The organism is Roseivirga sp., from assembly GCF_049099775.1.
Lineage (GTDB): Bacteria > Bacteroidota > Bacteroidia > Cytophagales > Cyclobacteriaceae > Roseivirga.
Genome location: NZ_JAGDZM010000004.1, coordinates 230,687 through 288,357 on the forward strand (window position 1 = coordinate 230,687; position 57,671 = coordinate 288,357).

39 protein-coding genes and 1 pseudogene (2 of these 40 running past the window's edge) are annotated in these 57,671 nt (G+C 38.5%); 19 read left to right on the plus strand and 21 right to left on the minus strand.

The features are described 5' to 3' along the window. Both JXQ92_RS05555 and gltB read right to left on the minus strand, forming a co-directional pair. Nucleotides 1-485, minus strand: the 5' portion of a protein-coding gene (locus JXQ92_RS05555) for a glutamate synthase subunit beta (RefSeq protein WP_421985603.1). It extends 943 nt beyond the left edge of the window; only the first 485 of its 1,428 coding nucleotides appear in the window; the start codon lies at nt 483-485; the stop codon falls past the left edge of the window. Next, nucleotides 485-4,939 (minus strand): glutamate synthase large subunit, encoded by a 4,455-nt coding sequence (gltB, locus tag JXQ92_RS05560; RefSeq protein ID WP_421985604.1) that lies wholly within the window; start codon nt 4,937-4,939, stop codon nt 485-487. Before gltB ends, JXQ92_RS05555 begins: the two co-directional genes overlap by 1 nt. A 196-nt stretch (nt 4,940-5,135) precedes the next feature. On the opposite strand from gltB, the gene JXQ92_RS05565 reads away from it, so the two are divergent. Then, entirely contained in the window at nt 5,136-6,662 is a 1,527-nt protein-coding gene (locus JXQ92_RS05565) for a hypothetical protein (protein WP_421985605.1), read from the plus strand. A gap of 1 nt (nt 6,663) precedes the next feature. On the opposite strand, the gene JXQ92_RS05570 is transcribed toward JXQ92_RS05565, so the two are convergent. The 3 genes from JXQ92_RS05570 to JXQ92_RS05580 all read right to left on the minus strand — a co-directional run bounded on the left by JXQ92_RS05570 (nt 6,664) and on the right by JXQ92_RS05580 (nt 8,951). Then, entirely contained in the window at nt 6,664-7,728 is a 1,065-nt protein-coding gene (locus JXQ92_RS05570) for an adenylate/guanylate cyclase domain-containing protein (protein ID WP_421985606.1), read from the minus strand. A 276-nt stretch (nt 7,729-8,004) separates the two neighbouring features. Next, entirely contained in the window at nt 8,005-8,538 is a 534-nt protein-coding gene (locus JXQ92_RS05575) for a sigma-70 family RNA polymerase sigma factor (RefSeq protein ID WP_421985607.1), read from the minus strand. Next, complete coding sequence (locus tag JXQ92_RS05580) at nt 8,535-8,951, minus strand: ArsI/CadI family heavy metal resistance metalloenzyme (RefSeq protein WP_421985608.1); 417 nt, start codon at nt 8,949-8,951, stop codon at nt 8,535-8,537. Before JXQ92_RS05580 ends, JXQ92_RS05575 begins: the two co-directional genes overlap by 4 nt. A gap of 126 nt (nt 8,952-9,077) precedes the next feature. Between JXQ92_RS05580 and JXQ92_RS05585 the strand changes: the two genes are divergently transcribed. After that, entirely contained in the window at nt 9,078-10,697 is a 1,620-nt protein-coding gene (locus JXQ92_RS05585; RefSeq protein ID WP_421985609.1) for a class I SAM-dependent methyltransferase, read from the plus strand. Between the two features lie 25 nt (nt 10,698-10,722). On the opposite strand, the gene JXQ92_RS05590 is transcribed toward JXQ92_RS05585, so the two are convergent. Then, nucleotides 10,723-13,338: an FtsX-like permease family protein gene (locus JXQ92_RS05590; protein ID WP_421985610.1), complete on the minus strand. Its 2,616-nt coding sequence runs from the start codon at nt 13,336-13,338 to the stop codon at nt 10,723-10,725. Beyond that, a complete protein-coding gene (locus JXQ92_RS05595) occupies nt 13,338-13,664 on the minus strand; it encodes a PadR family transcriptional regulator (RefSeq protein WP_421985611.1) in 327 nt (108 codons plus the stop codon). The genes JXQ92_RS05590 and JXQ92_RS05595 overlap by 1 nt, the downstream gene beginning before the upstream one ends. 148 nt (nt 13,665-13,812) lie before the next feature. Between JXQ92_RS05595 and JXQ92_RS05600 the strand changes: the two genes are divergently transcribed. The 4 genes from JXQ92_RS05600 (at nt 13,813) to JXQ92_RS05615 (ending at nt 17,069) form a co-directional block, all read left to right on the plus strand. After that, nucleotides 13,813-14,610, plus strand: coding sequence for a DUF6597 domain-containing transcriptional factor (locus tag JXQ92_RS05600; RefSeq protein WP_421985612.1), 798 nt, complete (start codon nt 13,813-13,815; stop codon nt 14,608-14,610). Between the two features lie 129 nt (nt 14,611-14,739). Beyond that, nucleotides 14,740-15,138, plus strand: a complete 399-nt coding sequence (locus JXQ92_RS05605) for a hypothetical protein (RefSeq protein WP_421985613.1) — start codon at nt 14,740-14,742, stop codon at nt 15,136-15,138. A gap of 63 nt (nt 15,139-15,201) precedes the next feature. Continuing rightward, a complete protein-coding gene (locus JXQ92_RS05610; protein WP_421985614.1) occupies nt 15,202-16,053 on the plus strand; it encodes a glucosaminidase domain-containing protein in 852 nt (283 codons plus the stop codon). Next, nucleotides 16,050-17,069: a polysaccharide deacetylase family protein gene (locus JXQ92_RS05615; RefSeq protein ID WP_421985615.1), complete on the plus strand. Its 1,020-nt coding sequence runs from the start codon at nt 16,050-16,052 to the stop codon at nt 17,067-17,069. The genes JXQ92_RS05610 and JXQ92_RS05615 overlap by 4 nt, the downstream gene beginning before the upstream one ends. Nucleotides 17,070-17,071: 2 nt before the next feature. On the opposite strand, the gene JXQ92_RS05620 is transcribed toward JXQ92_RS05615, so the two are convergent. The 7 genes and pseudogenes from JXQ92_RS05620 to JXQ92_RS05650 all read right to left on the minus strand — a co-directional run bounded on the left by JXQ92_RS05620 (nt 17,072) and on the right by JXQ92_RS05650 (nt 28,944). Next, on the minus strand, nt 17,072-19,525 hold the full coding sequence (locus tag JXQ92_RS05620) for an ABC transporter permease (RefSeq protein ID WP_421986412.1): 2,454 nt from the start codon (nt 19,523-19,525) through the stop codon (nt 17,072-17,074). A 45-nt stretch (nt 19,526-19,570) separates the two neighbouring features. Further along, nucleotides 19,571-19,759, minus strand: a pseudogene (locus tag JXQ92_RS05625) (permease prefix domain 2-containing transporter); the annotation flags it as partial. 17 nt (nt 19,760-19,776) lie between these two features. Next, on the minus strand, nt 19,777-22,461 hold the full coding sequence (locus tag JXQ92_RS05630) for an ABC transporter permease (RefSeq protein WP_421985616.1): 2,685 nt from the start codon (nt 22,459-22,461) through the stop codon (nt 19,777-19,779). Continuing rightward, nucleotides 22,458-22,790: a PadR family transcriptional regulator gene (locus tag JXQ92_RS05635; protein ID WP_421986413.1), complete on the minus strand. Its 333-nt coding sequence runs from the start codon at nt 22,788-22,790 to the stop codon at nt 22,458-22,460. Before JXQ92_RS05635 ends, JXQ92_RS05630 begins: the two co-directional genes overlap by 4 nt. 118 nt (nt 22,791-22,908) lie before the next feature. Further along, nucleotides 22,909-23,913 (minus strand): BspA family leucine-rich repeat surface protein, encoded by a 1,005-nt coding sequence (locus tag JXQ92_RS05640; RefSeq protein ID WP_421985617.1) that lies wholly within the window; start codon nt 23,911-23,913, stop codon nt 22,909-22,911. Nucleotides 23,914-24,099: 186 nt separating this feature from the next. After that, nucleotides 24,100-26,505 carry an ABC transporter permease gene (locus JXQ92_RS05645; protein ID WP_421985618.1) on the minus strand — a complete coding sequence of 802 codons (2,406 nt, stop codon included), beginning with the start codon at nt 26,503-26,505 and terminating at the stop codon, nt 24,100-24,102. Between the two features lie 24 nt (nt 26,506-26,529). Beyond that, nucleotides 26,530-28,944: an ABC transporter permease gene (locus JXQ92_RS05650; RefSeq protein WP_421985619.1), complete on the minus strand. Its 2,415-nt coding sequence runs from the start codon at nt 28,942-28,944 to the stop codon at nt 26,530-26,532. A 223-nt stretch (nt 28,945-29,167) separates the two neighbouring features. Here JXQ92_RS05650 and JXQ92_RS05655 point away from each other — a divergent pair, with 223 nt between their 5' ends. The 8 genes from JXQ92_RS05655 to JXQ92_RS05690 all read left to right on the plus strand — a co-directional run bounded on the left by JXQ92_RS05655 (nt 29,168) and on the right by JXQ92_RS05690 (nt 37,215). Beyond that, entirely contained in the window at nt 29,168-30,538 is a 1,371-nt protein-coding gene (locus JXQ92_RS05655; RefSeq protein ID WP_421985620.1) for a sigma-54-dependent transcriptional regulator, read from the plus strand. Continuing rightward, nucleotides 30,528-31,856 (plus strand): sensor histidine kinase, encoded by a 1,329-nt coding sequence (locus tag JXQ92_RS05660; protein WP_421985621.1) that lies wholly within the window; start codon nt 30,528-30,530, stop codon nt 31,854-31,856. Before JXQ92_RS05655 ends, JXQ92_RS05660 begins: the two co-directional genes overlap by 11 nt. A gap of 58 nt (nt 31,857-31,914) precedes the next feature. Then, on the plus strand, nt 31,915-32,424 hold the full coding sequence (lspA, locus tag JXQ92_RS05665; RefSeq protein WP_421985622.1) for a signal peptidase II: 510 nt from the start codon (nt 31,915-31,917) through the stop codon (nt 32,422-32,424). A 92-nt stretch (nt 32,425-32,516) separates the two neighbouring features. Further along, a complete protein-coding gene (locus tag JXQ92_RS05670) occupies nt 32,517-33,011 on the plus strand; it encodes a DUF6265 family protein (protein WP_421985623.1) in 495 nt (164 codons plus the stop codon). 187 nt (nt 33,012-33,198) lie between these two features. Continuing rightward, the gene (locus JXQ92_RS05675) at nt 33,199-33,567 is read left to right on the plus strand and encodes a glyoxalase/bleomycin resistance/extradiol dioxygenase family protein (protein ID WP_421985624.1); all 369 of its coding nucleotides are present in this window, start codon (nt 33,199-33,201) and stop codon (nt 33,565-33,567) included. 33 nt (nt 33,568-33,600) lie between these two features. Then, the gene (locus tag JXQ92_RS05680; protein ID WP_421985625.1) at nt 33,601-34,065 is read left to right on the plus strand and encodes a nuclear transport factor 2 family protein; all 465 of its coding nucleotides are present in this window, start codon (nt 33,601-33,603) and stop codon (nt 34,063-34,065) included. 67 nt (nt 34,066-34,132) lie between these two features. Continuing rightward, nucleotides 34,133-35,680 carry a M20/M25/M40 family metallo-hydrolase gene (locus tag JXQ92_RS05685; protein WP_421985626.1) on the plus strand — a complete coding sequence of 516 codons (1,548 nt, stop codon included), beginning with the start codon at nt 34,133-34,135 and terminating at the stop codon, nt 35,678-35,680. Nucleotides 35,681-35,799: 119 nt separating this feature from the next. Next, nucleotides 35,800-37,215, plus strand: a complete 1,416-nt coding sequence (locus tag JXQ92_RS05690) for a serine hydrolase (RefSeq protein ID WP_421985627.1) — start codon at nt 35,800-35,802, stop codon at nt 37,213-37,215. Here JXQ92_RS05690 and arfB read toward each other — a convergent pair. Together arfB and yaaA are read right to left on the minus strand one after the other, a co-directional pair. Then, on the minus strand, nt 37,212-37,634 hold the full coding sequence (gene arfB / locus JXQ92_RS05695; protein WP_421985628.1) for an alternative ribosome rescue aminoacyl-tRNA hydrolase ArfB: 423 nt from the start codon (nt 37,632-37,634) through the stop codon (nt 37,212-37,214). The two genes, JXQ92_RS05690 and arfB, sit on opposite strands and share 4 nt — an antisense overlap. Then, entirely contained in the window at nt 37,624-38,394 is a 771-nt protein-coding gene (gene yaaA, locus JXQ92_RS05700) for a peroxide stress protein YaaA (protein WP_421985629.1), read from the minus strand. The genes arfB and yaaA overlap by 11 nt, the downstream gene beginning before the upstream one ends. 178 nt (nt 38,395-38,572) lie before the next feature. Between yaaA and hrpB the strand changes: the two genes are divergently transcribed. Then, nucleotides 38,573-41,068 carry an ATP-dependent helicase HrpB gene (gene hrpB, locus JXQ92_RS05705; protein ID WP_421985630.1) on the plus strand — a complete coding sequence of 832 codons (2,496 nt, stop codon included), beginning with the start codon at nt 38,573-38,575 and terminating at the stop codon, nt 41,066-41,068. Nucleotides 41,069-41,128: 60 nt separating this feature from the next. On the opposite strand, the gene JXQ92_RS05710 is transcribed toward hrpB, so the two are convergent. Beyond that, complete coding sequence (locus JXQ92_RS05710) at nt 41,129-43,561, minus strand: ABC transporter permease (protein WP_421985631.1); 2,433 nt, start codon at nt 43,559-43,561, stop codon at nt 41,129-41,131. A 142-nt stretch (nt 43,562-43,703) separates the two neighbouring features. Here JXQ92_RS05710 and JXQ92_RS05715 point away from each other — a divergent pair, with 142 nt between their 5' ends. Continuing rightward, nucleotides 43,704-44,246 carry an acyl-CoA thioesterase gene (locus tag JXQ92_RS05715; RefSeq protein ID WP_421985632.1) on the plus strand — a complete coding sequence of 181 codons (543 nt, stop codon included), beginning with the start codon at nt 43,704-43,706 and terminating at the stop codon, nt 44,244-44,246. Between the two features lie 100 nt (nt 44,247-44,346). Here JXQ92_RS05715 and JXQ92_RS05720 read toward each other — a convergent pair whose 3' ends face one another. Then, nucleotides 44,347-46,710, minus strand: coding sequence for an IPT/TIG domain-containing protein (locus tag JXQ92_RS05720; protein WP_421985633.1), 2,364 nt, complete (start codon nt 46,708-46,710; stop codon nt 44,347-44,349). A 231-nt stretch (nt 46,711-46,941) separates the two neighbouring features. On the opposite strand from JXQ92_RS05720, the gene JXQ92_RS05725 reads away from it, so the two are divergent. The 3 genes from JXQ92_RS05725 to JXQ92_RS05735 all read left to right on the plus strand — a co-directional run bounded on the left by JXQ92_RS05725 (nt 46,942) and on the right by JXQ92_RS05735 (nt 50,303). Then, complete coding sequence (locus tag JXQ92_RS05725; RefSeq protein WP_421985634.1) at nt 46,942-47,280, plus strand: TfoX/Sxy family protein; 339 nt, start codon at nt 46,942-46,944, stop codon at nt 47,278-47,280. Nucleotides 47,281-47,368: 88 nt separating this feature from the next. Then, nucleotides 47,369-48,856: an APC family permease gene (locus JXQ92_RS05730; protein ID WP_421985635.1), complete on the plus strand. Its 1,488-nt coding sequence runs from the start codon at nt 47,369-47,371 to the stop codon at nt 48,854-48,856. Nucleotide 48,857: 1 nt separating this feature from the next. Further along, nucleotides 48,858-50,303 carry an aldo/keto reductase gene (locus JXQ92_RS05735; protein WP_421985636.1) on the plus strand — a complete coding sequence of 482 codons (1,446 nt, stop codon included), beginning with the start codon at nt 48,858-48,860 and terminating at the stop codon, nt 50,301-50,303. A 19-nt stretch (nt 50,304-50,322) separates the two neighbouring features. On the opposite strand, the gene JXQ92_RS05740 is transcribed toward JXQ92_RS05735, so the two are convergent. From JXQ92_RS05740 to JXQ92_RS05750, 3 genes are all read right to left on the minus strand, one after another. Beyond that, nucleotides 50,323-53,427, minus strand: a complete 3,105-nt coding sequence (locus tag JXQ92_RS05740; RefSeq protein WP_421985637.1) for a WD40/YVTN/BNR-like repeat-containing protein — start codon at nt 53,425-53,427, stop codon at nt 50,323-50,325. Nucleotides 53,428-53,525: 98 nt separating this feature from the next. Then, nucleotides 53,526-55,898 carry an ABC transporter permease gene (locus tag JXQ92_RS05745; protein WP_421985638.1) on the minus strand — a complete coding sequence of 791 codons (2,373 nt, stop codon included), beginning with the start codon at nt 55,896-55,898 and terminating at the stop codon, nt 53,526-53,528. A gap of 1 nt (nt 55,899) precedes the next feature. Further along, a protein-coding gene (locus JXQ92_RS05750) for an ABC transporter permease (protein WP_421985639.1) crosses the window boundary here: on the minus strand, nt 55,900-57,671 show its 3' portion. 568 nt of this gene lie beyond the right edge of the window; the window shows 1,772 of its 2,340 coding nt (coding positions 569-2,340); the start codon falls outside the window, past its right edge — the gene reads right to left on this strand; its stop codon occupies nt 55,900-55,902.

Here is a 57,671-nt window from a genome sequence, read left to right on the forward strand (position 1 = left end):
GATTCATCTGCAACTGCTAAACCTGCAGGCCCAGAACCAATAACTGCTACTTTAAAACCTGTTTCTTCTTTTGGTATGATGGGCTTTTCCCAGCCTTCGGCAAAAGCCGTTTCGCTGATTTCTTTTTCAATATGCTCAATATTAACCGCTTGATTATTGAGTCCTAATACACAAGACGCTTCACATGGAGCAGGACAAATTCGACCCGTAAACTCAGGAAAATTATTCGTTGACTTTAAAACTTCCCATGCACCTTTCCAGTCACCGCTTTGAACTGAATCATTGAAATCGGGAATTTTGTTTCCTAGTGGGCAACCATCGTGACAGAATGGTATTCCGCAGTCCATGCACCTGCTCGCCTGTTCCACGTATTGGCCTTTATTCCAGGCAATGGAAAATTCTCGAAAGTGATTCTTTCTTTCTTCTGGTGATTGCTTCTTTTTAGCAATCCTGGTATGTTTCAAAAAACCTTTAATATCTCCCATTAGGCTATGATTTTATTGAAGTTACTTTTCCTGTTCATCACCCTTTTGTATTCTGTAGGGATTACTTTTACAAAATGCTCCTTGGCATATTCCCATTGACTTAATATTTCTAGGGCCTTTACGCTGTTGGTATATCTTTGATGTTTCTCTATCATTTCAAAGAGGAATTTGTAGTCGTCATCCTCTGGAAATTCCAATTCTACCAATTCCATATTGCAGCGTTTATGAAAATCGAAGTCTTGCGCAAATACATAGGCAATTCCACCACTCATTCCTGCGGCAAAATTCTTTCCTGTTTCTCCGAGTATTATAACTCGTCCACCAGTCATGTATTCGCATCCATGATCGCCAACACCTTCTACAACTGTTTTTGCACCTGAATTACGCACGGCAAAACGTTCTCCAGCCTGACCGTTTACATATAGTCTACCTCTTGTTGCGCCGTAAAGCGCCACATTACCAATGAGTAAATTATCAGCTGCTTTGCAATTGCTTTCTGGAGATGGATATATCACTAATTTACCTCCGGAAAGACCTTTAGCCACATAGTCGTTGGCTTCGCCCTCTAGGTTAAATGTTATACCGTGACTAAGAAAAGCGCCAAAACTCTGACCGGCTGTTCCAGAAAAATCAACAGTAATAGTACCATCTGCCAAGCCTTCAGCTCCATATTGCTCGGCAAATTTCCCTGATAACATTGTTCCTGTAGTTCTGTCTTCACTAACAATTGTTTGTTCAAAGCGAACTCTTTCAGCATGTTTGAACGTAGGCTGTGCTAGTTGAATCAATTGATGATCTAAGATTTCATCAATACGACTAGGCTGTGGCTCCTTTTTATATTGAGCTTCTCCTTGGTTTGTAAAAGGATTATCAAGTATTGCTGTTAGGTCCAAATCACCTATTGATCCTTTAGCTTTATCCTTGTTAAACTTGAGTAAATCAGTGCGTCCAACAAGTTCATTAATCGTTCTAACACCTAATTCAGCCATAATAACTCTTACTTCCTCAGCCATAAGTGTAAAGAAGTTAACGATATGCTCGACCTTTCCCGTAAACAGCTTTCTCAACTTTGTATTTTGTGTAGCGATCCCAACAGGACAGGTATTTAGATGACATTTCCTCATCATTACACAGCCTTCAACCACTAAAACAGCAGTGGCAACACCCCATTCTTCAGCGCCTAATATTGTGGCAATCGCTATATCTCTAGCCGTTTTTATTTGACCGTCAGTTTGCAATTTTATACGTTTCCGCAGACCATTACGCAATAGAGTTTGATGTGTCTCTGCTAGACCAATTTCCCATGGGATACCTGCATGGTGAATGGACCCCAATGGTGAGGCACCCGTTCCACCATCATGTCCAGAAATCAGAATATTATCTGCATTTGCTTTGGCCACACCTGCTGCTATGGTTCCGACACCTGCCTCTGCGACTAGTTTGACATTCAATGCTGCTTTGGGGTTCACATTTTTCAAGTCGAATATCAACTGTGCTAAATCTTCAATTGAATAGATATCATGATGTGGCGGTGGCGAAATCAAAGTAACTCCTGGAGTGGAATTTCTGATCCGAGCAATATTCTCGTCCACTTTCAATCCAGGTAACTGCCCTCCTTCTCCTGGCTTAGCACCTTGCGCCACTTTAATTTGAATTTCATCAGCGTTTACTAGGTAATGTGCTGTTACTCCAAATCGACCTGATGCTACTTGCTTTATGGCTGACCTCGCTAATAAACCATCTTTATCTGGTTTAAAACGGTTGGCATCTTCTCCTCCTTCTCCGCTATTCGATTTACCGCCGATAAGATTCATTGCTTTCGCAATAGTTGTATGCGCTTCTTCTGAAATAGAGCCAAAAGACATGGCACCTGTAGCAAAACGCTTCATAATTTGAGAAGCATCCTCAACTTCATTTAGAGGAATTGATTGGGTCTGCCTAAAATCAAAAAGACTTCTCAGTGTGACATTCGCTTTTTCTTGCTCATCTATTTCTTTAGAATAGGCTCGGAACAATTCTATATCGTTGAGTTTAGTAGATTTCTGGAGTAGATGAATGGTTTTAGGGTTGAATAAATGTGCTTCTCCTTCCTTTCTCCATTGATAAATACCACCTTCATTTAAGTGTTTATTTATCTCCTTTCTATCTCTGGCTAATTGGTGATTTTCTACTATTTCTTGTTCCAATTCCTTAAATCCCTTTCCAGAAATACGGTTTACAGTTCCTTTAAAGCATTTGGCTATTACTTCATTCGAAAGCCCCAGCGCCTCAAAAATCTGTGCGCTCTCATAAGACTGTAAAGTTGATATCCCCATTTTTGAAAGGATCTTTCTTAAACCGTAGTTAATTCCTTTAATGTATTGCGCTATTGAGTGACTAGTCTCCGTATTTTCGTCAGCGGCAATGCTCTTTAAGGCTAAATATGGGCATATGGCGGATGCGCCGAATCCAATTAGTGTAGCAAAATGATGCGTTTCTAGTACGTCACCAGCTTCCACAATAATACTTGTTCTAGACCTTAAACCTACGCTAAGTAAATGATGATGTATAGCACCTGTAGCCAATAAAGATGGAATAGACAGTTTTCCTGAAATTGGTGCATTAGAAATCACCAATAAGTTGATGCCTTGCCTTACCAGAACTTCTGCTCGGACAGATAATTCTGAGAGTGCTTGTTCTAAAGTACACTCATCCTTAGCGTAAGCGGCACTTAATTCTCCTCCCTGAAAATTTAAGGCATTGTACTCTTTTAATGCCGCTAATTGATTGGGCATTAGAATAGGGTGTTCTAAAACCAATTTTCTAGAGGTTGGGTCATTATCCTCAAGTAGATTATTTGATTGTCCTAAGTAGGTAACTAATGACATGACCGATTTTTCCCTTATAGGATCAATCGCCGGGTTGCTCACCTGCGCAAAAAGCTGCTTGAAATAGTTAGATATATGTGCATTTCTTTTCGCAAATACCGCCAATGGCGTGTCATTGCCCATTGAACCGATGGGTTCTGTTCCTTTAGAGGCCATCGGTTGAAGAATAAACTTTAGGTCTTCTCTTGAATAACCAAAGAGTAATTGGTCAGTAATCAGGCCCTTTTTATCAATGCTTAAATTCAAATCTGCCTCACAAACTTTCTCTAGTGGCAGTAATAATTGTTCATTCCATTTGGCGTACGGATATTCAAGACTCAACCTTTTCTTGATTACTTCATCTTCCTCAAAAGTTCCTTTTACTAAGTCTATCAGAAGCATTTGACCGGGTTTGAGTTTACCTCTTTTAATGACTTCGGATGGTTTTAAGTCTACAATACCTGTTTCAGAAGCGAATACTACTCGTCCTTTATTGGTTATTGAATATCTTGTTGGCCTTAATCCGTTTCTATCCACGCATGCCCCTACAACGTTTCCATCTGAAAAACAAAGTGCGGCTGGGCCATCCCAAGGTTCTAAAAATGTGGCATAGTAGGCATAAAAAGCTTCCAGTTCTCGTGTGATTTCCTCATTTTCTCGCCAAGCAGGAGGTACTAGCATAGCCATTACTCTTTCAAGACTTCTTCCTCCCATTACAAGCAATTCCACCGCCATGTCAAGGTTGGCCGAATCGGAAAATTCAGCTTGGCAAATAGGAAGTAAAACATCTAATTCTTTTGAAGTAAAGCAGGTGCTTTTAAAGAGTGCCTCTCTGGAGAGCATCTTATTTATGTTTCCTTTAATCGTATTAATCTCGCCATTGTGTGCAATAAACCTAAACGGCTGTGCTAGGCGCCATTCTGGTAATGTGTTGGTAGAAAACCTAGAATGCACAATTGCAAATGAGCTAATATATTGTTTATGCTGAAGATCATCATAGTAATCATCTAACTGCCATGTTCTTAGCTCTCCTTTATATGTAAGGGTACTGGCTGAACATGAAGATATATAGAACTCCATGAATTGCTTTTTACCTCTAGCTTTATATTCGGTCAGTTTTCTAAATATGTATAGTTTTCTATTTAGCTCACGTCCTGAAATTGCATTTCCTTGGATGAAGAACTGTTTAATTTGAGGCTCATTCGATTTAGCAATTTCTCCCAACTCATCGCTATTCGTTTTTACTGCTCTTGACCAAATACATTCTAGGTTCAATTCTTCTAGTGCATCTTTAACAATAGCTTCATATAGATGCGTTAACCCTTTAGGCATAAAGACCATAGCCACACCATAATTTTCTCTAGTTGGCAAGCTTATAGCTTGATTCTTAGCCTCATTTCTAAAAAAGTTGTGGGGGATTTGAGTTGTAATTCCAGCACCGTCACCAGTCATATCATCGGCTGCTACGCCACCTCTATGCTCCATTCTGTGAAGCATTATCAATGCATCTTTTACAACTTCATTCGATGCTTGATTATCTATTTGAGCTATAAACCCAATTCCGCAGGCATCTTTTTCAAATTCTTCACGATATAAACCTCTATTCATATGATTTGACTGTTTGAATTAAAACGTTGGGAAACGTTTACACAGATTCTCTTCTAAGGAGATTAAATTGACTAAGGAATTTACCTTCTTTGATTGTTTTGTGAAAACCGTATTCAACAGAAAATATGATATCCAAAACAACAATTACCTAACTTATACTACTGAATATCTGACAGTTAACCACTAATTAGATCGCATGTCCAAAACACCAAATGAGCAATTACTCTTTGAACTAATCAAGTCGCTGACTAAGTCGGAAAAGCGAAGTTTTAAAATCTATGCTAAAAGGTCTGGTTCGACAAATGAAGCGAAATTTCTTAGGCTTTTTGATGCTATGGATAAGTTGGATCAGTATGATGAAGTTTATTTAAAAAAGAGGTTAGTTGACGCAAATGATGCTCAATTCGCTAATTTGAAATCTCACTTATACGGTCAGATTCTAGCGAGTTTAAGACTCTCTAACTTAAAATATGACATCGATATTGAGTTACGAGAGCAACTAGACTATATAAGAGTACTCTATAAAAAAGGGCTTTATCAACAAAGTCTCAGGCTTCTAAATAGAGCAAAAAATACAACGGGAGATTATAGAAAGGATTTATTTCAGCTTGCGATACTTGATTATGAGAAACAAATTAGATCGCAACAAGTCTTTGAACTTAATGAAGCATATGTTGATGATCTTGACAGCCAGACTGAAAATGCATTTAAACGTTTCAGCAATGTGCAGCGCTTCTTTACCCTAGCCATTAAAATGAAAGCACGGTTTGTCGAACATGGAACCGTAAAGAATGAAAAAGAACTTAATAATCTGCGCGCACTGTTTTATACTAGTTTACCAGAATATGATGAAGACAAGCTTGCGTTCAACGAGAAATTCTATCTATACAGAACCTTCTATTGGTTTTCTTATTTGACTTACGATTTTAATTCTTGTGTAAAGTATGCTGAAAAATGGATACTACTCTTTTATGAAACGGGCTTAGACGAAAAGAGAAAGTCAGGTTTTCTTAAGGGGTTAAATCGACTATTACAATCCGCATTCCGAGTAGACAACTTGTATGTTTTCAATGATTATTTTGAGCAGTTGCTTTCACTAGAGTCTAATAACACGCAAAACTCAGCTAGTAATACGGGAGCCTTGTTTATAAAGTATAAAGCAATTCAAACCTTCAACAGTATCTTTTTGAATAAAGACTTTGAGGAAAATGAAGAGATAGTATTAGGCATTCTAGAAGATGTAAACCAAAAGGTCAACACTATTGATAAGCATAATTTGATGGTTATCTATTATAAAGCAGGTGTATACTTTTTTGCCATTCAGGATTACCAAAAAGCTAATGATTATTTAAATCGTGTCATTTCTGAACAAGAACATTTAAGAAGTGACTTAAAGGGTTTTTCTCGAATAATAAACATACTCATCGATTATGATTCTGGAGAAATTGATCAAATGGAATTGAAAATAGCCTCAGCTCTTAAATATATCGGCCAGGAAGATAATCTTGGAGAATTTCAAAAGTCATTCTTAGGCCTTATTGGAGATATTGGAAGGATTTATCCACAAAATCTTAGGAAGTCTTTTCTAGAATTGAAAAGTCATTTAGAAAGACTTAAGCACAATGCGCTAGATGCAAAACCACTTCTATATTTTGATTTAATCAGCTGGCTAAATGCTAAAATAGAGGGTAAGTCTTTCTTGGAAATCGTAAAAAGAGATTGAATTAAATTCTATTGACAGCATAAATGTCAATTAATTGATTTTTACCTTTGAGTAGTTCATTACCCATTAGTTCCAGGTTAAAAGTAGAATGCTTTTTGATTTCTTCTCTAAAGAACTGAGAGATAAGTAATGTACGATCAAAATCATTGCACTTATTCTGAATTCTCGAGGCAATATTCATTGTATCACCATGATACGCGATTTCTCTTTTAATCTCTCCTACTTCAGCAGTTGTAACTTCTCCAAAATGTAGCCCTGCCTTGAATGTAGGTACGACATTATATTTCTCTTTGTAAAAATCTGCACGTTCAACCAACCTATCCTCAAATGCCCAAAATGCTTTGATACAGAGGCTATAATCCAAACCTTTTGTAACTCTCCAACTCAAAACCACTTCATCACCTACATACTGATAAACCTCTGCCTTAAAATTTTGAACTACATGTAGATCATAAAAGCAGTCTTGAATAAAACTGCTATAGTTTATATGACCCAATCTTTCAGCGATACCTGTAGAATCCTTTAGGTCGACGAACATAAAAATTCGATTCTCAACTCTAGGCTGATAAAAATCACCCTTGATAAACCTCCAAAGGTTTCCTCGACCCAAAAGTAGATTGAGTTGCCGAATAGATGCCAAAACAAAACTGACTAGGATGGAATAAAAGAAAACCAATATGGCTGACGGATCTTGTACGAATTGTATGAATGAAACATCTTCATTGAAGCCGATGATATCTCTGAATATGCGGTATGCCATTGAGAAAATCACCGTCATGATCACTACATCGATCAATAAGCCATAAAAGACCAAACGCCAAAGTGGTACTCTTCTATAAAGATATCGCTCCAGTTTTAACTGAGCAATTCCGAATAGTACCCCCATCAAAGTACCAAAAACAGTAACTATTCTGATGTTATGCGCAAGAGTGGGTTGGTTTGCTGGACCATCTACTGTTACTCCTACACTTCGAACAATTGTCCAAAGTGTTAGTGCGATTAACCAGCCTATGACGTAATCTCTTAGTACTATAAATTCTTCTCTATGTTTAGAAAAAAGCGTCATCTAGTGTTTCAAATCGAAATTTATTAATCCTTCTTAGTCTCAAATGTAAATCCATAAGAGGCTATAACCAATTTACGGTTCGGGAATTTAAATGATATTCAAAAGAATTTTCCTTTCGTTATTTCCTGAAAGGGAAACTTCTTGAGAGTATTCAAAATTCATATTGTATACTAAGATCGAGACGTAAAAGATAGGCGATAGTTACTCGAAGCTGGAAACTCAGTCAAATTAAAAGTTTTCAATAAAATGGACCAAGGTCTAAAAATTCTTTGGCAATCAACAATCATTACAGCCTTCACAGCCAACTTCAAGCACCAAATGGCCGCAATACTCAATAAACATCGTTTTTAACATCTTTCTACCTCTCTGAATCCGCGATTTAAGTCCTGATTCACTCAAACCATATTTTATGGCCAGCTGCTTTTGAGGAATACCCTTTAACTCATAATCAGCAAGTGGCTTGGCGTATTTATCAGGAAGCTTTTGGATTAAAGAAGGCACGCAAGCTTCAAGATCTTGGTAAGGATCATTAGTTTCTTCAAGCACAAACTCCTGACTTGAATGTTTGCCTAATCCTTTCTGCTGTTCTCTAAAGTAATCTGTAATTGTATTTCTGGCTATTGCGATCAACCAAGCCTCCGTATTCTTAACCTTTTCTAGTTTTTCGCAATGATCAAAAATTTTCATCATGATAGTACTCAATAGCTCTTCACTATCAACAGGATCACTCACCCGACTATTAATAAATCGAGTGAGTTTAGTACTATACTCCTGAAAAACAGGTGCTACAACTTGACAATGTGGATTCATACTGTACAACAATTGTCGTCACAACATTCCGAACTTCCAACTTTGTTTGTTTCCGTTTGCCCATAAGTATAGAACATCTCCCACTCTACTCCTTGCGGATCTTTCACCCATTGTTTGTTTGAATGGGCATAACAACAAACCGTATCGCCTTCGTTTTTAACCTTACGTTTTGTTTCGCTTACATTCTTATAGAGCTGTTCTAATTCATTTTCATCATCCGTTTGAATCCCCAAATGATTAACACCCATTTGAGTAATCGCTTTTGAAATTGAAAAATTCACCCTTGGATCATCTAATAACCATTTGGCATAATCATCTTTTATAAAACTGGGAGCTTCACCAAACAATGCATTATAAAATTCAATCGAATTTTGAACATCTTTTACTGATAAATTAACGTGTATCCTTTTCATGATTTGTTTTATTTACCCGTAGACGGACAAAGAAAAAAAAGACGCAAAAAAGGTGAAATAAATCTTGGCACTGACCATATTTGATGCGTTATGCAAACGATTCCATAAAGTTTAAACTAGCACAACATGAAGTCTAAAGCGCTCAGTAAACAATTCCGAGAAATACTTTTCCGACACCTAGATGGTATTGTTACAGCTCCATCAGTGTATTTACTGCATGAAAAAGGTGTTCTACAATACCTATTGGACCACGAGAAAGGCAGCTTAACCGAACTAACAGACCATTTTAAAGCCAATGAGGGCTACTTAAATGTAGCGCTACGAGTTCTTGTATCTCAGGGCTGGCTCAAACAGAATATTGAAACAAAAAATGCTGATGTTCAATTTTCAGTCAATCAACAATCTCCAGGTGCCTTTAAAGCAGCTTTTATCTACAGAGAAGTGGTTGAATTACTTAAAATTTCTGAAAAATTTCATCCAAGAAAATTTGAGGTTGAACCATTTAGAGTTCTCGCTAAAATCCAGGCCAATTACCAGAATGAGTACCCCGATTTACTTGACAAATTAGAGGTTCCTCTAGCATTAAAACATCAAATCTTAAGCCATATCGAGGGTGTGCTTCTAGGCCCTTCAATTGTGCATTTGGGCATGAATGGAATGTTTCATAAGTACTTTATGGAAGCCTCGTTTCTACCAGAAGAGTATCATAGCGACCCTGATAGCTTCAGGAAGTTACTTGACTTTTTCACTCATTGTGGATGGTTTACTAAGAAAAATGATACATTCAAATTTACCGATAAGGGTCTATTTTTTGCGAAAAGAGCAAGTGCTTATGGTGTAACTGTATCCTATATTCCAACCTTAAGGCGACTGGATGACATGATTTTCGGAAACCCTGAATCGATCAGAACTTATCAGACACATCAGACAGAAACCCATGTAGACCGCGAAATGAATGTATGGGGCAGTGGTGGTGCACACACTAGCTATTTTAAAGTTGTTGATGAAGTGATTATAGATTTGTTCAACTTGCCGATCGACGAACAGCCTAAAGGAATTTTGGATATGGGCTGCGGAAATGGGGCATTTCTACAGCATATGTTTGATGTAATTGCCTATCAAACAGAAAGAGGAAAACTACTTGATAAACATCCGCTATTCTTAGTAGGTGTAGATTACAATCAGGCAGCTTTAAAAGTGACCCGGTCTAACTTAATTCAAGCAGACATATGGGCAAAAGTTATGTGGGGTGATATAGGCAAGCCTGCCCTACTTGCCGAGGACCTTCAAACTAATTATGGCATAGATTTAAAGGATCTTTTGAATGTAAGAACCTTTCTTGATCATAATAGAATTTGGGAAAGTCCGAAACACCGAACACCCAACAGAAAAAGTGTATCAACTGGCGCTTACGCCTATAAGGGTAGACGAATTCTTAATGAAGAAGTTGAAGATTCTCTTTTGGAGCATTTAGGAAAATGGAAACCATTTGTGAGTAAGTTTGGCCTTTTGGTAATTGAACTCCATACGCTACCACCCCATTTGACATCCAGTAATTTAGGAAGAACAGCAGCTACGGCCTATGACGCCACGCACGGGTATTCCGATCAGTATATTCTAGAGTCGGGTGTGTTCATGAATATCGCCACTGAAGCCGGTCTACCCCCAGTAGCACAATATTCCTCTAAATTTCCAAACTCTGAACTAGCGACAGTAACCATTAATTTATTAAAGGGGATAGAATAAACGAGAGTCCCCTTTAATATTCCTCCTACTCTATCCTAAGCGTTTCCACAGGGTTTGATTTAGCAACGCGAATAGACTGAATACTTACCGTTAACAAGGCTATAAGCCAAGAGCCAATGCCAACTATTAGGAATACGGCAACCCCTACAGCAATTTTATAGGTATATCCATCTAACCAACCTTTCATTAAATAATAAGTCAGGGGTGCAGCTAGAACAAAAGCAATGATCACAAGGATGGTGAACTTTTTAGAGAGAAGAATTACAATTTGGCTAACGCTTGCACCAAGTACTTTTCGAATACCCATTTCTTTCAAACGTTGGCGAACAGTGAATGATGCCAAGCCAAATAAGCCTAAAGAGGCTATAATAATTGAAAGCCCTGAAAGTATACTAATCACTTGAGTTAGTTGTTGTTCAGACTGATACATTGAATCGATGTGATCATCTAAGAATTCATATTCAAAAGGCCGTTCAGGAAACAGAGAAGACCAGACAGTCTCTATTTCTTGTAAAGAAGTCTGAATATCTCCTGATTTTATCTTAACATTTACCTCCGTCCAAGATGCCCAAGGTTGATGACTCATGAAGAGTGGCTCTACTTTAAGGTTTAATTTATTGTAGTTAAAATCTTTGACTATACCCACAATAGCGCCTAATGCATCCGTGCCACCAAAATGAAAAGGCATTCCAAGTACTTCGGAACCATCAGCACCGAGTTCTTTTGCCAAAGATTCATTGACTACGAAACTTCTACCAAGCCCATCAGCAGCAAATTCGTTACTCAAGGCTCTACCTTCTACGATTTCCATATCGTAGAAATCAAAGAAATTGCTATCTACGATGACGAACGAACTAGAGCCGTTGATTCTAGCGGTATCTAACTCATAAGTTGTGCTTGTTTGATGCAGGTTATTACCCAATTTTTGACTTGTGCCCGTTACACCAGCCACATTTGATTGATTCATTAACTCACTTTTCAATACATCATACCGCTCGTTAGTATCCTGGTACATATCAATGGCCACGACAAGTTCTTTATCGAAACCCAAGTCTAAGTTTTGCATATAGTTCAACTGCCGAGTGACAATTGATGTACCGATGATAATAGTAATAGCTATAGCAAATTGAAACACAACCAAAATGCTTCTGAACAAAGAGTTTCCACCAGTAGTGCCGTTACCTTTTAAGGCAGTAACTGGGTTAAATTTAGACATAACAAATGCAGGGTAAATCCCTGATAGTAAGCCAATCAAAATAGCTGTTAACAGTACCAGAGCCAGATTGTATGGCTCGAAGAAAAGCATCATGCTTAAATCACGGTCAACGATATTGACGAGCGTGTTTAAAGCACCAAAGCACAAACCAAACGCTACTATTAATGCCAAAATTGTCAGCAAGATAGATTCCATGACAAATTGCCCTGTTATTTGTGCCTTAAAAGCGCCAACGGATTTTCTAACACCAACTTCGCGAGATCTTGTTGCCGCTCGAGCTGTAGATAAATTCATAAAGTTTATACTGGCAATCAGCAAAACGAAAAAGGCGAGAATTAGAAATATGTCTACTGAATTCTTTGCAAATTTCTTATGATTATTATAGTCATGCGTAATTTTCATGGAGCCAAGATGAACATCAGTTAAAGGTTGTAGAAAAAGCTTATAATAATCCAGAGCTTCTTCACCCATAAATTTGACTAAGAAATCATCAAATTTGCCTTCTAATTCATCGATATCTACGTTGTTAGCAAGCTCTAAATAAGTGTTGAGGTAATTTGAACCCCAGCCATTCTTTCGATCTTCATCATCCCAAGCAAGTGTACTAACCAGGGCATCAAATTGTAAATGAGAGTTGTCAGGAACATCTTCAAAAATACCTGCAACAGTAAACTGAGTACCATAGTCAGGTATATCAATAACTTGCCCCATAGGATCTTCATCACCAAATATTCGCTTAGCATTGGTTTCACTCAATAGAATGTTCAGAGATTCTTTTAGCGCTTTATCCTTATCTCCTTGAATTAATTTAAAATCGAAAATCTTAAAAAATGAGGTATCAACACGTACGGGTTGCTCTAGATAATGAGGTACATTATCAATATTTAAAAGAGTTCTACCTAGCGTCCAATACCGAGTAAAATCGACTATCTGTGGATAATCGGCCAGTAAGTTTGGCCCCATAGGGTACATTGACAAGGCAACTTTTTGAGCTGACATGGCACCAAATGTCTGAACTTCATCTAACCGATAGATGTTGGACTTCTTTTCATGAAAACCATCAAAGCTTTTCTCATTATTTACAAAAAGAAGAATAAGCAGACAGGATGCCATTCCTAAGGCTAAACCAAAAATGTTGATGAATGAATAACCTTTGTATTTCAGTATGTTTCTAAGGGTGATTTTAAAATAGTTTTTATACATGACCAGTGGATTATAAAATTTGAGTTTTCTTCTTAAATGAATGTTTCGAATGGATGAGAGTACGCTAAACAGATACTGACGCTTAGCCTGACCAATCGATAGGTTTGAAACATTGTCGTGAAATATTTCAGTTAAGTCTCCATCAATATCATCATAGAGCTCTTCTGAAATGACCCATTTCAGAAACTTTTGACCATATTTTGGAGGGTGAGCTTTGTACATTAATTCGTAGATATTTGAGGTAAGACATTCCAGAACGATTCACGACTCTGTTTCGATTCGCGAAGCATATTGAAGCCATAGGTGGTAACTTTAAAAAGTCTCTTATTCTTACCTCCTCTTTTAGCTTCGGCTCCTCCGCGAAAAGACTCGACTAGTCCTTTATCTTCCATTCTGTATAAGGCTGTATGAATAGCAGAAATGTTCGCTTTACGCTCAACCCTTTCTAACAATTCGGATTGGACGCTAACCGCATAAGCATTATCACCCAAAGAAGCGACAGCGAGCAATACTAGCTCTTCAAATTCACCTAGATGTATTCTTTTCATCCTGTAAATAAAGTGATATTCATAACAATTGTAAATATTATAGAAGCATTTTTCATAACATTTGTAAACATTATACTTCGCGCTGACTAAAACGTTACACAACACAAAAAAATAAAATGAAGTATTTTAGCTTCATTATGTCCCAAATATGATCTACAAACACATTGCCCCTTCACAAAAAGTCCAAGACTATATAGAATCCTATTGGATTGTCGATAGTGAAGGTGACTGTGAAATCAATAGAGAAAAAATAATCCCAGATGGTTATCCTGAGATAATATTCCATTATGAGGATTCATTTTCAATTAATATAGAGGGCAAATGGCATGAACAAAACAGCCGATTACTAGCTGGTCAAATTAAGAACCATTTCTTTCTTGAAAACTCTGGTAAATCGGGCATGATCGGCATAAAATTCAAGCCTACTGCCCTATTTAAATTGTTCAACATTGACATGTCGTCTATTACAGATCAAGTTGTACCCTTGTTAGATTTTTTGCCGGAATTCAGTTCAATTGATATTAATAGTTTTTCAGATAAAGATGCCTTCATTAATGAAATTGAGACATTGGTTGAAGAAAAAATCAAGAAAATGAAAGTTATCACTAGTCAAATAGATCTAGTCATTCATGAAATTCAACAAGCTCAAGGAAATATTAGGATAAGTACGCTTGCAAAAAACGCCAAACTCAGTGAAAGAAGTCTGGAAAGGAAGTTTCTAAGGCATATAGGTCTAAGCCCTAAATTGTACGCCAGAATTATAAGGTTGGGCCAGGTATTTAAGTTAATGCAGGAAAATGACCAATCTTGGTGCGATCTAGTCTATAAATCTGGATTCTACGACCAGTCGCATTTCATAAAAAACTTCAAAGAATTTACTGGTGAAGACCCTACTTCATATGGTTTTCATCAGGAAACCATGGCCAATTTTCACTTGAACAAATAGATGTCGGATTTTTACTATACTTCAATGTGGAAAGCTTTTAGATTAGAAATAAAAATGATAAAGCTCTCTATTTCATTCCTATTGTTTTGCTCAATTTCTATTAGCTGTTATTCACAACAAAATACGCCAGTGGATAAGAATGAATTTGTAAAACTTGAAAAGATTCTTGGCCGATGGAACAGAAGTAATATCAGACCTGGTAATTCGGCAACAGAAAGTTGGAAAAAGATATCCGAAACACTGTATCAAGGCGTTGGCATAAGCATGACGGGTTCAGATACCACATTTGTTGAAAAGCTTAGGCTAGAAGTGAAAGACAATAAGATCTATTATATCGCCGATGTCGAAGAAAATTCAGCGCCAACTTATTTCGAAATTGTGAAGCTCACAAACGATGGTTTTATCAGTGAAAACCCAGAACATGATTTTCCAAAGATGATAGCCTATAGCTTTAAAAGGAATGAAATGTCTGTGATTATTTCTGATGGAAAAGACAAAAAAATGGGCTTCCAGTTTATAAAGCCCTAGCTCCTAGCATTGAATTAGGATATTCTCTTAGTCACTTAAGCTGCAAAAGAATATCTTTGAATAATGTCGGGAGAAACTAAGGTTAAACTTATTCTAATTACCTTATTCATAGGGTTAGTTTTGGCGAACTTGGTGCAAGAACCAAAACCTTCTGAACCAATAGCCTACGAAACTGTTCTCGTTACAGAAAAACGAGAAATCATCTCGGATGAAGATATCGTCCAAATCAATTCTGGTCTTGTAAACCCGATTCTATATAGCAAAATCGGAAAACTACCCGCCTTACCTCCTTTTGAGGAAAAAAATCGTTTTATCAACATCATTTTGCCTGCCATACTGGTTGCTAAATACGAGATAAATCAAGATTTAATAAGGCTAAATGATCTACTAGCTGCTGAAAACTGGTCTTCTTCAGATAGTGTATTCTTAAGAGATATTTCTAAACTGTATAAAACAGATAAGGTTGAATTGTTACAAGAGCGTCTTTTAACACATCCAAATTCAATTGTGCTAGCCCAAGCTGCTGTAGAATCTGGTTGGGGAAGTTCTAGATTTTTCAAAAGAGCCAATAACTTATTTGGTGTTTGGTCATTTGACCCAAAAGAACCTAGAATACCTGCGTCAGTAGCACGTCCCGATTTTCAGGTGTATTTGCGTAAATACAACGATATTTCAGAGTCTATAAAAGACTATTTCAAGACTATCGCAAGACATAGGGGTTACCAGGCTTTTGTAGAGAAAAGGAAATCAAGTAATGATGTTCAAGAACTTGTGCCTTTACTAAGGTCCTATTCGGAACGTGGTGAGGCTTATACGCGGCAAATTCTTTCGATGATCCGTTTCAATGAATTTGAGCAATACGATAGTTATACGATCGACCCGAAATATCTTGAGGCCAGAGCCATAGTAAAATGAGAGTTTTTTTAGTGATCGTTAGTCTTTTTCTGGTTCAGTTAAATAGCTTTTCGTTCCAACAAAACAATTTTTCAACCTTTGTTTACCATCGGTTTGGAGATGATAGATACCCTTCTACTAATATTAGCCTTGATAATTTCGAAGCCCAATTGAGTTTCCTTTCTGAAGAAGGCTATGAAGTAATATCTTTAAACGACGCCTTCAAACAACTAAAATCAAGCCCTAAAGATTTATCTAAAACAGTAGTTATCACGATTGACGATGCCTACAAGAGCTTCTACCAGAATGGTTGGCCTCTTTTGAAGAAGTATGGGTTTAAAGCCACATTATTTGTAAATACAAAGACAGTTGGAGCTAGTGATTATATGACTTGGAAAGAGTTAAAAGAGGTGCAATCTGAAGGGGTCGAAATTGCCAATCACTCCCATGCTCACCCTTATTTTATGAATGATTTCAGTGTCCGTAAATTTTATAGTGACTTAACAATCAGTCAGGCCTTTTTTCAAAATATGATAGGAAGTTTACCAGATGGCTATGCCTATCCGTATGGCGAATGGCATCCTGAAATGGGAAACCTTCTGGACAGTTTGGGGTATTCTTACGCAGCAGCGCAAAACTCAGGGGTTGTTTATCAAAATTCGCCCAGCTTTCAACTTCCAAGATTTCCAATGTCAGATGCCTATGCTGGTCTTGATGAATTCAAGCAAAAAGCTGATATGAATGCTTTAGAAATCCAGAAGCTTGAAGTTATTGATAACAATTTTAAAGGAAGTAAAGAAAAGCCTAGGGTTTTACTGAAGTTTAAAGAAGCCGATTACGACCTTAAAAACTTACAGTGTTTCATTCAAGGAACAAAAGCCAAAAAGTCCATCGAGGTGCTGAAAGATGGGGATGTTGTACTAAGTATTTGGCCAGAAGAAGCACTAAACCAACGCCGTACCTTATTTACTGTTACAGTAACAGATAAAAAAGGAAAATGGCATTGGTTTAGTTATTCCTATTTGCTTCTCAATTGACGTTAACCATCTGCTCTAAGGGACTTGATTGGGTTTGAACGCGCAGCTCTTATTGCATGGTAACTTATAACGATAAGTGTAATTGCAATTGCTAAAATGGCACTTATGCTAAATTCTTCTACGCTAATTTGAACTTTATAAGCAAAATCATTTAACCAATCAGACATCAATAAAATGGTTAATGGGACAGACAATAATATGGCAATCACTAGCTGTAAAGAGAAGCCTTGTAGCAGCAACATAAAGATTTTACCTGGAGTGGCTCCTAGTACTTTCCTAATTCCAATTTCCTTTACGCGTGTATTAACTACTAGAATAGTAAGCCCTAAGAGGCCAAATGCGGCTATTAGAATGCTTAAGACAGTAGCAATGCTGACTATTTTATTGACTCTTGCTTCATTTTGATACATAAGTCTTAAGTTTTCATCCACGAACTCAAATTGAAGTTCTTGATCTTGAAAAATCTTACTCCAAACATTTTCTAAAATATGCTGTACTTCAACTAAGCTAGAACCATTGTATTTAAACACGAGTTGAGGCATAGGGTTGTCATTCATAGAAATATCGCTTATACCACTAAAAATTATACTAGGATCTTGTACTATAACCAATGGTCTTACTTCTGAATGAAGTGACTCAAAATTGAAATTGTCAGTAACACCTATAATTGTATGTGCACCAAAATCTGCACCAGGCAGTTTTTTGCCAATAGGGTCATCTAAACCAAGATAATCTACGGCTGCTTGGTTCATGATTAGCCCTTCCCTTTTATCAATCTCAAGCGATGGATCAAAGTCTCTACCTTCTTTAATTTTAATATTGAAGCTTGATAAGTAAAACGGATCTGTAATTAACATTGAGAATTGCTTGAATTGGCCTTGATTATCATCGAAACCAACTCTCGTCCATCCTGAATTTCCGAATATATGATTGCCAGCACCTAAATCACTGATCAATGGATTTTGCTGTAATTCGGCTTTCAATAATTCTGCATTCTCAAAGCCTGATCTAATTCTTTCGATCGTACTGTTATCTCCAGTCTTTCCATAAAGGTCTACTGCCACTACAGCTTCTCTATCATGCCCTAGGTCTGCTTGTTGTAAAAAACTCATCTGCTTACGCATGATAAGTGTTCCGGAAATGAGAAAGACAGTGAGTAATAACTGAAAGACAACGAGCGATTTTCTTAGCCAATTCCCGCCACTAGTACCATGCGAATTACCTCTTAAAACTGAGATTAGTTTAAGTTTTGAAAGAACAAATGCAGGATAAACACCAGTAAAGAGCCCTACTGCCAATGCTATTCCCACGTAAAGAAGAATACTTTCAAAATCTAAGGGCATGGTTAAATCAGTAGAAGCCAACTGGTTAAATATTGGAAGGAAAAAGTAAGACAATAGTACACCGACTGTCATAGCAAAGCAGGAGATTAGAATGCTTTCCGTAAGAAAGTGCCATACTAAACCACTCCGATTGGCTCCAACCACTTTACGAACACCTACTTCTTTAGCCCTTTTTATAGATTGTCCCGTTGAAAGTGTAGTGTAATTGATGCATGCCATTATCAAAACGAGCAAACCAATTGTACCCAATACGTAAACATATTTTGGGTTACCAACGGGTAATATTCCAGCTGGAAAATTTATGTCCAGATGAATAGAAGCCAATGATTGGAGACCTAATTGAAATTGTCCCTCTTCAATTTGATCGCCTAATACTGAATTGATCATTGCCGGAAGTTTAGATTCAGTTAGTTCCGCATTGGAATTGTCTTTCAGCAAAACATAGGTTTCTGCAGCTATATTAAACCATGAGGTTTGTGCTCTGGTTGAATAGTATAGGTCTTTATTCGCATTAGAAACCATCATATCGAATTGGAAACCAGAGTTTTTGGGTGAATTTTTCATCACTGCCGAAACAGTATAGACACGCTCCGTATCATCTAGCACTATTGGCAACTCTTTGCCAACCGCTTCATTCTCACCGAAATATTTTTTTGCATAATTTTCTGAAAGCACAACGGAATTATCGGTTGACAAGGGGGCTGTGGTGTTTCCAGAGATCAGTTCGAAAGTAAATACGTCGAAGAAGTTTGGACTTGCAATGGCAATTCGTTCGTTTAATTTTTCAGTACCCTCACCTACCGGATACGTTCGAAAGTCGTATTGAACAGTGGCTTCAACATCAGGTATATTTTCTTCTAGCGCTGAGGCAAGTGGTTGTGCTGACTCTGTATAAAAGAAGACCTGACCATCACCATAATCTTCCTTCGCCCAAACTCGATGAATTCGATCGCCATTTTCGTGAAATGAATCAAAACTTAATTCTTGTTTCAAGTAAAGCGAAATCATTAAAAAGCATGCTAAACCAATGGCAATGCTTGAAATATTTAAGACTGTATTTGTTTTTTGGTGCCAGAGCACTCTGGCTGCTATTTTGAAGTTGTTTCTTGTCATGTCGATAAAGTTTGAATTGACTCTTTTTGATTCTTTGATATTTGACCATTTAAAAAAACGGAACACGTCCCATACAAACAGAAGCTTGGCTTTCAGCTTACTTTCGTTTGCACTGCGAGCTTTAAAAAGCTCGTGAACGTCTCCTTGTATTTCCTCTAAAAATTCTGATTTACAGTAGAACTCGAGAAATTTATCCGCCCATTTGGGTGGCGATATTTGACTTTCCTTTGACATATGGATAATCCCTAAGACTATTCGTATCTAATGGTATCAACTGGATTTGTAGCCGCGGCTTTTATGGCCTGATAACTAACTACAACAAGTGTCAACATTATTGTTCCGATTGCAGCAATCACAAAGTGAAAAGCGTTAACATTAATTTGATACGCGAAATTGCTCAACCAGCTATTCATCACGTAAACCGTTAAAGGAACAGAAATTATAAAAGCCACAATGATGGGACTCATAAAAAGCTTATAAAGCAGCTTAAAAACTTCAATTGAACTAGCTCCCAATACTTTGCGGATACCTATCTCTTTGTACTTGTTCTTTATGGTTAAGGCCGCAAGCCCAAGTAAACCGAGACATGCAATGGTAATGGCTAGACCGGCAATTAGGTTTAGCATAGCGTTGGTATTTCGTTCCTTCTCATATAACGCTTGTAGCTTGGCATCTACAAATTTCAAATCGAAAGGCTCTGCAAATCTCTCTTCCCAAGCGGTTTCAATCTGACTTCTTACCACTGAAAAATTCTCTAAGTTCGCTTTAAGTAATACTGTTGCCCGTACACCCCTGCTCATTGATATACCTTCAACACCCTCGAAAACTGGCGCCGCATTCATTGAAAGCATTAAAGGTCGAATTCTCTTGTGCAAAGACTCAAAATTGAAATCTTTCATTACCCCGATAATCTGATGCTCACCAAAAGGCCTTTTACTAATAATTTTTCCACCCACTGTTGTTTCGAGCCCTACCATCTTAGCGAAGGATTCATTAATCAAAAACCCTGTCCTTTGCTCATATTCAGTAGCATTTTCGAAGCCTTTGCCCTCAATAATTTCGATGTCGAAGACCTTTATAAAATCTTCTTGGACTGAATTGTAACTAAATTCCTTCCAATTGTCTTCTAAATCGGCATAAGAAAGGGTCATCCAATCGTTTTCACCAAAATAATTATTGGCATACGTTGCTCCACTAATGGCAGGAATTTGATTTAGCCGTGTTATCAGTTGATCTGCGATCAAACCACTAGCATTCATTATACCAGCCATTCCGTTTTCAAATTTTTCTGGCCTTGGTAGTATCATGTAAACCATTCCCTCAGCTTCATAGCCTAAGTCCTTCTCAGTCAAATAGCTAAGCTGATTCTTCATAATGATAGTGCTGGAAACGAAGAAAATTGCTGCAAAAAACTGAACTACGATAAGACTATATGCCAATCCATTTTTACCCTTACCACTCATTTTGGCGCTCTTAAGCGTAGCTACAGGATTGAATGATGACAGTACAAAAGCTGGGTAAATACCTGACAATAAGCCAATAACCAATAATGCTATACCCAAGGCTGATACTAAAGACCATGAAAAATCAAGCGTTAAGTTTTTATCTGCAAATTGATTGAATGATGGTATTAGTAATGAACAAACGCCAATACTTAAAACCATCGCCATAAATGTGAGCAAGAAGGATTCGCCTAAAAATTGTGAAACTAACTGGTGCTTATAGGCTCCCATTACCTTTCTTACACCAACTTCTTTAGCACGTTTTAGGGATTGACCAACGGCCAAATTGATAAAATTAATCCCAGCTAATAACAAGATGACAAAACCGACAATACTCAATATTCGCACTGTCTTTAAGTCTCCGTAAAGAGTTTCTCCTTCAATTTTTTCATTAAAGTGAACGTCTGAAAGTGGCTGCAATTTTACAATAAAAGCACCTTCTTCATACTCATCACCCAATCCTCTTTTTACCATTTCTGGAAACTTACTTTCGAGCGCTTCGACAGAAATATTTGGGTTCAGTTCGACAAAAAATTGTGAAGAAGAGTTGTACCAAGCCGTTCGAGTTTGAAGGTTCATGAAACGCTCATTATTTGCATCTGAAATGAGTGAACCATAAGTAATGGACGAATTAGCAGGTGGGTCCTGTACTACTCCTGTGACTAAATATCCATACTCCTTTTCGTCGACAATTATGTTTACCGTTTTTCCTAGAACATCCAGTTTACCGAACTGCTTTAAAGCTTGTTTTTCAGTAAGAACAATGTTTTCCAACTTGTCGAGCGCTGTATTTCGATCGCCTACCAAAAATTTAAAATCGAAAGTCTTAAGAAACCCTTCTCCGACCATTTCAAAGTATAACTCAATCTTTTCTTGAGAGTCAGATATATAAGTAGCGAGGCCTCCTCTCATTTGAATAGTCTCTTCTATTTCAGGGAAATCTTGCTTAATAGTTTGCCCGAGTATTACCGGAATAGTAGCCTCAAAGTATTCTTCATCATCATATGTTTCATGCACCCATACGCGATAAATATTGTCGTAATTGGAATGAAACTTATCGAATGAGTACTCTTCTTGCGCATAGAGGAATGTCAGAATAAAACAGGCAATGCCTAGCGATATACCTGTTAAATTGATAGCCGTATAAAACCTGTTTCGAATTAGGTTTCTGTAGGCAATTTTAAAGTTGTTTTTGACCATTGTGAATTGATTAAATTTTGACCTGTTATTTAGTTTCATGTTCGACCACCGACAAAACCTTAAAACATTCCAGATAAACTGAATTTTGGCTTTTCCAATTTCATTAGACGCCACCAATCGTTCAAAGATTTCATAAGCATCGCCTTGTATCTCTTCAAGAAACTCTTCTTTACAGTAGAATTTCAAGAACCACTCGGCCCAACTAGGTGGTGATATGTTTTTAGTTTTACTCAATGAGTTCCAAAAGAAATATCTGGAATACGATTGTAAAGTTTCATGCGAAGTGATTGAGCATCGTCGAGGGCTTTCTTGCCAAAAGCTGTCAGCTCAAAATAGCGCTTACGCCTTCCTCCTCTTTCATTGGTAGCACCCCCCATTTCGCTTTTTACAAAGCCTTTTTCATCTAACCTTCGCATTGCAGAGTGTACAGCACTGATATTAACCGAGCGACCAGTCTCGGTTTGGATTTCATCCATTACCGCCACACCATATGCCTCTGGATACAGGGCGCCTACCGTTAAGAGCACTAGCTCTTCAAACTCACCTAAATACGTTCCTTTCATATTCATGTAATCATTAGTTACACAAATATAAAAGAAATATATCTTTCATAATTGTACAAGTAATAAAAAAAGGATTTGTAGTGAACCTACAAATCCCTGTATTGAATTGAATTATTAACTATTGTTTAACTAATGATACTGTGAGTGATTCTAGATTTAACTTGTTTCTGAAGGCTGGGCGTCGCTTCCAGTTTAATACAAGCAGTTCATAATTTTCATAGGATAGGCCTGAATATGAAAACATATTAGAAATATCAAGTGCGTTATCCACTCGCCAATGGGCAACGTCTTGATTGAATGAAGATGCTCCCATAAACATTCCCGTGAGTATATTGACGTTCGAAACATTCCAATTAGAAATATCTTGATTAAAGTTATACGCGCCTTCGAACATGGCTCCCATTGAGTTGACTCTTTCTACATTCCAGTCATTGATAGGTTGATTAAATGAAGTAGCTCTCCAGAACATATAGGCCATATTTCGAACATTAGAAACTTGCCATTTCGCCAATGATTGATTGAAAGCTGTTGCATTCCAAAAAAGCCCCGACATATCGGTGACATTGGACACATTCCAGCTGTTAATTTTCTGATTAAAGGATATGGCGTCTTTAAACATATAACTTAGATCTTCCACTGTTTCTAAGGACCAATGGTCGATTGATTCATTGAATAAAATGGCCGATTCGAACATACTAGATAGGTCTTTGGTGTTTTTTAATTTGGGCGCATCTTTTGCCCAAACATGAAGAAAATTACAGCCTTTAAAAGCTCTAGTCATCGATTTCCAATTGATATCTCCCCATTGATCAACAGAGAGAATTTTTTGGCTATCGCCTGCGCTATTAAAATAGATGGAAGGAAATTCGCCAGTTATCGATACTTGATAGGTCCCTGGTTTATCATAAGTATGGAAAGCATCTCCTGTGACAGCTTTTTCTTTAGTTCCATCACCCCAATCCACTTCGTAGTAATATCCAAAGCCAATAGTGGGAATCACAATCTGATTGTCTCGAGATATACCTGGATTATCAGTTTTCCAAGTGGTAATAAATGGTTTTTGGGCAGCTAGCGTAACGTTAATGGCTAATGCCATTATCAGAATAGATAATTGCTTCATCATGGTAAATTTTGGTGTCAGGAATAACCATTAACATGTGTCGCATTGGCCTCAAATAACTCTGAAGCCATTAGAAATTAAGTAAATCGCATAGAAACTAACAAGTGTTTGGTTTCAATAGCAATTATTAGAATATAAATAGGCTCAAAGTGTAAGTGAAAATTGATACCCTGAGCCTATTTCGAAGATTTATTCACTTCTAAGTGAATCAACTGGATTGGAATGTGCTGCTTTCAAAGAGCGATAACTCACCGTAACGAGTGCTATAAGTGTAGCCATTAAGCCGGCTATAAGGAATACCTCTACCCCTATATTCGTTCTATATTCAAACTGACTCAACCAGTTTCTTAAAATGTAAAACGCAATTGGGCTGGCGATCAAAAATGCCACTACCACCTGTTTGGTAAATGATGAAGAAAGCAAGTAAAATAAATTCCATTGGCTGGCTCCAAGAACTTTTCGAATGCCCATTTCCTTGACTCGTTTCTGCACAGTAAAGGAAGCCAAACCAAAAAGCCCTAGGCAAGCTATCAAAATTGAAAGTCCCGCTCCTGCCTTGAAAATATCATTAGCCTGCTGCTCCTTTTCATAAAATACCGCAAGCTGATTATCTAAAAAATGATATTCCATTGCTGTTCTTTGATCAAATTGCTCATGCACCTTTTTAGCATTTGCCACGATTTCAGAAGGGTTACCACTAAACTTCAAGGTGAAATAATCAATCGAAGCGGATGGGTTATTCCATGAACCTATAATGATAGGCTCGATTTTAGCGTGAAGTGATTTAAAATTGAAGTCCTCAATTACCCCAATTACTTGTACCGAAAGTCGTCTTCCGCGGGTCAAAAGCTGAATGCTTCTGCCAACCGGATTTTCTAAACCTAAGGCTGCTATTGCGGTTTGGTTTACCAAAACCTTGAGGGAATCAGACTGTGAGTTCCCTGAAAAGTACTCTCCCTCAGCGATTCGAAAATCAAAGGTTTCAATCATACCTTCATCAAACCCCATAAAATAACTATTGATAGAATCACGCAGGTTACCTTCTTGATCGGTGATATAAACACCCACCTCATTGATTCCTTTCCACTCTCCTGGCACTCTAGACGATACTCCTACGCTTTCTACTCCTGTGATCTTTGCATACTCAGTTCGAATGGCCTTAAAGTCTCTCCTTACACCTCCGTTATTAATATCAATTACAATTAGGTTAGACTGATCAAAACCAAGGTCTTTATTGCCAATAAATGACATTTGATTTTGAACGACGAGGGTTGTGATTATCAGAACTATCGACATCACAAACTGAAATACTACAAGGGCTTTTCTGATGGAAAATGATCCAGTAGATAATTTCTCTCCTTTTAAAACATCGGCAGGTTTAAAGCGAGTGATAAAAAAGGATGGGTATACTCCGGATAGTACCCCTACAGAAATGGTAATAATCATGAACATTGGTAGATAGTCCATCAATGAACTTAGGCTAAAATCGTAAGCCTTACCCGTTAGCTCATTAAAGAGTGGCATCGTAATATCCGTGAGACCGATAGAAATTATTAGAGCAAGGAATGTGATCATAACCGACTCGACCAGAAACTGACTTACCAGCTGCCCCTTTACCGCACCAACGACTTTGCGAATTCCTACTTCCTTAGCTCTAAATACAGCCTTAGATGTTGCTAGGTTCATGTAATTAACTGAAGCTATGAGTAGTAAAAAAAGAGCAATTGAGCTGAAAACAATAATGTAGCTTCTATCACCTAATTCTGTTTCAAATCCATTTGCGATGCCTTGAGATCCAAAATGGATATCACTCATCTTCTGAAGGTCAAAGTCAATAACCTCGGCAATATTTGGAGCAATATTACTCTCGAAAACCTCATTGATCTTATTTGTAACCTGTGCTGGGTCTGACTTTGGTGCTAAGACATAATAAACAGATGCTTGAAAATGCATCCAGTTTTTTTGCATTTGCAGTAATCGCTGATCGCTACTCATTGGAGTAGCGAGAATATCAAGTCTTAAGTGCGAATTACCTGGCATGTTTTTGATCACCCCAGTTATTATATAGTTACCTCCGAATGAATGTTTTAAGGTAGTTCCCACCACATCAGTTTTACCAAAGAACTTCATGGCTTGTTGCTCAGATAACACAATTGAATTAGGTTCACTGAGTGCCGTAGCCTTATTACCAAAGAGAAATTCAAAATCAAAAACCTCGAAAAAGTGTTCATCGACAATGGCATAGCTACGTTCAGAATAACGTTCACCACCAATGACAAAGTCAATATGTCCACCAGTCACTTGCAGAGCGGTCGCATTTTCCACTTCTGGCAATTCCTCTACAACCGTTCTGGCTAATATCGGCTGGCTAGCTGCATAAACCCTATCTTCTTCTAAATCATGTTCCGTGAGAATAGCCCTAAAGATGTCTTCAGATCTAGAATGAAATTGATCATATGTGGCCTCATCTTTGACATAGGTAAGCAATAGTGTCGCACCAGTAATACCAATGGCCAACCCAATGATGTTGATGATGGCATAACCGCTATTTCTTCGTAGCGACCTAAAAGCAATCTTGATATAGTTTTTTAACATGACTTTGTTGTTTTCCTTTTGAGTTTATTCTGACCTTAATGTTTTGATAGGATTGATAAGTCCAGCCTTGATCGCTTGAAAGCTAACGGTGGCCAAAACAATGAATAGCACTAAACAGCTTGCCATTAAGAAACTACTCATGCCAATGGAAGTTCTATAGGCAAAATCTCCCAACCAATCGTCTATAAAGTAATAGACTATGGGAATTGCGGTGAGACTTGCAATAACCACTATTGGAATGAAACGCTGGTTTACAATCCAAACTAGGTGATAAATTTTTGCTCCTAAGACTTTACGAATTCCAATTTCTTTGAGCTTCCTTTCTACGGTAAATACCGTCATGCCGTACAGTCCTAAACAGGCAATTAAAATGCAGAGGAAAGCAAAAGTTTTAATGGCTGATTGTAGTCTCTCTTCATCTCCGTAATAGGCTTTTAGATTATCTTCCAAGAACCAATACCCCATTGGAAAGTCTGTTTCTATTGACTTATAAACCTCTTGTGCGTGGGTTAGGGCTAAATTTTTATTGGCCGGATCTACTTTTAAAGTGAAAAACCAGTTTGAGCCCTTACTTACTTGAAAAATAGCCGGAGAAACTTCAGATCGTAGCGACCTAAAATTAAAATCTTTTACTACACCAATGACAGGGCTGAAATCATTCTCAGGGGAGAAAAGCTTTACATTTTTCCCTACTAGATCTATTCCACCATTTGCTTTCACAAAAGCTTCATTTACAAGGATAGCCGTACTATCTGTACTCAGGTTCTTATCAAATCCTCTGCCCTTGATAATTTCTATTCCTTGAATATCGATAAAGTCCATACCTACAGTGAAATACGTAGCAACTGGTGCTTCGCTCGGGTCTGTGCCTTGAGCGATTACCAGGCCTGAATTGTTGGTATACTCAAACCCGAGTACATCCATACCAGCCGTAACACCTTTGATATATGGACTCTTCAAGAGCTCAGATTCGAAAGTTTGAATTCTGGAATTTAGCTTGGGTGAATTATTAGGAATGATCAATATATCTTCCTTACTGAAACCCAGTTCTTTGTTATTTATAAACCGACTTTGCTTCATAATTAGCAATACTGAGCTGATTAACACCATTGTGATGAAAAGCTGTAGGCCTATAAGTAAAGTCCTTAAATGATTACCTTTCAGTAAACCATTCCCAGAAGAGTTTTTAAGGACTTCAGAAGGTTTAAACCTGCTTAGAATGAGTGAAGGATAGCTTCCAGAAACTATATTGACTAACACTAGAATCCCAACTAGACCGCCTAAATAAAACTTATTATCAAGCAAAGAATAGCGCAATTCGGTCTGCATTAAATTTTCAAAGAATGGCAAGGAAATATCAGTCGCAAGAATGGAAAGCAACACAGCAACTAAGGATATTAAGAATGCCTCGCCCATAAATTGGGTGATCAGGTTACCTCTAACAGCACCAAACACTTTTCTTACCCCTATTTCTTTTCTGCGTGTAATAGCTTTTGCTGTTGCTGCGTTGATGTAGTTCATACATGCTATCAGTAGCATAAAAAGACCTATGGCTGCAAGCAAATATAAATTCTGCTTATCACCAGTGCGAAAGCCATTGAAAATCACATCGCCAGAATCAAAGTAAATATCTTTTAATGCTTGAAATTCATAAGACTCACGTTCTAAACTGGCTACTACTTCCGGTCGATCTTTATAAAAATCAGTGAAGTAATCTTTAGCCTTTTGAGCAATTTTTTTAGGATCTGCTCCGTCTGAAAACTTAAAAAAGCCATAAATGGAATTCGCAAAACCTTCCCTCAAAATGATGTAATCATTCACTTCATCCCTCAGGTCGAAATTGAAAAGGAATTCAAATTTCATATGAGAATTCTTAGGGTCTTCCACAATTCCGGATACTATCCAGGTGAAATTCATATTTCCAGAAACCTTTAGCGTCTTTCCCATTGGGTCTTCATTGCCAAAGATCTTCTTTGCTGTAGATTCTGTAAGAATTACATTATTTGGCTCCTTTAGAACGGTCTCTTTATTCCCTCTGATGAGATCGAAACTGAAATAATCGAAGAAGTCGGGTTCGGCACCAAGAAGTGCGCGTGTTTTAAAACTAAAATCATTGTATTTAATCTGCTGTGGTCCCGCACCCCAGTCTCTCAATAAAATGACATCTTCAACGCCAGCAACATTTTCTGCAATTTGATCTAATGACTTGGCAGAAACAATTCCGAATTTTCTGAATTCACCATCTCCAGTTTGCTCGTTAAGCAAGAATCGATAAGATTCTTCCTCATGAAATTTATCAAAACTGATTTCATTTTCTACATATAAAAAAATTAGCGAAAAGCAGGTTATCCCAATTGTCAGGCCTAAGATGTTAATCGTTGAGTAGACCTTATTCCTTAATATGTTCCGATAAGATGTCTTTAGATAATTCTTCCACATAAATTCAAAATTCTTTGTATTCTCTTTTGCCAATCTAATACCAAAATCTTATATCACTGATTATCAAATACTTAAATTGTTTATGGCAAGCGTGTCAAATATTCATTGTCCATCAGTAAAACGTAACCGCCCAAAAATGGGCACTTTTCAATAAATAACTGGTCAGAATTTGCTACTAAGCCCTAATTTCGGAATTGGTATAGTTATAGCCATATTATCAGCGATGAAAGAGAAAGGCAGGATATTAATAGTGGATGACGACAACTACGTTATGCTATCTATAAGGATACTTTTAGAACAGCACTATGAAGATGTTCGGGGTATTAACAATCCAATGCAAATTGAAACGGCCTTTTCGGAGAATCATTATGACGTTGTTGTGCTAGATATGAACTTTAGCGCTGGTGCCACTGAAGGTAAGGATGGTCTGAAATATTTAAAGCAGATTAAAGACATCTCACCTGCTACAAGCGTAGTATTCATTACGGCATACGGTGAAATCAATTTGGCAGTAGATGCCATTAAACAAGGCGCTTTCGACTTTTTAGTGAAACCATGGCAAAACGAAAAACTTCTTACCACAGTTTCAGCGGCTTATCAACTGAATAGATCGGCGCAAAAGATAGCCCAACTTACTACAAAACAATCTCATTTAAACTCTCTTTTAGACGCCCCATTTTCTGAAATCATCGGTGAATCCAATGCCATTAAATCTGTTTTAGCGCAAATAGAAAAAGTAGCTCAAACGGATGCCAATGTGCTAATTACTGGCGAAAATGGTACTGGAAAAGAACTTGTAGCACGTGCAATTCACAGAAGTTCGTACAGAAAGAATGAAGTCTTCCTCAATGTAGATATGGGGGCGATAACTGAAACGCTTTTCGAAAGTGAATTATTTGGTCATAAAAAAGGTGCATTTACAGATGCAAAAGCAGATCGGGTTGGAAAATTCGAAGCCGCCAATGGAGGTTCACTTTTCTTGGACGAAATTGGTAACCTTAGTTCACCCCTTCAGGCAAAATTATTGAGAGTAATTCAAGATAGACAGGTCATTCCTGTTGGCGCAAATGATCCGAAAGAATTTGATGCTAGACTTGTATGTGCCACTAACGCTAACTTGTCAAAAATGGTACAGCAAGGCACTTTCAGACAAGATTTGTTGTTCAGAATAAATACCATTGAAATTCGTTTGCCGGCGCTTCGCGAACGCAGTGAAGATATTCCTTTGCTAGCGGATCATTTCTTGAACACTTATAAAAAGAAGTATAATAAGAAAGGGCTTTTTGTTCCCGACTATGTGATCAAGAAACTCATTAAATACGACTGGCCAGGTAATATCCGTGAGCTACAGCATGCCATAGAAAGAGCTGTGATTATGAGTGATGGAAAACAGCTCCACGTTGGTGATTTTAACCTTCAGTCTATTAATCAAACAGAAGGATCCGAACTTGAATCTTTTAACCTTGAAGATTTAGAGAAGTGGGCCATCGAAAGCTCCATTAAAAAGCACCAAGGCAACATTAGCAGTGCTGCCGAAGAGCTCGGGCTTAGCCGAGGTGCATTATACAGAAGAATGGAGAAGTATGAGATTTAATAATTTCAGAATACATATCATCCTTCAACTCCTACTGGCTTTTGTTGGCTTATATGGTCTAGTATATTACCTCTTTATAGATATAAACTACATCAGGGTATTCTTTTTAGGACTCTTTTTAGTGATTATACTTTTTAGCCTTTTTAGCTATATCAACAAGGCCAATAAAACGACTATGAATTTCTTATTGGCTATCATCAACAATGACTTCACGGTAAAGTATAATAGTGAGCATCAAGGCAAATCATTCGATCAGCTTTATGAGACCTTTAATCTTGTTAACAATAAGTTTATTGAAAGCTCACAATCTGAAGCATCTGAATATCAATACATTGTAACAATAATTAATCAATTGCAGATCGGTGTTATTGCATACGACGAACGTGAGAGAGTTCACCTTTCGAATGCCTCATTTAATAAGATGATGGGTGGAAAAGAACTCATCAACTTAGATAGTATTAAATCAGAAAATGAAGCGTTCTATGAAAAGTTAAAGGCGATTGAAAGTGGAGAAAACACAATTTTTACGACTACCCTATCTGGCCAAGCCAGAAAACTTTCTATGGCAGCCTCTAGCTTTAAGTTAAGACAGAATACCTACAAATTGATCTCTATACAAGACATTCATTCAGAGCTCGATCAGCATGAAATGGAAGCTTGGCAAAAGCTAATTAGAGTACTTACCCATGAAATCATGAATTCGGTGGCTCCCATTACCTCCCTATCTTCTACCATGAAATATTTGGTTACTCAAGACGAATTAACCGAAGATAAAATCAGAAGTCTTCAAGAAGGATTAGATGCCATTGAAGCGCGTAGTCAAGGTCTTATGAACTTCACTGAATCGTATAAAAAACTTACAAGAGTTCCGCTTCCAAACATTCGGGTAGTAAATACTAAAACGTTCTTTACTCGAATTGACTCACTTTTTAAACCCACACTGTCTGGAACGAACATTGAATGGTTATTCGATTTAAAACAAGAAAATGAGTCGCTTATGATTGACCCGGATTTGATGGAACAAGTGATCATCAATCTATTAAAGAATGCCAAGGAGATCGTAAATTCCGTAAATGGTCAAATAACACTTAACCTAGAAACTGACAGCGAATCAGGTCAAACACGAATAAACATTACCGATAATGGAAGCGGTATTCCGGAAGAAATTCAAGAAAAAGTATTCATCCCTTTTTACACTACGAAATCCGATGGCTCAGGCATTGGCTTAAGTCTGGCCAGACAAATAGTTCAATTGCATAAAGGTGAACTAGATTTTAATTCATCCTCAGAAGGAACCACATTTGAGATTAAGCTTTAGTAGACTCTTCTAGCTTATTTATCTGTTTTAACTACTTTTGGTGAAAATTGAATTCCCAATGAAGAAAATCCCAAGAGTTGCTTTAGTACTGATCATTGTGCTTTCCAATATTGGTTGCGATCAAATTACTAAAAAGCTTACGCGAGATAGAATTGAATACAACGAAACTATTGAGGTAATCGGCAAAAATCTTGTGTTAACAAAAGTTGAAAACACAGGTGCTTTCTTAGGAATGGGTTCTTCATTATCCCCAGTAATGCGTACCATATTATTACTTGTGCTGCCATCAGTGGTCATGTTGGGCTTACTTTTTTATCTTCTGAAGTATAAAGACATTACCCAAATTAGCGTCGTAGCCCTTTCTTTTATAGTAGGTGGAGGTATTGGAAATATATACGATAGAATCGTTTATGGCTCAGTGACTGATATGCTCTATATTGACCTAGAATTTGCACATACAGGTATTTTCAACCTCGCCGACGTCTCCGTAATGATCGGTACAGGGCTAATTCTTGTAGAACAATTTCTACCTAAAAAGAAGATCGAGGAAGCTAGCGCTTCTGAATAATAGCCATATATCAAGTTTCCATTTGCTTTAGGACAAACTATTATTTCCTTTTTGTCCCTTAATGTTCATGATTCCGTCATAAAAGAAAAATCATGAAACATTTAGTCGCTACTATATTACTAACGGTCAGTTATTCTGCTTTTGCTCAAAATACACTTTCTTTAAATGGTGAGGCCTCTCCAAAGGCTAAACTGTCGGACGTAAGCTGGATTCAAGGAAGTTGGGAAGGCGAAGCATTTGGTGGTCAAGTGCAAGAAGTTTGGACTCCTCCTCTTGGCGATTCAATGATGTGCGCCTTTAAATTAGTGGTTGATGACAAAGTACTATTCTATGAACTCTGTCAAATAAGAGAAGAAAACGGAACACTCATTTTAAGGCTTAAACACTTTAATGGTGATTTAAAGAGCTGGGAAATTAAAGATGAAACAGTGGATTTTCCTTTAGTCAAAATAGAAAAGAACAAGGTTTACTTTGATGGGTTTACAATCGAAAAGATGGCTGAAAACCAGTTAAATATGTATGTGATGATTAGTGAATCGGGTAAAACAGAAGAAATAGAATTTAATTACGAGCGTTCAGTTCACTAGAGCAGCATCCAAAGCAAAAAGGCAATAATCAGCAATACAGCGACCCATTTAGCACTAGCAGGCTGAGCTGGCAATTCGTATTGACAAATAGGGCAAATTTTTGCTTTCGCCTCTATCTCCATCGCGCACGAAGGGCACTCTTGTTTCTTTTCTTTCACCATCTCCTCATTTTCAGTAAATTAAGAAAATGGAGAGAAATACAAGCATTCGGGGTATAGAACCCGTACTGCCTTCACAAGATATTATAAGAGACATAGCATGGCATAAAAAGCACACAGGCTTCGAATATTCTACCGGTGATAAAATGTATGCTGTCCTAAAAAGAGACAATCAATTTATTCACTTACAATGGCATGCCGATAATGCGGACGATCCTTTACTAGGCGGCTCTGTTATTAAAATATTTGTTCACGACATTGATCCCTTCGTTGCTGAATTCGTTGAAAGAGGGACTATTAAACCTGAAAAATATCAACGCGACACACCTTGGGGAACTCATGAATTTGGGTTTTACGATCTTAATGGAAATGCAATTTTCATAGTTCAGGATAAATAACCCTCTTTTTAAAGCCTTCTTTAATCAACACATATGAAAGAACTCATCGAAAAATTTTACACTGCATTTACTAATCTAGACGCTGAAACAATGGCTTCATGTTATCACAAAGATGTTGTTTTTTACGACCCTGGTTTTGGTGAACTGAAAGGTTCAAGAGCCGGAAACATGTGGCGTATGCTCTGTTCAAATCAGAAAGGTAAAGGGCTAAAAGTAGTTCATTCAAATATAAGTGCTTTTGAAAATTCTGGTTCAGCAGACTGGGAAGCATGGTATACTTTCAGCAAAACAGGTAGAAAAGTACACAACGTTATTCATGCTGAATTTGAATTCAAAGACGGTCTAATCATCAAGCATACTGATCATTTCAACCTACACAGATGGTCTGGACAAGCATTGGGTACCAGCGGAAAGCTTCTTGGCTGGACAGGTTTCTTCAAGAAAAAATTACAAACTCAGACGAACAGGTTGCTAGATAAGTTTGAATCTACATTATGATTATATAATCGGTTGTTGCGCTCAAAACATTACTGGTTAACTTGATACCTTAATCAAACTAACCAAAATGAAAAGATTATTAACGCTAATGACGTTACTGACATTTTGCTTGGCTCCTCTAGCACAAGGACAAGACCAAAAAACAGTAATAGACAACATTATTAAAGAAGCCAACGGCAATTCACAACTTGAGGAACTGGCTTATGAAATGCTAGATAAAAACGGTCCTCGACTTGTAGGAAGCCCTCAAATGCAAGCAGCCAATGAATGGGCTGTCAATAAATTTAAAAGTTGGGGTATCTCTGCCAGAAATGAGCAATGGGGTGAATGGCGTGGCTGGGAACGTGGAATCACCCATGTTGACCTTATCGAACCAAGAGTAAAAACACTTGAAGCCATGTCTTTGGCCTGGAGCCCTGCTTCTAATGGCCCAGTAACTGCTGAAGTTGTAATGATTCCAGATGTTGCAGATAAAGCCGCCTTCGAAGCATGGCTACCATCTGTAAAAGGAAAATTTGTGATGATCAATGCTGCTCAGCCTACAGGAAGACCAGATTATAACTGGGAGAAATTCGGTACTGAAGCATCAATCGAAAAAATGAGAAGTGACCGAAATACAGTCTTAAGAGGTTGGTCACAGCGAATCAGGAAGACTGGCTATAGCAGTAGAACTTTACCCGCAGCACTAGAAGATGCCGGAGCTGCAGGCATATTAATATCTAACTGGTCAAGAGGATTCGGTGTAAACAAAATTTTTGGTGCCAGAACCAAAAAAGTACCAACAGTCGATATCGGGCTTGAAGATTATGGAACACTCTTCAGAATGGTTGAGCATGGTGATTCACCACAAATAAGACTTGAAGTGACTTCTAAAGAGCTCGGCATGATGCCTACATTTAATACAATGGCGGAAATAAAGGGAAGCGAAAAACCTGATGAATATGTAATGCTTTCTGCACATTTCGATTCATGGGATGGTGGCACTGGCGCCACTGATAACGGCACAGGTTCTTTGGTAATGATGGAAGCGATGAGAATCCTTAAGAAGCACTATCCAAACCCAAAAAGAACAATTCTAGTTGGTTTATGGGGAAGTGAAGAGCAAGGTTTGAACGGTTCAAGTTCTTTTGTTCAAGACAACCCAAAGGTTGTAGAAGGTCTTCAAGCTCTCTTCAACCAAGATAACGGTACAGGAAGAGTAGTAAATATTAGCGGACAAGGATTTCTACATTCTTATGAATTTATTAATAGATGGTTAGGCGCTGTTCCGAGAGAATACAAGTCAGAAATCAGAACAACATTTCCGGGTGCTCCTGGAGGAGGCGGTTCAGATTACGCTTCATTTGTAGCCGCAGGTGCACCGGGTTTCAGCTTAAGTTCATTGAGCTGGGATTATGGAAGCTACACTTGGCACACTAACCGCGATACTTATGACAAAATAGTTTTTGATGATGTAAGAAATAATGCAATTCTAACCGCAATCATGGTTTATATGGCTTCAGAAGATCCTAAAACTTTCCCTAGAGATAAAGCTGAGCTAGGAATGAACCCTAGAAATGGACAGCCAAGAACGTGGCCAACACCAAGAAACCCAAATCGTAAGGGCGGACAATAAATTAAAATTAACCCCAATCTTAGGCCAACACTTCTCCAAGTGTTGGCTTTTTTTATGTTGAAACGTGGTAACTTTTAAGGAATATTGTCAGTCTACCTTTTGAACCGTTAAACATTCCTATGAAAAAAATCCTCGCTCTCACGCTACTTTTTGTATCAACCCTTAGCCTAGCGCAAAATACCGCTCTAAACGAAAGAATAAAGCGCATTGAAAATGGATTAATGCCTGCATTACAAATCAAAGGTGAAACACCTCCTACATATAATGTAAATGAGCGTCTTAAACAGTTAGGAATTCCGGGGCTAAGCGTAGCCTTTGTCAATAACGGCAAAATAGAATGGGCTAGAGCTTATGGTATGGCAGATGTAGCCAATAACAAACCTATGACCAACGAAACTATGCTTTTAGCAGGATCTATCAGCAAGCCGATTGCTGCACTTAGAGCACACCAAATGGTAGAAAATGGTCAATTGAGCTTGGATACGAATGTCAACGATTATCTAACATCATGGAAATTGCCAGACAACGAATTCACAGTAAATGAGAAAGTTACACTAAGAAGAATCTTAAATCATACAGCGGGTTTAACGGTTTGGGGCTTCCCCGGATATGACAAAGGCGATGATATACCTTCAGTTCCCGATGTTCTGGATGGAAAGGGAAATACAGATGCTGTAAGAGTTTATAAGGAACCTGGCAAAAGCTGGATGTATTCTGGTGGTGGCTATACCATTATGCAATTAATGATGACCGATGTTGAAGGCATAAGTTTTCCAGAAACTATGCAAAAACATATTTTAAATCCATTAGGTATGGAGAAAAGTACTTTCGTTAACCCGCTTCCAGAAAAGTATCATTCTATGGCCGCCACTGGTTATAGAGGAAATGGACAAGAGGTTGAAGGTAAATGGCCTATTTACCCAGAAATGGCAGCAGCAGGTCTTTGGACAACACCATCACAGTTGATTCAATTTGCCATTGAATTACAAAAAATAAATAAAAGCAAGACCGATGGCATTCTAAAATACAGTTCAGTTGAAGCCATGTTAACGCCTGGTATGAATGATCATGGTTTAGGGCCACAAGCAAGTAAAGAACGGTTTGGGCATGGCGGTGCGGATGAGGGCTTTAGAGCCAATCTTGTGGCATGGAAAAATGAACCTTATGCCCTAGTAGTTATGGTCAATTCTGATAATGGTCAGATCATGCAAGAAATTCAGTTAGCCATTGCCAAAGAATATGACTTAACAGGTATTGAAGCGGATGTACGAGAAGTTGTCAAAATGACCTCGGAGGATTTTGAAAAGTATACGGGAAAATTTCAAGTTGGCGATATTGGCGTAGTTGAGGTTGAAAACACCGGCAAATCACTCCTATTTAAAGCCTCTTTCATTCAACAACGTGTAGAGCTAGTGCCTCAAAGTGAGACAAACTTCTTTGATAAAGCAGATGGGACGCCTATTGTTTTTGAATTAAAAGATGGAAAAGTAACGGGCTTTAAAGTTCAAGGCCTTCAAGCCACACGAACCAATTAATACTCCGGTGGTTTTCGATTAGACTTTTTATCTGAATGTTTCTTTTTAGCATCTAAACGCTTGCGGATGGATGCTTTAGAAGGTTTGGATTTTTTACGAGGTTTAGGGTCAGTAAACGCCGCGACAAGCAGTTTTTTAAAAGCTATGATGGTTTCTTCCTTATTTCTTAACTGGCTCCTGTGTTTTTCGGCGTGAATAGAAAGTACATTCTCTGAACTCAATCGATTCTTCCATTTTGCCAACAAGCGTTCTTTTTCAAGTTCACTTAACACATAAGAGTCCAAAACTGAAAACTTGAGGGTGACACGGGTTTCCACCTTATTGACATTTTGGCCACCCGGACCAGAACTCCTCGAAGTTTGAAATTCAAATTCTGGTGTATAGTCGCGCTCGGCAATTTTTTGTGGATCAAACTGCATCTCGCTTGAAAACCAAATTGTGCTCACTAGAAGCCTCTGCATCGAACCAATAGCCCTCATAATCAAAGGCTTTTAAACCTTCTGGTTCATTAATTTGGTTCTTAATAATGAATTGCGACATCAAACCTCTAGCCTTCTTGGCAAAAAACGATATCACTTTGTACTGGCCGTTCTTGTAATCCAAAAAGTCCACATTAATAATCTGTGCCTTTAAGCTTGGCCGATTAATAGCTTTAAAATACTCGTTTGATGCAAGGTTGATTAAGATCTTGTCACCTTGCTTCTTTAAATCCTTATTTACTTCCGCTACAATTTTATCAGCCCAGTAGTTATAAAGCGTTCTATAATCATCGAAAGCTAAGCGTGTACCCATTTCTAAGCGATATGGCTGTATCAAATCTAAAGGCCTTAATACACCATACAAGCCAGAAAGGATTCTCAAATGACTCTGAGCATAGTGAATATCATTGTCTGAAAGGCCTTCAGCCTCTAAACCAATGTAAACATCTCCTTTAAATGCATAAACTGCCTGCTTTGCCGCTTTAGAGTTCTTTGCCTTTCTAAACTTTCGATATCTGTTGGCATTTAGTTCAGCTAAATTCTCACTAAGGTCCATTAAGCGCTGAATTTCCTCAGGCGTCTTTTCCTTTAAAACACCAATTAGCTCTAAAGTTTCTTTCTGAAACCTAGGATAACTTTTAGCCTTGTCGCAAGGTGTTTCAAAATCTAATGTTTTAGCCGGAGAAATTACGTGTATCATAGTTACCTTAATCTGTTACAAACATACAAATTGAAGCCTAAAATTGTTCAGAATGCTCATTGGTAATCTCAATATTATATTGCCCATGACATTTGAGTCATCGAGACCTTAGAAGTTTCATGTTCAACATCTCTTTTCTACAAAATCATCAATTAAGACATTATCTTCGTGGCTCCTTATGGCAACTCCCAAGTTCAATCCACATACTATTGATTTACCTGTAGTAGATATTATTACAGAAGTACAAGAACACCTCGGTAGTAAAAATAGCCTTGTGGTAAATGCACCTCCTGGTGCTGGTAAAAGTACGCTTTTACCCCTTGCACTGCTGAACGAACCATGGCTTGAAGGCAAAAAGATCTTAATGCTCGAACCCAGAAGGTTAGCCGCAAGAACCATCGCTGAGCGGATGTCTTACTTTTTAGAAGAAAAAGTAGGTCAAACCGTTGGTTTTAGAATTCGATTTGAGAACAGGACATCAGGCGAAACTAAAATTGAAGTGGTGACCGAAGGCATTCTGACTAGAATGATTCAGAGCGATAATGCATTAGAAAATGTAGGTTTAGTCATTTTTGACGAGTTTCATGAAAGAAGTATCCATGCAGATGTGGCGCTAGCCCTTTGTAGAGAAGCGCAGCAGGTCCTACGGCCCGATCTCAGAATTATGATCATGTCGGCCACTTTGAACATGCCACAATTGACAGCGTTATTGAATGCTCCCGCCGCAATTAGTAAAGGACGTCAATACCCAGTGGATATTCATTATGCGGGCGATACGGATGAATCAGTAATGTCAGACCTAACGGCCAGAACAGTAATTTCAGCTACCAAGAAACACGATGGCGACGTATTAGTTTTTCTTCCTGGCCAAAGAGAAATCCATAAAACAGGCGATATTCTAAAAAAGGAATTAAGCGGGTTTGCTATTCATAACCTCTATGGGTCATTACCTCAGAGACAGCAACTAGCAGCCATTTTCCCCGATAAAAATGGTCGAAGAAAAGTGGTATTGGCTACTTCAATAGCGGAGACCAGTTTAACCATTGAGGGAATCAAAATAGTAGTTGATAGTGGTTTTGGTCGTACGTCTAAATTCGACCCTAATTCAGGACTTTCGAGACTTGAAACGGTACGCATTTCAAGGGACTCAGCCGATCAAAGAGCCGGAAGAGCTGGAAGGCTTAGTGCGGGCGTTTGCTATCGTATGTGGTCCAAAGTGACACACCAGAGACTTACGGATCACATCGTTCCTGAAATAATGGAAGCCGATTTAGCATCATTGGTACTCGATATGTCACAATGGGGAATAGTCGACATACAACAAATGACTTGGCTTACTCCCCCACCCAAAGGGCCATTAATGCAAGCCACCGATTTGCTTCACCAATTAGAAGCCTTAGAAAACGGAAGAATCACTGAGCATGGCAAAAGTATGCTCAAACTGCCTTGTCATCCGCGAATAGCACATATGTTATTACTTGCCGAGGATGACGATCAATTGGGACTGGCAACAGATATTGCTGCTTTGCTAGAAGAAAGAGATCCTTTAGGCAGAGAAGCAGGAATTGATTTGAATACGAGAATCGATGCCCTTCGTGTACATCGTCGAGAACAAAGAGATGGTCGAAAACTGGGCCGAATCGATAAGATCGCGAGTCAATATCGAAGCTTATTTAATATTGAGCCTGATGATCATGCCGTTGACCCTTATGAAACTGGCGTTTTATTAACTCATGCCTACCCTGAAAGAATAGCCTTTGCCCGACCAGGTAACAATGCTCAGTTTCAACTCTCTAATGGCCGATACGCGATGGCTGGGCACCGAGAAGATCTTGCTGCTGAACCTTGGCTAGCGATCAGTCATATTGATGCTAGGGACGGCATGGGGAAAATCTTTATGGCCTCACCACTCAATCCTAGGGATTTAGCGCCATTGGTAAAGGAAAAAGAAGTTATTACATGGGATACAGAAGACGGAGGCTTAGAAGCCAACTTGAACCTCTGCATCGGTAGCATTGTACTGAAAAGTAGTCCACTTCCTGATCCTGATCCTTCTCACCTGATTTCAGCCATTATTGAGGCAATTAAGAAAGAGGGAGAACAACTGCTTGATTTCAATGAAGAAGTGCAGCAATGGCAAAATCGGGTGATCAGCTTAAGAAGATGGAATCCGCAACAAGAATGGCCTGAAGTGAGCACACCGAGTCTTTTATTGACGAGCAAAGAATGGCTGAGCCCTTACTTAACCGAAGTTAAAAAACCGGAAGACCTCAAAAAGATCAAGCTAAAAGAAGTATTACAGCATAGTTTGACTTTTGAACAACAAAAGCTTTTGAATGAATTGGCACCTACTTCCATAACAGTGCCTAGCGGATCTCATATTAAACTTAAGTACCGAAATAATGGCGAGGTGCCTGTCTTAGCCGTTAAAATTCAAGAAGTTTTTGGGTTAGCTGAAACCCCTAAAATCAATCAAGGAACAAAAGGTGTTTTGATGCACTTGTTATCACCTGGCTTTAAACCAGTTCAAATTACGTCTGACTTAAAGAGTTTCTGGGAGAATACATACTTTGAAGTTAAAAAAGAGCTTAAACGCCGATACTCGAAACATGTTTGGCCTGATGACCCTACACAAGAACCTGCAACTCGTTTTGCAAAGCGAAGGAAAAACTAGTGTCCTTAGGTTGACCTGCGTTAAGACAAAACATAGTCATCTAATTTATGTAACCGTACTTTATTCATACCTCAGAGCCTTCACCGGGTCAGAGATTGCAGTTTTAATGGCATGATAACTCACCGTTAAAAACGCTATAATCAGTTGAATGAGGCCCGCAATCAAGAACAAATCCCAAGTCATATTGATACGATAAGGAAAAGTAGCTAACCAGTCCCCTCCTGCATAATAAGCCACTGGAACCGCAATTAATAGCGAGATCATCACCAAAGCAGAAAAACCTCTAGACAAGATGTAGACGATATTAGGAACAGGCGCTCCAAACACCTTTCTCACACCAATTTCCTTAGTTCTGCGCTGAGTCGACATAAATGCCAAGCCGAATAAGCCTAGACAGGAAATGCAGATGGCAATCATAGAAGCGGTAAAAATTATACTTTGCCATCTTTCTTGTTCGGCAAACTGAGAATCATTCGATTCTTCAAGCAGTGTAAAATTGAACGGATTATTGGGATTGAATTTATTCCATGTGTCTTCAATAGCCGCTAATGATGTAGATAGAGTACCGGGCTCAAACTTCACCAACATTTTGCGAATGTTATCCGCATAGTTTAATTGGAAAGTAGCAGGCACCACTTTATTAATAGGCGAGAACTGATTGAAGTTTTTAATTATTCCGATGATATTATAAGAACCATAGGCCATATTAATACCTCCATCAACTGAGTCTTTAAAGTTCTTTAACTTGGCGTATTCTTCATTTACGATCATAGCCTTATCACTTCCTCCAGTGTCATTTAAATCAAAATCTCGTCCAGCTAAAAGCGTAACGCCCATGGTTTTAAAGTAGTTAGCGTCGATAACATTTCCATAGCCTTGAACTATTTTATCTTCACCCGTTTTACCATCCTTTTCTTTAATTCTAATTAAACTATACCCACTACTCGCTCCTGAAACAGTCCTTACAGAGGGCACTTTTACTAAGTCGTTTCGCATTAAATCTAGCAATGCCTGACCTTTTGCTCTAATAGTATCTGAAATGCTTGTTTTCGCTAGGTTACCAAATGGAATCGACAACAAGTTCGTATCATCATAACCACGATCCATATTGACCAAGAAATTGATCTGCCTGTTCATGGTTAATACCCCAATGATCAGCACACCGGCCACTGCGAATTGAAATACAATTAGCAATTTTTGAAGGCCTCCTTTGGAGCTAATTCCGTCATAATTACCTTTCAACGCAGCAACCGTTTTAAACCTAGAAATGACTAAGGCCGGATAACTGCCAGCTACAAATGCTGTTAATGTGACTACTATAAAAGCGACTAAGAGGTAGAATGGACTATTGAGCAAGCTTATACTAAATTCTTTTTTAGCAGCTAATTCAAAAGCCGGAAGGGCTAATTCAGCGATTAATACCCCAAATAAGAATGCAGCGGTACTCATCAAGAAAGCCTCGCCCAAAAACTGTGTCACCAATTGTCTTTTACGAGCTCCAATCACTTTTCTTAACCCTATCTCTTTAGCTCTCGGTAATGACCTTGCCAGTGATAAATTTGTGAAGTTGATACAGGCCAGCACCAATATTAGCAAGGCTAAACCAGTCAAAACCTTTGAATACGTCTCATTTCCTGATTCCCTCATTCCTGCCTGATGATTGGGTATCTTAGACGTTGAAAAATGAATATCTGTGATGGGTTGAAGGCTAAATTCTGGAGCATATTGAGGCATATCCCCCATCTTGCGCAATGCCATTTCATCCATATCAGAAGTGAGGACTTCAAGGTTGGTATTTGGCAACACTTGAATAAAAGTTTGAAAAGTGTAGCTGACACTAAACCAGTCTTTTACATTATTCGATTGTCGGTTATTAGCAGTTAAATACGTTTGGAATGGTAAAAGTACTTCAAAGTCAATAGAAGAATTACTTGGAGGGTTTTTCACTACTGCGCCAACAGAAAATGTCTTCCACTGTCCGTTAATATTCAAGTCAATACTTTTGCCAACGGCCATTTCATCTCCAAAAATGCGTTCAGCGGCCCTTTCTATTAAAGCAATTTGATTATCACCGCTAAGTACCGCTTTTGCATCTCCATATATACTCGGGAAGCTAAATATCTCCATGAACTCAGGCTCGGCATAAAATACCCTTCCTTGGTTTTGAATTTTATCCCCTATTCTTATGTCAAACGCAGACTTTGTATAACGACACTGATTTATTACCGCTGGTATTTCGTCTTTTGCTGTAGGGCCAGTAGGTAACCTAACAAACTCATTATGCTCGCCATTACTGTACGGGCTGGTTGAACGTACCCGATAAATATTATCTCCATTTTCGTGAAATTGATCAAAGGTTAGTTCATCTTTCACATAAAGCATGATCAGCAAGCAGGATGCAATTCCTAGTGCTAAACCAGATATGTTAATAAATGAGTATCCTTTATGCTTAATAAGGTTTCTGAAGGCGGTTTTGAAGTAGTTCTTGAGCATGAGTATTAAAATATTATATATAACATATCCAACCTATTGATTTGATGATAGCTGGTGAAATGCTGGTTTAAATAAATCTGTTAATTCAAAACGCAATTGTTCACGAAGTCTTTTGTTAATTCAAAGATTAATTAAAACAGATATGGCATTCAAAAAAGTAAGCGATTCTCAAGTCACCATGATTGAGCTGATGCTACCCTCTCACGCTAATTTCAGCGGTAAAATTCACGGTGGTCACGTACTTAACCTCATGGACCAAATCGCATTTGCCTGTGCCTCTAAACATTCTGGAGAATACTGTGTCACCGCATCGGTCAACCGTGTAGACTTTCTAAATCCTATAGAAGTTGGTGAATTACTAAGTCTAAAAGCTTCCATAAACTACACCGGACGTACTTCCATGGTTGTCGGCCTTCGGGTGGAAACAGAAAATATCAAAACTGGTGAAATCAAACATTGTAACTCCTCGTACTTTACCATGGTCGCCAAAGATGAAAATGGAAATAGCACCCCAGTACCTGGCCTTATTTTGGATACTGAAGAGAGTATTCGACGATATGCCAGAAGCATGAGGCATTTAAAAGAAGCTCGCATCCGCACCGATGACTTTCTGCCAGAGCATTTTCAAATAAATGATTACTTGAAAGAGTTAGAAAATCAGAATGCGCAAGTCATTTTTCCTTGAAAGGTAACCTTCGTTTAGCACATAGAAAAAATAAAACAAAGCGCAATTCTATATAAGCTTGCGAACTTGATCGCTGATACTGTAAGGTCAAATTAGCGACCTAATTGCTTGTTCTTATCTTCCATACAAAAGCATCATCGTTTGAGGTATTTTCTAATCTAGTAACTCCAAAGGTTGCTGCGAAATCTCTAAAAGATCCGGTTAAGTATATCGTACCATCTTGACCCACAGCTAAACCTTGAGCAAAATCGCTTTCTCCTGCTCCCCCTGAATAAGCCGATGTGAATTGACCTGAACCATTAAGTTCTGCCACGAACACGTCATTGCTATTTCCAAAAGTTTCAAGTGATTGTCCTCCAAAGTCAGTAGTACCACTTATATGACCAGTGACATAAATATTCCCATTCGTGCCAATAGCAATATCCCTTCCTTCATCTCCATTTGTAGCGCCAGCTGAATTTACCCAAATTAAGGCACCGTCATCTGAATTATACTTAGCGACAAAAATATCCTCAAGACGAACTGGCGTAACCGAAGTGCCACCAAAGTCAGTTGAACCGTTAAAATAACCCGTCATTACTATATCCCCTGAAAGATCAGTTGCCAATCCATAAGTGTTATTCCATTCAGCACCGCCTATTTGCTTCAACCATACCAGGTCACCATTTGATGTAAGTTTCCCGAAATAGCTATCTAGCCCACCCAAAGAGGTAATTGAAGAAGACTCAATTGTAAGTGTACCAAAAAAGCTTCCTGAGAAAAAGATGTCACCTGACGCATTAGTTGATATACCCAAACCTCCAATACTCTCTGTACCACCTATACCTGTTATCCATAGCCCATCGCCAGATCCACCGTCAAGTTTAACAACATATGCTTCATCATCTCCAATAGAAGTTACATTGAGAGACCCGAACTGAAGAACGCCATTATAGCGGCCAGTCATAATCACATTTTCATCAGGGTCTAAGGCAAGAGAAGCTAAACCGCGAGCGTCTCTACCTACGGTAGACCATAGTATGTTTCCTTCTGGTGAAATCTTCACCACTGCAACTCCCCTATTACTATCAAGTGCAACTCCTTCAAAAGTAGTATTAAAGCCCACGTCACAAGAGAAAATAACATTACCAGCTGCGTCTAAAATAAGATCACTTATCCTATCATCACTTGAGCTGCTAATTTGTTTTACCCAAACTAATTCACTGTTTACATTAAACTTAGCTACAAATGAATCCGACCGCGCAGCAGAAGTTAGCACAGTGCCTTCAATGTTGATCTCATTTTGAAATTCTCCACCAACATAATAGTTACCCTCATCATCTACCCCAATCGCACGACCAGAATTAAAACCTGAGCCGCCAAATACTTGAGCCTCTATGGTCACTTTAAATTCCCCAGCCACTGCTGTATTTTCTCCTACTTTTACAGTAAGGTCACCTGTTGTTGCACCTTCTGGCACGGTGACCTTAAGCTCATTCACTGTGGCTGATGATATAATAGCATCGACGCCATTGAATTGAACAGTATTTTCGTCTGCGGTACTACTAAACCCAGAGCCGTTAATTGTGACTGCAGTATTGATAGGACCTTCGACAGGTGAAAAACCTGTTACATTTGGTATGACTACAAAAGGGTTTTCAGATAAAATTTGCTCTCCTTTAACTTCGATAGCAAGATCTCCAGTAGAAGCTGTCGCTGGAACAGTGACAGTCAAAGAAGTAAAGGAAGATTGAATAATTTCAGCTTCTACACCGTTAAATGAAACTTTATTTTCTGCGGAATTTGAACTAAACGCGCTCCCAGTAACCACTACTTCAGTTCCAGTAACCCCAGTCAATGGGGATATAGATTCTATTACAGGAGGTACTACAAAGTTCTCAGCAGAAACTGCGGTGAGGTCATTCACTGTAACACTAATTGCTCCTGAAATAGTATTGTCAGGTACATCAACGACTAATGAAGTCTCCGTGCTAGACTTTACCGGGGTTGAAGTGCCATTAAACAATACCGTGTTATCTCCACTTATTTGGCTAAAATTTGTGCCTGATATAGTAACTTCTGTTCCTTGTCCTCCACGCTCAGGACTAAAACTTTGAATTGTTGGCGTATTGAATACTTCAAAAGTACTCGATGAAACAACGTTTTTTTCTCGAACTGTTATTGAGATTGCCCCTGTGACTGAGTTTTCTGCAACTTCAAAAGCAATCCTTGTTTCACTAATACTCGACACTGAAACATTTATACCACCTAGTTTTACTTGAACATCGGCAGCATTTGTTCCAAAATTCTCCCCTATCACAACTACAGCTGTACCAGGCATCCCCCTTTCCGGAGAAAAACTTGTGATGATCGGATCAGGCTGCTCATCCTCAGAATTAGAACATGCAACTACACCAAAACTGGCAGCTAGAAGTAGAAATAAAATATATTTACTACCAAAGGATTCTCTGTGGACAGATCTCATTATTTTACTTTAAAAACTTGTCTATAAATGCAATAATCGAGAATAATAATATCTATTAAAATTAATTTAAGCTATTTTCATATTATTTTATTTCTATTGTCAGATTACTTACTCATTTGTCAATCAAAACAGAATAATGTTAGGTATAACTACATAAATACTACATAATGATCCATTCTACCTTAACTAAGTATCTGATTAATTAAATAGATTTAGTTTAATATAACGGCAATGGCATTTAGTGAATACTTAGTAGAGCGCGTTCGGCAAAGACTCTCCCACGTAGGAATTACAGAGGAAAAGAAAATGATGGGCGGCTTAATTTTCATGGTCAATCACAAAATGTGTATCGGTGTAGATATTGACAAGAAAACGAATACCGATCGTCTAATGGTTAGGGTGGGCAAACTTCCTTACGCAGACTTATTAAACACCAAAGGAAGCCGGAAAATGGATTTTACTGGAACTGTCATGCGAGGCTTTCTATTTATTGACCCTGAAGGGTTCGATACTGATGACGACCTCGACTTTTGGGTTGAAAAAGCTGTTGGCTTTAATAAAATGCTGTAATACCTCAAAGCAGGTATTCTTTAACTCCCCTCAGAGGATTAATATTTTCTCGTTTTCATAAGCATTTGATTTGTAGATTGTGACATTAATGGCTCAACCTCAATCTACTAAACTCACCAGGAAACTAGGACTCCTTGCCCTTACTGCAACTGGCGTATGTTCTATGCTCGGTGCTTCGATTAATGTTGTGCCTTTTATGATCCAGCGCAATGTGCCAGGCATTGGCCCCTATGTTTTGCCTGCTTTTGCCTTTGCCGCTATTCCAGCACTTTTTGCAGCGTTAGCCTATGGTATTTTAGCTTCAGCAATGCCGCGTGCTGGCGGAAGTTACATTTACGCTAGCAGAGGCTTGAATCCATACTTAGGGTTTGTAGCGAGTTTTTCACAATGGTTTGGCCTTTCTATTGTAATCGGTGTTATTTCTTATGTAACGGTCCCTTTTATTCGAGACGTTACGATTAGTCTCGGTTGGGACGAATTTTCAAGAACCCTTGAAGTAGGCTGGGTAAGAGTTTCTATTGCCTTACTACTCATCTGGTCTTTTGTGGCAGTGAATATTAAAGGTGCCAAATCATACCAAAGAGCGCTCCTACCCATGATGTTTCTTATGTTTGGTTTAGGAGCTATTGTTATTATCGCTGGGTTCAGTTTTAATACAAACGACTTCTTAGAGGCCTTAAACACAAAAGAACAACGCAGCTTTACACCGATAAGCAATACTGACTTCGACTGGCGAATATTTTTATCTGCCGCAGCGCTTCTCTTTTCAAGCTTTATCGGGTTTGATTCAATAGCCCAAGCCGGTGGTGAAGCTAAAAATCCTACCAAATCACTTCCCAAAGCCATTTTACTAGCGATAGTATCCGTCGGGTGTTTTTACTTCTTATTTGCTAAGGCAGTCTACCATACTGTTCCATGGAGTTTTGTGGCAGAAGAAGCCATGACAAAAGATATTTCAGCACCTGGATTGCTTAGTTATGTACTACCATCAGGTTTAGGTATTGCCATTCTTATAGGTGCCGCAATTGCCCTGATTAATGATTTACCCGCCATGCTTTTATCCGTATCTCGTTTAATGTTCGCATGGGCGGAAGACGGTATCTTTCCTCGAAAAATTGCTAAGATTCACCCGAAAAACAGCACGCCATACATCGCGATTATTGCTGCGGGAATTATGGCAAGTATTGGTGTTTTAGGGTCACATTTTGCAGGAGATTTTTTCCTTGGTATCGACATTATGGTGACTTCTATGATGGTAAACTTTCTATTAATGTGCATTACCTTATTGACGCTTAAGAAGGTTAACCCGTCAATATCCGCTGATATTTCAGTTGTCAAAAACAGAAAGACCCAATTAGTAATAGGTGTATTAGGCACCATTTTCTTAACAGGTTTTTTAATTATCCATACCTATAAAGATCTTACTGCCGATACCGAAGCGTGGTATTTTCATTCCACTCCTATTTGGCTAATTGTAATGGCTTTAGCCACTATTCTCTTTTTATTCAAATGGAAACAATTGAAAAAAGAGAATATAGATTTAAAGAAACGATTTAAAGAATTACCGATTGAGTAATATGAAAAGGACATTATTAGCACCAGATTTAGAGATTTCAAAAGTCATTACCGGACTTTGGCAAATTGCTGATATGGAAAGAAATGGTGAGACATTAGATCCTGCGGCTACTGCGCAACATATGGCACCTTATGTTGAATCCGGCCTCACTACTTTCGACATGGCCGATCACTACGGATCAAGCGAAATAATAACCGGTACATTCAAAAACAACCATCCATTAGGCAATCAAGTTCAACTATTCACTAAATGGGTACCTAAGCCGGGTAAAATCACAAAAGAGACTGTTCGTGAGGCAATTCAACTGGCACTAGATCGGATGCAACAGAAAAGTATCGATTTAATGCAATTTCATGCTTGGTATTACCCAGATCCGGCTTGGCTAGATGGCTTGTTCTATCTGAACGAATTAAAAGAAGAAGGATTAATCAAGCACATCGGCGTTACGAACTTCGATGCGGCACATTTAAGGATAGCACTTGCGAGCGGTATACCAATCGTTAGTAATCAAATCTGTCATTCTTTATTAGATCAGAGGGCACTCGGTAACATGATGCCTGTCTGTGCACAATACGGCACCAAAATATTAGCATTCGGAACATTAGCTGGTGGGTTTTTAACCGACAAATGGCTTAATAAGCAAGAACCAAAAATGGACGACCTTGAAACTTGGTCTGAAATGAAATATAAGCGTTTTATAGATGCCGCAGGTGGATGGGAACCTTATCAAAACTTACTAAATGCAGCGCAATCAGTTGCTGATAAACATAAAGTTTCGTTGGCCAATATTGCTAGCCGATACATACTTGAAAATCCAGCAGTGGGTGCAGTCATTGTCGGTGCCAGACTAGGAAAAAGTGAGCATATAGCCGATAACAATCGGATGCTAGAAATTAGCCTAGACAAAGCAGATATTGATCTAATAAGCCAGGCACAGGCTAATTTGACGTTAATACCTGGCGACTGTGGAGATGAATATAGAAAACCTCCTTTTTTGACTGCATCTGGGGATTTAAGCCATCATTTAGAAACCATTCCTAAAGCTTTTGAACCCGTAAAGAAGAGTGAGACTAGATCTCAGATTTTCAGTGGTACCGAATGGGAAGATTATGCAGGTTATTGTAGGGCTGTAAAAGATGGCAGCAGAATACATGTTTCAGGTACTACAGCTACTCATGGCCCTGATATGATTGGTGGTAAAGACCCAATCGCACAAACGCATTTTGTGATTGATAAAATTGAAGCTGCTATTGAATCGTTTGGTGGTAGTTTGAACGATGTCGTGCGTACACGGATTTTTGTAAATGACCTAAATGATTGGGAGCCTGTCGCTCGTGCCCATGGCGATCGCTTTAAGGATATTAACCCAGCCAATACACTGGTTGAAGCTAGGTTGGTTGGCGATGGTTATTTAGTAGAAATTGAAGCCGAAGCTGTTCTTAACTAAAATGACTCAACTCCTTAATTTAGAACCAGTTAATATCTAATGACTTAACCTTTTCCTCAAAATATTTCCAACTGGATTCCGTATGTCTATCGATGGCTTTTTCAAACTGATCGATTAACTTTTTTGCTTCTTCCAATTGTGCCTTATTTTGAGCTGAAATTGCTGTAGTTCGGGCGGCCGAAAGTCGCCGTACTTCCATTAGTTTAGAATAAGGAGTCACTTCAAATGATTGCCAAGCACCCACTTGTCGATCAGGGCGCGGCGTTTGTCCCTGTGCTCTCAATTTCTTTAACTCCTCCTCTACTGAAGTCGCTGTTTTCAAAATTTCATCAACTTTATCACCCTCTTCTTGCTTCAAGTATGCCTTAATCTTCTCTATGGCTTTTAAGCGTTCATCTATTCGTGAAAACAAGGTCGAAATTCTTGTCAATTCTACGTTTACATTCTTTCTAAAGGCATATAGGCCGATATCTACCGTAGGGTCCAAATCAAAACGGGGATCTGGAATTACCTTAACAGAAGATTCATCAGTTTGACCATTATGGGTTAAAACAACCCGGTATTTTCCAGGAAGTACTGGTATTCCTTTCCTTCGGCTTTGATTCCCTTCAGCGACTTCGTCTAGTTGCCATATCATATAATTCAAGCCTGGTTTTAATGTTTCCGAAGAACTTAAGGTGCGTATTAATGAGCCTTTGGCATCGTATATTTTAGCTTCAACCTTTTCTGATAAAGGAGCATTATCATTTAAGTAGAAGGGAATTTCAGTCCGCTGAAACACCTTATTTTCTCCTTCAAACGTGGTATGGAAACCTGTCCAAATATTGCCAGGAGGGTTAATGAACAAGCCTTTTACTTGTACGGCGTCGTTCATAGGCAAAGCTGTAATACCTTTTTTTAGCCGATTTCCTGCAATTTCTCTAAGGCTTAATAAATCATCAAGCACCCAAATTGCTCTGCCGAAAGTACCTACAATAAGCGCCGATTCGGGTTTCTGAATGGTCATATCCATCGTCGATACTGACGGAAAACCATTTTTAAACTGAACCCAAGAATTCCCCTCGTCTATGCTTATCCAAAGCCCGTTTTCTGTTCCTAGAAACACTAAATTAGGTTCTTCTGGGTCTTGAACCACAGACAAAGCATAGCCTTTAACTACTTTAGTATTAGCCATTCTAGACCATGTTTGACCAAAATCATCAGTTTTAAATAAGTAAGTAGCATAGTCACCTTTTCGGTAATTGTTAGCCACTAACCAAGCAGCCCCCTCTTGATGGGCTGAGGCTTTAATTTGGGCAATCCAAGCACCGTCAGGCAGTCCTTGAACACGCTTTGTTAAATTCAACCATGTAGCTCCTTTATCCTTAGTAAGCTGAACCTGGCCATCATCTGTACCCACCCAAATAACACGTTCATTAATTGGGCTCGGTGAAATGGCTAAAATTGTATTATACCTTTCAGCACCCGAAACGTCTAGCGTAAGCCCTCCATAATCCGATTTTTGATGTACTGGGTTATTGGTAGTGAGATCGGGTGAAATAACCTCCCAATTAGCTCCTTTATCGCGTGTTACATGAAGAAACTGTGATCCATAGTACAAGGCGCTCGGATTATGAGGATCTTTCGCAAAACCAGCATTCCAATTAAACCTTAAACTTGTATTTAAATCTTCCTGAGGTGGTTTTATACTTACATAATATCCCGTTAACTTATCGTATCGGTATAAATTCCCATTTTGAGAGGTACCATATCCAAACCTTGAATCATCAAGATCAGGTGCTATGTAAAAGCCATCGCCACCTACCAAGTATTGCCAATAAAGCGTTCTAATTCCCCCTCTTTTCCAAGTGTAGCCCGGTCCTGACCAATTCCCATTGTCTTGCATGCCTCCATATACATTGTAAGGCCTGTCATTATCTACGTTTATATGATAAAACTGGGCCACCGGTATGGTTTCAGGAAAATACCAGCTTTTGCCGTGGTCTTGAGTAATTCCGATTCCACCATCTCCTCCAATGATAAAATGTTCAGGATCTTCAGGGTTTACCCAAAATGCATGAAAATCGGCATGAATACCTTTGGTTTCATCAGCAGGAATCATTGGCACTGGGTCAAATGACTTACCACCATCATAACTCACAGAAAGAGGCTGATAGATATTATATAGTCGATTCGGGTCTTTAGTGTCTACTGCTAATTCTTGAAAATAGAATGGACGATTGTTCGTAAAACGTGGGTTATCATTGATCATTTGCCAAGATGCCCCTCCATCATCGCTTCTGTAAAGAGCATTCTTTTTTGCTTCTACCTTTGCGTAAATTCTATCTGGTTCGCTTTGGGCAATTGCCAAACCTATTCTTCCTAAATCGCCGCTTGGTAATCCAGCATCCTCCTTTAACTCCTTCCAGTCCTCGCCACCATTGTACGTAACGTATAAGCCAGAACCGGCTCCGCCTGAAGTAAAATAATATGGTGTTCTGCTGTGTTCATACAGCGCGGCCATCAGCTTATTTGGGTTTTGAGGATCAATGACTAAATCGGCAATACCGGACATAGTATTGCTGTATAAAATCTTACGCCAAGTCTTACCACCATCTGTGGTCTTATAGAGTCCACGGTCACTATTTGGTGTAAATGGATCGCCCATAGCACCAACGTAAACCACATTTCCATCTCTAGGGTCTACAATAATTCTGTGGATAGTTTTTGTCTTTTCTAGGCCCATATGAATCCAAGTGGTACCACCATCTAGACTCTTGAATACACCCATACCTAAATTCATAGAGTTTCTCGGGTTACCCTCACCAGTTCCTACCCAAATAATACTTGGGTTCTTTTGGTCTATGGCTAGTGCGCCTATGTTTTGAGTAGGTTGATCGTCGAAAATAGGTACCCATGCCGATCCGCCATTTGTCGATTTCCAGACTCCTCCTGAAGCGGCTCCCACATACATAGCCTTTGGGTTTTTCCGCTCAACGTCAATGGCCGTTATACGCCCACTCATATTCGCAGGGCCAACATTTCTTATCTTAAGATTGGTGATTTTTGAAACGTCTAACTGCTGGGCTGAAACAAGACTGAAGAGGCCAAGTAAAGCAAATATGAAAATGATCCTTAAGCGCATGGTTGATTACTTTAGAGAAAGTAAGTTACTAAGCAACGCTCAAAAAGCGTGAATCAATAGACCTTAATTCATAACAGTCAACATTAAGGCAACCTAACTCAATTTTCTTTAAGCGTTTCTACCGGGTTAATACGACTAATTCTAAAGAGTTGATAGCCGATCATGATGAATAATATAGTAGCCATTAACACAGAAATTACTAACCCGTGATAGGCTGTAAGTTCTATTCGTACTTTATAATCGGTTAAATACTGATTGGTGAACCAATAAGCCAAAGGAAGCGCTATACCAATACCGATAGCTAGTACTTTGAAAAATGGGCTCAATAATTTCAAGAAAAGTGTCATCGTTTCAGCGCCTAGCACCCGCCTAATACTGATATTCTTGATCTCATCCGTTGCGTAGCTCACGGATACACCTAGAAGATTAAAAAGGGAAAGTATTAGTAATACTGCGGCTAAAAAAGTGAAAAGGGCTGTTTTGTCTTGAAGACCACTTGTTGTGGCATCCTCTTCATCCAGCAGGTAAGTCAAACTAGGCGGAATAACTTGCTCATGCTTTCTCCAAACCCCTTCTAACTTTGCCATCAGTTCAGCGGTGTATTTTGTATCATGATCAATTAGAATACTGTGATAGTTAGGTTTGTCGGTCACCAGAAAGAGTCTAGGGTCAGTGCCCAAGTGATTAATCCCTAAATCGACATAATTATCTACTACACCAATTATGGTTAAAGGCTGTCCTTTCACATTTAAAGTAGTACCTAATACATCTCCTCCAAGCGCTTGAGCAAAAGGGGCATTAATTATACAAGCCTGCGATGAAGGCACGCTACTATTTAAAAAAGTACTACCACTCGAAAGTTTTACCTGCATGGTTTCAAAGAAATTATCTTTAACCAATACCTTAGAAACCGAGTTCTTTATGAGAGAGTCACCCTTATCGTACTGATATTGGGAAAAACCGTTGAACGAAAATGGAAATGGGCCTCCACTGATATCATTTATTCCTTCAATTTTCTTAATATCTGAGACGACAGATTCGAAGTTTGTCAGGATGTTCTTATTCCTCAGCAGTTGAAATGCCACAATACCTTCTTTATCAAAACCAAAATCGAAGCCTTGCATTTTTTTCACTTGAAGGTTCTGACCATATACGAAAAAAACTAATGTGATCGTCATTACAAACTGGACTAATAACAACCCTTGTTTTAACCTAAACCCTGCTCCTGTTTTAGTATTATACCCTGTTAAAACCTTAACTGGATTTAATTTAGAAACCACAAACGCAGGATAAAACCCTGCCAACAGGCCTGTTAAAATGGCAAAGCCAATGAGTCCAAAAAGCAGCAAGGGGTTGTTAAATGAAAACCCAATTGGAATACCAAAAAGTTTGGAAAAACTGCTACCAAAAAGTTCAAGGAAGACTAATACAAGGGACAGGGAGAGCATGGCATAGAAAATAGACTCTAATAGAAGCTGGGTTTTTATGTCTGATTTTCTCGCCCCATTCACCTTACGAATTCCTATTTCTTTGGCACGCTTTAGCGACATGCCTAAAGAAAGCGACAAATACCCAACGAAGGAACACAGTAAGATACCGATAGAAATATAGCCTATGGTTTTTATCATGCCTTTATTAGCACCGGTAAGAGAATAGTGGTCTCGACCATAGTCGTAATGCGAGTATCCCCAATAAGCTTCTGTTAAAGGTTCAGCCAGTATTTTTTTAACCCTTTCGTTCTTATATATGCTTTGGTAATCGCTATAAATAGCGTCTTTTATTTCCTCTATATCAGCTCCTTTGGCGATCTTAATATGAGTAAGACCAATCTCAAAGCTTCCTGTGCGTGCTATATATTTTTCCGGTATCTGAGGTCTTGGAAAGATCAACTTGGGGTTAATCAGTGATTTATCGCTGCCTGCTTCCAGCACTCCGGAAACTAAATAGGTTCCTTTTTCATGAACTATTAATTCTTTACCAATTGGATTCATCCCCTCATATAGCGTTTCGGCTATTTGGTTCGATATAACGACTTTTCTACTACCATTGAGGGCTGTTTTAGCATCGCCATATTTTAAGGGGAAAGTAAATACATCGAATAGCGCAGTATTAGAATAAAATGCCTGTTCTTGTTCAATATAATCCCTTCCATTGGCACTTAAATAAAAACGACCATCGCTGTCCAAGATATTTACGGCTTCAATATTAGGGTTGATCGTTTGAAGGCGCTCAGCAAAGTCTGCTGTTAACGAATTCCCGATTTTCTCATTACTACCACCAAGACTTATCAAAAATACTCGTTCAGCATTTTCATGGCTCCCATTTCGTGAGTACTCAAAACTGACATAGGATGACGCGAGTATAAAGCAGAACATGCCCGCAGCCAAAGAAAGTACCATTAGGCTGGTATACCACTTATTACGCTTAAAATTGGTAATCGCCGAATTGAAATAATGCTTGGATATAATCATGCTATTCGTCTTTTAAAATTTCAACTGGATTGATGAGATATGCCTTCGTACTGTGATAGATTGCGGTTATCATTGTCACAATTGCCACTATAACTATGGTTACAACAACTACTAAAAATGGAAAATCGATGCGGTAGGCAAAAGAGTTGAGCCAGTCATTCGCACCGTAATAAATCAGGGGTATTGCGAATAGAGCAGCTATGGATAGGTTAACAATATTAGCGTAATTCAATACGTGCTGAATATTAACAAAGCCAGCACCCAGCACCTTACGAATACCCATTTCTTTAAGTCTTCTTTTAGTGGCATATCCAGCCATGCCGAATAAGCCCAAACAAGCTACAATAGCCGCCATAAGCGTACCTGCCTGTATCATTTTGACAACAACAGTTTCTTGTTGATAGAGGGCATCTACTTGCTCATCTAGGAACGAGAACTTGATAGTTTCACCAGTAACGGATTCATAAGTTTCCTTGATAGCCTCGGTAGTAGCCAAGAAATTATCGCTAGCTATTTTTATAATCATTGCTCCTCGTTCTACTCCAATCTGATGGAACATAATGGGTTTAATGGCTTCTTTCTTTGACATCACATGGAAATCTGAAACTACCCCAATCACGGTAAATTCTCTATTGAAGGTCTTAATGACTCTACCGATCACTTCACCTTTCAAACCGAAGTTTTTCACCGCTGTTTCATTCAATAATATTCTGTTAAGACCTACATCGTTGTCTAAGAAATCTCTGCCTTCTATTAATTCCATTCCCATTGTTTCAAGGTAATCCACACCTATCGGGAAGTTGTATAGTTCCGCATCATCAAATTCTGCTATACTCATGGTACCGAAAGTACTTGAAGGCATACTTCTAGCCCTTGTAATTGATTCCACACCCGGAATTTTCAGGAAGTCATTCTTTAAAACATCTGCATATTTGGTGATTTGGGTTTTGTACGGTCGAATTACCATTTGATTTTCTTTATCAAAACCGAGGTTGTCATTCTGCATAAACCTCAATTGTTTTTGAGATACCACAGCAACCGATGTTAAGACCATAAAAATGACAATCTGAAAAACATTGAAGGCTCTGAGCCATAAATGCCTGTTTTTGCCACCGGAATTTCTTAAAGAATGAGATATCTGAGTTTTGCCACTAATTAAGGCTGGATATACAGCAGCAGCCATTGTGACGACAAGAATAAACAGAAATGCTTGAGCCCATAGTAAGGTTGAATTAGTGATTGAAGTATCTATTTGTCTATTGATAAGTAGCTCTAGTTCAGGTACTAATACCTCTACTAAAACCAAACTAACGACTACTGAAACAATAATCAGAATAAGCGATTCCAGTAAGAATTGCTTATAAACCGATTGTCTATTAGCCCCTAAAACCTTACGAATTCCGATCTCTTTGGTACGCTCAAATGACTGAGCTACTGCCATACTTACATAATTGAAAAAAGAACAGAGCAAGATAAAAAAGGCTACACTCGAGAAAATATAAATGTATTGTCGATCAGATTTTTGACCGAGATTATCCTCGATTTCGCTATTAAAATGAATATCGGCTAAGGGTTGAAGTCCGATAAAACTTTTTTCAAGGTTGCCACCATATTGATCATTGAAGAAAGACTCAATTTTTGGTGCTAATTCTTCTGCTTTAGAAGGGTCTTTCAGCAGAAAGTAAGTTTGATCAAAATAACCTTCCCAAAAACTTGAAAACGACGATTCACGCCATTGATTAACCCCTTCTATATCGAAAATAAAGTCTCCTT

Coding starts and splice junctions, on each gene's coding strand:
- lspA (WP_421985622.1), top strand. CDS start 31,915: ATGAAGAAAATCCCAAGAGTTGCTTTAGTACTGATCATTGTGCTTTCC.
- JXQ92_RS05660 (WP_421985621.1), top strand. CDS start 30,528: ATGAGATTTAATAATTTCAGAATACATATCATCCTTCAACTCCTACTG.
- JXQ92_RS05610 (WP_421985614.1), top strand. CDS start 15,202: ATGTCGGGAGAAACTAAGGTTAAACTTATTCTAATTACCTTATTCATA.
- yaaA (WP_421985629.1), bottom strand. CDS start 38,394: ATGATACACGTAATTTCTCCGGCTAAAACATTAGATTTTGAAACACCT.
- JXQ92_RS05710 (WP_421985631.1), bottom strand. CDS start 43,561: ATGCTCAAGAACTACTTCAAAACCGCCTTCAGAAACCTTATTAAGCAT.
- JXQ92_RS05570 (WP_421985606.1), bottom strand. CDS start 7,728: ATGACGCTTTTTTCTAAACATAGAGAAGAATTTATAGTACTAAGAGAT.
- JXQ92_RS05565 (WP_421985605.1), top strand. CDS start 5,136: ATGTCCAAAACACCAAATGAGCAATTACTCTTTGAACTAATCAAGTCG.
- JXQ92_RS05615 (WP_421985615.1), top strand. CDS start 16,050: ATGAGAGTTTTTTTAGTGATCGTTAGTCTTTTTCTGGTTCAGTTAAAT.
- JXQ92_RS05635 (WP_421986413.1), bottom strand. CDS start 22,790: ATGAAAGGAACGTATTTAGGTGAGTTTGAAGAGCTAGTGCTCTTAACG.
- JXQ92_RS05640 (WP_421985617.1), bottom strand. CDS start 23,913: ATGATGAAGCAATTATCTATTCTGATAATGGCATTAGCCATTAACGTT.
- JXQ92_RS05730 (WP_421985635.1), top strand. CDS start 47,369: ATGGCTCAACCTCAATCTACTAAACTCACCAGGAAACTAGGACTCCTT.
- JXQ92_RS05585 (WP_421985609.1), top strand. CDS start 9,078: ATGAAGTCTAAAGCGCTCAGTAAACAATTCCGAGAAATACTTTTCCGA.
- JXQ92_RS05725 (WP_421985634.1), top strand. CDS start 46,942: ATGGCATTTAGTGAATACTTAGTAGAGCGCGTTCGGCAAAGACTCTCC.
- JXQ92_RS05655 (WP_421985620.1), top strand. CDS start 29,168: ATGAAAGAGAAAGGCAGGATATTAATAGTGGATGACGACAACTACGTT.
- JXQ92_RS05645 (WP_421985618.1), bottom strand. CDS start 26,505: ATGTTAAAAAACTATATCAAGATTGCTTTTAGGTCGCTACGAAGAAAT.
- hrpB (WP_421985630.1), top strand. CDS start 38,573: ATGGCAACTCCCAAGTTCAATCCACATACTATTGATTTACCTGTAGTA.
- JXQ92_RS05600 (WP_421985612.1), top strand. CDS start 13,813: ATGATCTACAAACACATTGCCCCTTCACAAAAAGTCCAAGACTATATA.
- JXQ92_RS05735 (WP_421985636.1), top strand. CDS start 48,858: ATGAAAAGGACATTATTAGCACCAGATTTAGAGATTTCAAAAGTCATT.
- JXQ92_RS05715 (WP_421985632.1), top strand. CDS start 43,704: ATGGCATTCAAAAAAGTAAGCGATTCTCAAGTCACCATGATTGAGCTG.
- JXQ92_RS05690 (WP_421985627.1), top strand. CDS start 35,800: ATGAAAAAAATCCTCGCTCTCACGCTACTTTTTGTATCAACCCTTAGC.
- JXQ92_RS05590 (WP_421985610.1), bottom strand. CDS start 13,338: ATGTACAAAGCTCACCCTCCAAAATATGGTCAAAAGTTTCTGAAATGG.
- JXQ92_RS05575 (WP_421985607.1), bottom strand. CDS start 8,538: ATGAATCCACATTGTCAAGTTGTAGCACCTGTTTTTCAGGAGTATAGT.
- JXQ92_RS05650 (WP_421985619.1), bottom strand. CDS start 28,944: ATGTGGAAGAATTATCTAAAGACATCTTATCGGAACATATTAAGGAAT.
- JXQ92_RS05720 (WP_421985633.1), bottom strand. CDS start 46,710: ATGAGATCTGTCCACAGAGAATCCTTTGGTAGTAAATATATTTTATTT.
- JXQ92_RS05685 (WP_421985626.1), top strand. CDS start 34,133: ATGAAAAGATTATTAACGCTAATGACGTTACTGACATTTTGCTTGGCT.
- JXQ92_RS05740 (WP_421985637.1), bottom strand. CDS start 53,427: ATGCGCTTAAGGATCATTTTCATATTTGCTTTACTTGGCCTCTTCAGT.
- JXQ92_RS05595 (WP_421985611.1), bottom strand. CDS start 13,664: ATGAAAAGAATACATCTAGGTGAATTTGAAGAGCTAGTATTGCTCGCT.
- JXQ92_RS05580 (WP_421985608.1), bottom strand. CDS start 8,951: ATGAAAAGGATACACGTTAATTTATCAGTAAAAGATGTTCAAAATTCG.
- JXQ92_RS05620 (WP_421986412.1), bottom strand. CDS start 19,525: ATGACAAGAAACAACTTCAAAATAGCAGCCAGAGTGCTCTGGCACCAA.
- JXQ92_RS05670 (WP_421985623.1), top strand. CDS start 32,517: ATGAAACATTTAGTCGCTACTATATTACTAACGGTCAGTTATTCTGCT.
- JXQ92_RS05680 (WP_421985625.1), top strand. CDS start 33,601: ATGAAAGAACTCATCGAAAAATTTTACACTGCATTTACTAATCTAGAC.
- arfB (WP_421985628.1), bottom strand. CDS start 37,634: ATGCAGTTTGATCCACAAAAAATTGCCGAGCGCGACTATACACCAGAA.
- gltB (WP_421985604.1), bottom strand. CDS start 4,939: ATGAATAGAGGTTTATATCGTGAAGAATTTGAAAAAGATGCCTGCGGA.
- JXQ92_RS05745 (WP_421985638.1), bottom strand. CDS start 55,898: ATGATTATATCCAAGCATTATTTCAATTCGGCGATTACCAATTTTAAG.
- JXQ92_RS05675 (WP_421985624.1), top strand. CDS start 33,199: ATGGAGAGAAATACAAGCATTCGGGGTATAGAACCCGTACTGCCTTCA.